General features: G+C 29.5%; 55 protein-coding genes. 8 read left to right on the top strand and 47 right to left on the bottom strand.

The genetic code is table 11. The annotated features are described in order from the left end of the window. Positions 1-215: 215 nt before the first annotated feature. From sigK to KPL38_RS06505, 13 genes are all read right to left on the bottom strand, one after another. A complete protein-coding gene (sigK, locus tag KPL38_RS06565; RefSeq protein WP_216288347.1) occupies positions 216-944 on the bottom strand; it encodes an RNA polymerase sporulation sigma factor SigK in 729 nt (242 codons plus the stop codon). 96 nt (positions 945-1,040) lie between these two features. Then, positions 1,041-2,771, bottom strand: coding sequence for a penicillin-binding transpeptidase domain-containing protein (locus KPL38_RS06560; protein ID WP_216288346.1), 1,731 nt, complete (start codon positions 2,769-2,771; stop codon positions 1,041-1,043). 60 nt (positions 2,772-2,831) lie between these two features. Further along, positions 2,832-3,467, bottom strand: a complete 636-nt coding sequence (udk, locus tag KPL38_RS06555; RefSeq protein WP_216288345.1) for a uridine kinase — start codon at positions 3,465-3,467, stop codon at positions 2,832-2,834. Further along, positions 3,467-4,699 (bottom strand): peptidase U32 family protein, encoded by a 1,233-nt coding sequence (locus tag KPL38_RS06550; RefSeq protein WP_216288344.1) that lies wholly within the window; start codon positions 4,697-4,699, stop codon positions 3,467-3,469. The genes udk and KPL38_RS06550 overlap by 1 nt, the downstream gene beginning before the upstream one ends. Next, positions 4,696-5,364: an O-methyltransferase gene (locus KPL38_RS06545; protein ID WP_216288343.1), complete on the bottom strand. Its 669-nt coding sequence runs from the start codon at positions 5,362-5,364 to the stop codon at positions 4,696-4,698. Before KPL38_RS06545 ends, KPL38_RS06550 begins: the two co-directional genes overlap by 4 nt. Before the next feature lie 171 nt (positions 5,365-5,535). Further along, positions 5,536-7,362, bottom strand: a complete 1,827-nt coding sequence (gene typA, locus KPL38_RS06540; RefSeq protein WP_216288342.1) for a translational GTPase TypA — start codon at positions 7,360-7,362, stop codon at positions 5,536-5,538. Between the two features lie 241 nt (positions 7,363-7,603). Next, on the bottom strand, positions 7,604-8,056 hold the full coding sequence (locus KPL38_RS06535; protein WP_216288341.1) for a Fur family transcriptional regulator: 453 nt from the start codon (positions 8,054-8,056) through the stop codon (positions 7,604-7,606). Between the two features lie 181 nt (positions 8,057-8,237). Further along, positions 8,238-8,495: a DUF1292 domain-containing protein gene (locus KPL38_RS06530; protein ID WP_216288340.1), complete on the bottom strand. Its 258-nt coding sequence runs from the start codon at positions 8,493-8,495 to the stop codon at positions 8,238-8,240. Between the two features lie 71 nt (positions 8,496-8,566). Continuing rightward, positions 8,567-8,986: a Holliday junction resolvase RuvX gene (gene ruvX, locus KPL38_RS06525; RefSeq protein ID WP_216288339.1), complete on the bottom strand. Its 420-nt coding sequence runs from the start codon at positions 8,984-8,986 to the stop codon at positions 8,567-8,569. A 74-nt stretch (positions 8,987-9,060) separates the two neighbouring features. After that, a complete protein-coding gene (locus tag KPL38_RS06520) occupies positions 9,061-9,318 on the bottom strand; it encodes an IreB family regulatory phosphoprotein (RefSeq protein WP_071612958.1) in 258 nt (85 codons plus the stop codon). A 150-nt stretch (positions 9,319-9,468) separates the two neighbouring features. Then, positions 9,469-12,111, bottom strand: a complete 2,643-nt coding sequence (gene alaS / locus KPL38_RS06515) for an alanine--tRNA ligase (protein ID WP_216288338.1) — start codon at positions 12,109-12,111, stop codon at positions 9,469-9,471. 419 nt (positions 12,112-12,530) lie between these two features. Next, entirely contained in the window at positions 12,531-13,559 is a 1,029-nt protein-coding gene (locus KPL38_RS06510) for an AI-2E family transporter (protein ID WP_216288337.1), read from the bottom strand. Continuing rightward, a complete protein-coding gene (locus KPL38_RS06505) occupies positions 13,546-14,052 on the bottom strand; it encodes a PRC-barrel domain-containing protein (RefSeq protein ID WP_216288336.1) in 507 nt (168 codons plus the stop codon). Before KPL38_RS06505 ends, KPL38_RS06510 begins: the two co-directional genes overlap by 14 nt. A gap of 184 nt (positions 14,053-14,236) precedes the next feature. On the opposite strand from KPL38_RS06505, the gene nagZ reads away from it, so the two are divergent. Next, the gene (nagZ, locus tag KPL38_RS06500) at positions 14,237-15,442 is read left to right on the top strand and encodes a beta-N-acetylhexosaminidase (protein ID WP_216288335.1); all 1,206 of its coding nucleotides are present in this window, start codon (positions 14,237-14,239) and stop codon (positions 15,440-15,442) included. A 76-nt stretch (positions 15,443-15,518) separates the two neighbouring features. Here nagZ and nifU (KPL38_RS06495) read toward each other — a convergent pair whose 3' ends face one another. The 5 genes from nifU (KPL38_RS06495) to KPL38_RS06475 form a co-directional block, all read right to left on the bottom strand. After that, positions 15,519-15,914 (bottom strand): Fe-S cluster assembly scaffold protein NifU, encoded by a 396-nt coding sequence (gene nifU / locus KPL38_RS06495; protein WP_216288351.1) that lies wholly within the window; start codon positions 15,912-15,914, stop codon positions 15,519-15,521. A 145-nt stretch (positions 15,915-16,059) separates the two neighbouring features. Further along, entirely contained in the window at positions 16,060-17,136 is a 1,077-nt protein-coding gene (gene mnmA / locus KPL38_RS06490) for a tRNA 2-thiouridine(34) synthase MnmA (protein ID WP_216288334.1), read from the bottom strand. Between the two features lie 10 nt (positions 17,137-17,146). Further along, positions 17,147-17,572: a Fe-S cluster assembly scaffold protein NifU gene (gene nifU / locus KPL38_RS06485; protein WP_216288333.1), complete on the bottom strand. Its 426-nt coding sequence runs from the start codon at positions 17,570-17,572 to the stop codon at positions 17,147-17,149. Between the two features lies 1 nt (position 17,573). Further along, the gene (nifS, locus tag KPL38_RS06480) at positions 17,574-18,758 is read right to left on the bottom strand and encodes a cysteine desulfurase NifS (RefSeq protein ID WP_216288332.1); all 1,185 of its coding nucleotides are present in this window, start codon (positions 18,756-18,758) and stop codon (positions 17,574-17,576) included. Then, on the bottom strand, positions 18,751-19,191 hold the full coding sequence (locus KPL38_RS06475) for an RrF2 family transcriptional regulator (RefSeq protein WP_216288331.1): 441 nt from the start codon (positions 19,189-19,191) through the stop codon (positions 18,751-18,753). The genes nifS and KPL38_RS06475 overlap by 8 nt, the downstream gene beginning before the upstream one ends. A 488-nt stretch (positions 19,192-19,679) precedes the next feature. Here KPL38_RS06475 and hisS point away from each other — a divergent pair, with 488 nt between their 5' ends. The 3 genes from hisS (at position 19,680) to KPL38_RS06465 (ending at position 22,434) form a co-directional block, all read left to right on the top strand. After that, the gene (hisS, locus tag KPL38_RS06470) at positions 19,680-20,996 is read left to right on the top strand and encodes a histidine--tRNA ligase (protein WP_216288330.1); all 1,317 of its coding nucleotides are present in this window, start codon (positions 19,680-19,682) and stop codon (positions 20,994-20,996) included. A gap of 89 nt (positions 20,997-21,085) precedes the next feature. Next, a complete protein-coding gene (locus tag KPL38_RS20305) occupies positions 21,086-21,448 on the top strand; it encodes an aminotransferase class V-fold PLP-dependent enzyme (protein WP_376769022.1) in 363 nt (120 codons plus the stop codon). An 8-nt stretch (positions 21,449-21,456) separates the two neighbouring features. Next, the gene (locus tag KPL38_RS06465) at positions 21,457-22,434 is read left to right on the top strand and encodes an aminotransferase class V-fold PLP-dependent enzyme (protein ID WP_376769021.1); all 978 of its coding nucleotides are present in this window, start codon (positions 21,457-21,459) and stop codon (positions 22,432-22,434) included. Positions 22,435-22,510: 76 nt separating this feature from the next. Here KPL38_RS06465 and KPL38_RS06460 read toward each other — a convergent pair whose 3' ends face one another. From KPL38_RS06460 to glyA, 4 genes are all read right to left on the bottom strand, one after another. Then, entirely contained in the window at positions 22,511-23,011 is a 501-nt protein-coding gene (locus KPL38_RS06460) for a flavin reductase family protein (protein ID WP_216288329.1), read from the bottom strand. Positions 23,012-23,045: 34 nt separating this feature from the next. Then, positions 23,046-23,210, bottom strand: a complete 165-nt coding sequence (locus KPL38_RS06455) for a hypothetical protein (protein ID WP_216288328.1) — start codon at positions 23,208-23,210, stop codon at positions 23,046-23,048. A gap of 8 nt (positions 23,211-23,218) precedes the next feature. Further along, on the bottom strand, positions 23,219-23,992 hold the full coding sequence (locus KPL38_RS06450; protein WP_216288350.1) for a histidinol phosphate phosphatase: 774 nt from the start codon (positions 23,990-23,992) through the stop codon (positions 23,219-23,221). 470 nt (positions 23,993-24,462) lie between these two features. Next, entirely contained in the window at positions 24,463-25,692 is a 1,230-nt protein-coding gene (gene glyA, locus KPL38_RS06445) for a serine hydroxymethyltransferase (protein WP_216288327.1), read from the bottom strand. A gap of 418 nt (positions 25,693-26,110) precedes the next feature. On the opposite strand from glyA, the gene KPL38_RS06440 reads away from it, so the two are divergent. Both KPL38_RS06440 and KPL38_RS06435 read left to right on the top strand, forming a co-directional pair. Beyond that, complete coding sequence (locus KPL38_RS06440) at positions 26,111-26,884, top strand: threonine/serine exporter family protein (RefSeq protein ID WP_216288326.1); 774 nt, start codon at positions 26,111-26,113, stop codon at positions 26,882-26,884. Further along, positions 26,881-27,306: a threonine/serine exporter family protein gene (locus KPL38_RS06435; RefSeq protein ID WP_216288325.1), complete on the top strand. Its 426-nt coding sequence runs from the start codon at positions 26,881-26,883 to the stop codon at positions 27,304-27,306. The genes KPL38_RS06440 and KPL38_RS06435 overlap by 4 nt, the downstream gene beginning before the upstream one ends. A gap of 32 nt (positions 27,307-27,338) precedes the next feature. Here the strand turns inward: KPL38_RS06435 and KPL38_RS06430 are convergent, their stop codons facing one another. The 20 genes from KPL38_RS06430 to KPL38_RS06335 all read right to left on the bottom strand — a co-directional run bounded on the left by KPL38_RS06430 (position 27,339) and on the right by KPL38_RS06335 (position 46,997). Beyond that, the gene (locus KPL38_RS06430; RefSeq protein WP_376769020.1) at positions 27,339-27,626 is read right to left on the bottom strand and encodes a metal-sensitive transcriptional regulator; all 288 of its coding nucleotides are present in this window, start codon (positions 27,624-27,626) and stop codon (positions 27,339-27,341) included. A gap of 54 nt (positions 27,627-27,680) precedes the next feature. Continuing rightward, positions 27,681-29,462, bottom strand: coding sequence for an aspartate--tRNA ligase (gene aspS / locus KPL38_RS06425; RefSeq protein WP_216288324.1), 1,782 nt, complete (start codon positions 29,460-29,462; stop codon positions 27,681-27,683). Positions 29,463-29,554: 92 nt separating this feature from the next. After that, entirely contained in the window at positions 29,555-30,982 is a 1,428-nt protein-coding gene (locus tag KPL38_RS06420) for a coproporphyrinogen III oxidase (RefSeq protein ID WP_216288323.1), read from the bottom strand. A 58-nt stretch (positions 30,983-31,040) separates the two neighbouring features. After that, positions 31,041-31,646 carry an MBL fold metallo-hydrolase gene (locus tag KPL38_RS06415; protein WP_216288322.1) on the bottom strand — a complete coding sequence of 202 codons (606 nt, stop codon included), beginning with the start codon at positions 31,644-31,646 and terminating at the stop codon, positions 31,041-31,043. Between the two features lie 19 nt (positions 31,647-31,665). After that, positions 31,666-32,103 (bottom strand): D-aminoacyl-tRNA deacylase, encoded by a 438-nt coding sequence (gene dtd / locus KPL38_RS06410; protein WP_216288321.1) that lies wholly within the window; start codon positions 32,101-32,103, stop codon positions 31,666-31,668. 36 nt (positions 32,104-32,139) lie between these two features. Continuing rightward, entirely contained in the window at positions 32,140-34,320 is a 2,181-nt protein-coding gene (locus tag KPL38_RS06405) for a RelA/SpoT family protein (RefSeq protein ID WP_216288320.1), read from the bottom strand. Between the two features lie 127 nt (positions 34,321-34,447). Next, a complete protein-coding gene (locus KPL38_RS06400) occupies positions 34,448-34,966 on the bottom strand; it encodes an adenine phosphoribosyltransferase (RefSeq protein WP_216288319.1) in 519 nt (172 codons plus the stop codon). Between the two features lie 133 nt (positions 34,967-35,099). After that, positions 35,100-35,978 carry a DHH family phosphoesterase gene (locus KPL38_RS06395; protein ID WP_246577839.1) on the bottom strand — a complete coding sequence of 293 codons (879 nt, stop codon included), beginning with the start codon at positions 35,976-35,978 and terminating at the stop codon, positions 35,100-35,102. Positions 35,979-36,169: 191 nt separating this feature from the next. Beyond that, positions 36,170-37,036, bottom strand: a complete 867-nt coding sequence (secF, locus tag KPL38_RS06390) for a protein translocase subunit SecF (protein ID WP_216288318.1) — start codon at positions 37,034-37,036, stop codon at positions 36,170-36,172. A 4-nt stretch (positions 37,037-37,040) separates the two neighbouring features. Then, complete coding sequence (gene secD / locus KPL38_RS06385; protein WP_376769019.1) at positions 37,041-38,300, bottom strand: protein translocase subunit SecD; 1,260 nt, start codon at positions 38,298-38,300, stop codon at positions 37,041-37,043. Between the two features lie 58 nt (positions 38,301-38,358). Beyond that, a complete protein-coding gene (gene scfB, locus KPL38_RS06380; RefSeq protein ID WP_216288316.1) occupies positions 38,359-39,723 on the bottom strand; it encodes a thioether cross-link-forming SCIFF peptide maturase in 1,365 nt (454 codons plus the stop codon). 59 nt (positions 39,724-39,782) lie between these two features. After that, positions 39,783-39,920 (bottom strand): six-cysteine ranthipeptide SCIFF, encoded by a 138-nt coding sequence (gene scfA / locus KPL38_RS06375; RefSeq protein WP_216288315.1) that lies wholly within the window; start codon positions 39,918-39,920, stop codon positions 39,783-39,785. 69 nt (positions 39,921-39,989) lie between these two features. Further along, the gene (locus KPL38_RS06370) at positions 39,990-40,358 is read right to left on the bottom strand and encodes a TIGR04086 family membrane protein (RefSeq protein ID WP_216288314.1); all 369 of its coding nucleotides are present in this window, start codon (positions 40,356-40,358) and stop codon (positions 39,990-39,992) included. Between the two features lie 103 nt (positions 40,359-40,461). Further along, positions 40,462-40,752, bottom strand: a complete 291-nt coding sequence (gene yajC, locus KPL38_RS06365) for a preprotein translocase subunit YajC (protein ID WP_216288313.1) — start codon at positions 40,750-40,752, stop codon at positions 40,462-40,464. Positions 40,753-40,882: 130 nt separating this feature from the next. Next, complete coding sequence (tgt, locus tag KPL38_RS06360; RefSeq protein WP_216288312.1) at positions 40,883-42,013, bottom strand: tRNA guanosine(34) transglycosylase Tgt; 1,131 nt, start codon at positions 42,011-42,013, stop codon at positions 40,883-40,885. Positions 42,014-42,137: 124 nt separating this feature from the next. Continuing rightward, positions 42,138-43,163: a tRNA preQ1(34) S-adenosylmethionine ribosyltransferase-isomerase QueA gene (gene queA, locus KPL38_RS06355; RefSeq protein ID WP_216288311.1), complete on the bottom strand. Its 1,026-nt coding sequence runs from the start codon at positions 43,161-43,163 to the stop codon at positions 42,138-42,140. A gap of 81 nt (positions 43,164-43,244) precedes the next feature. Further along, complete coding sequence (gene ruvB / locus KPL38_RS06350; protein WP_216288310.1) at positions 43,245-44,252, bottom strand: Holliday junction branch migration DNA helicase RuvB; 1,008 nt, start codon at positions 44,250-44,252, stop codon at positions 43,245-43,247. A 14-nt stretch (positions 44,253-44,266) separates the two neighbouring features. Beyond that, the gene (gene ruvA, locus KPL38_RS06345) at positions 44,267-44,866 is read right to left on the bottom strand and encodes a Holliday junction branch migration protein RuvA (protein ID WP_216288309.1); all 600 of its coding nucleotides are present in this window, start codon (positions 44,864-44,866) and stop codon (positions 44,267-44,269) included. A gap of 253 nt (positions 44,867-45,119) precedes the next feature. After that, positions 45,120-45,884, bottom strand: a complete 765-nt coding sequence (locus KPL38_RS06340) for a hypothetical protein (RefSeq protein ID WP_216288308.1) — start codon at positions 45,882-45,884, stop codon at positions 45,120-45,122. Between the two features lie 117 nt (positions 45,885-46,001). Next, positions 46,002-46,997, bottom strand: coding sequence for a YbgA family protein (locus tag KPL38_RS06335; protein ID WP_216288307.1), 996 nt, complete (start codon positions 46,995-46,997; stop codon positions 46,002-46,004). A gap of 282 nt (positions 46,998-47,279) precedes the next feature. Between KPL38_RS06335 and aat the strand changes: the two genes are divergently transcribed. Beyond that, entirely contained in the window at positions 47,280-47,948 is a 669-nt protein-coding gene (aat, locus tag KPL38_RS06330; RefSeq protein ID WP_216288306.1) for a leucyl/phenylalanyl-tRNA--protein transferase, read from the top strand. Between the two features lie 96 nt (positions 47,949-48,044). Here the strand turns inward: aat and splB are convergent, their stop codons facing one another. From splB to KPL38_RS06310, 4 genes are all read right to left on the bottom strand, one after another. Next, positions 48,045-49,055: a spore photoproduct lyase gene (gene splB / locus KPL38_RS06325; RefSeq protein WP_216288305.1), complete on the bottom strand. Its 1,011-nt coding sequence runs from the start codon at positions 49,053-49,055 to the stop codon at positions 48,045-48,047. A gap of 103 nt (positions 49,056-49,158) precedes the next feature. Continuing rightward, complete coding sequence (locus tag KPL38_RS06320; protein ID WP_216288304.1) at positions 49,159-49,392, bottom strand: hypothetical protein; 234 nt, start codon at positions 49,390-49,392, stop codon at positions 49,159-49,161. Positions 49,393-49,419: 27 nt separating this feature from the next. Then, positions 49,420-50,283, bottom strand: a complete 864-nt coding sequence (locus KPL38_RS06315) for a methyltransferase domain-containing protein (protein ID WP_216288303.1) — start codon at positions 50,281-50,283, stop codon at positions 49,420-49,422. 65 nt (positions 50,284-50,348) lie between these two features. After that, positions 50,349-51,380, bottom strand: coding sequence for an AI-2E family transporter (locus KPL38_RS06310; RefSeq protein ID WP_216288302.1), 1,032 nt, complete (start codon positions 51,378-51,380; stop codon positions 50,349-50,351). Positions 51,381-51,662: 282 nt separating this feature from the next. On the opposite strand from KPL38_RS06310, the gene KPL38_RS06305 reads away from it, so the two are divergent. Next, positions 51,663-51,923: a glutaredoxin domain-containing protein gene (locus KPL38_RS06305; RefSeq protein WP_216288301.1), complete on the top strand. Its 261-nt coding sequence runs from the start codon at positions 51,663-51,665 to the stop codon at positions 51,921-51,923. 431 nt (positions 51,924-52,354) lie between these two features. Here KPL38_RS06305 and KPL38_RS06300 read toward each other — a convergent pair whose 3' ends face one another. After that, positions 52,355-53,629, bottom strand: coding sequence for a DEAD/DEAH box helicase (locus KPL38_RS06300; protein ID WP_216288300.1), 1,275 nt, complete (start codon positions 53,627-53,629; stop codon positions 52,355-52,357). Positions 53,630-54,142: the final 513 nt, after the last annotated feature.

The raw sequence follows: 54,142 nt of genomic DNA, 5'->3' as shown, positions 1-54,142 counted from the left end.
GAACGTTATTTTTGCAAAACATAGTAATCCTCCTCTACGTACTGATTTTGATATTATTATATCATAATTACTACGTTTGGAAGTAATTACAAGCTTTTTGTGGGATAATCAGTTTATACAATTATCTTTCGGAAAATATATTGTAACTTTAATTACAATTTGTTGGATACTTTATTATAAATACTTGTGTACAATTTACAATTATACCATAGTTGTTACAATTTTTTATAATTATTTAATGTATTTTTAGTAGTACTATTCAATTCTTTATTAAGTTTCTTTAATGCTCTCTTTTCAATTCTAGACACATACGACCTAGAAATTCCGAGTATTAATGCAATTTCTCTTTGTGTTCGAGGGCTACCATCAATCAATCCATAACGCATTTGAACTATCATTTTTTCCCTATCCATTAAGCATACATTAATCTTATCATAAAGTTTTTTAATTTGAATTTTACTTTCCACTATATCTATAATAGAATCCTCATCGCTGCTTAAAACATCCATAAGAGATATCTCATTTCCTTCTTTATCAATTCCGATAGGATCCTGAAGATATACTTCGCCTTTCGTTTTCTTATTATTACGAATAAGCATAAGTATTTCATTTTCTATGCATCTTGCAGCATACGTAGCAAGCCTTGTTCCTTTGTTTATATCAAATGAATCAATTGCTTTTATAAGTCCTACAGTTCCAATGGATATCAGGTCATCTACATCCTTGCCTGGATAGGAATATTTTTTTACTATATGTGCGACCAGTCTTAAATTTCGTTCAACTAATATGCCTTTAGCAAGTAGATCACCCTCCTTTAACTTTATTAAATAAGATTTTTCATCTTCCTCACTCAATGGCTGGGGAAATGAACTGCTTCCAGTTATATAAGCTGTTAAAAATGTAATATTACCAATCATATTCAATAAACTATTTATGAAAAACACAGATGTTCCTCCTAATAGAGCTTATTAATATAATATGAATTAATTATTCAAAAGTGCATGGACATTCAAATATATATGCTTATCCAATAAATTTATTTAATCAATTATTTTAAGAGAATTGATTACCTTTTTAAAAATTGGGGCAGCCGTACCTCCAGCTTCTTCATCTGCTACCCCTATTACTTTACTGATTTCAATATCATTTACGAATACAACCATAGAATATTTTTTGCCATTTAAATCAAAAAAACCTACAAACCATCCATCAGAGCACTTCTGACTTACTTTTTTCCCATTCACTAATTTTGTTACATAATATGTCGTAGTCCCTGTTTTTCCGCCGATATCCATACCTTTAATGTATGCTGCGTCTCCCGTTCCCCCTTTTTCTTTGTTTACAACATCCATCATATGAAGTTTCACAGCTTCAGCTGTTCCTCTTTTTAATACAGTTGTTGTTTTAGCAGTTGCTGTTTCTAAGACTTTATTATTTTCATTAACATATGCATCTATTATTTTTGGTTGAACATATATTCCATCATTTATAATAGTATTAGGAATACTTAAAGCTTCTAGAGGCGTTATTGTAACATTCTGACCAATAGATGTTTGACTCGTCTCTGCATGAGTCGGATTTAATAAATTCTCTTGGAACTTACCATTGGCTTCTTGCTGAAGATTTAATACCTTGCTTAACATTCCTTGCTTTTGTGCATAGGCATTTATATTTTTAAAACCTACTTTCCAACCCAATTGGGCGAATATGTTATTAGAAGAAACAGTTAATGCATCTGCAACTGTAAATGGACCTCCATTCTTCTTAATAGGTTCTTCTGGAAACAGGGTAGGATTTAATGTGTATTTTTTATTATTATCTATTAAATTTTTATCTAACCCAGCCTCATCAACAATAACTTTAAAAATTGATCCTGGCAAAGCACCATTAGTACCTGCCATTCCTAAATTTGCATTATATGTATTATCATCTTTTTGTGCCATTGCCTTTATTTTTCCACTGCTACTATCCATCAATACTACACCAATTTGATTATATTTTTTATAGTTTTGTTCATGAAGAATATTTTCAACTTTATCTTGAATTTCTTTATCTATGGTAAGTCTTACGTTGATATTGTTTTTAGGTTTAATAATTTTACCTTTAGCTATTTCTCCATTTACTCCCTTAGCAAACATAATTTTCGTATATTCATTATTTTTAGTTTTATTATATATTTGCATCTCTAAGGATTCAGGTTTCTTTAGTACTTCTTTCCCTGACTTATTAAAATATTTTGTATTAGTCAATATATTTTCTATTTTCCAATAATTATTCTTAACCACATCATTTGATTTAAAAGCATAAAACCCTTTTACTTTAGTTATATCTTTAAGCTTATTATAAGTTTGTTCATCAATTTTATATCTTAGTTTCTGACCATTACCATTGCTTTTGATTTTTTCTAAATCATAGTTTTTATTATAGTTTCGTAGTGTAATAGTTAATGCTTCTAAATCATATTTGCTAGTATATTCATTAAATCTTTTATAATCCACTGGATCAATAATCGCATAATAATTCACTTCATAAGATAAGAGGTCACGTCCATTACAGTCGGTTAAACTATATTGAGACCCATATTGTTCGTCTATAGTGTATTGTGCATCTGCCATAGTTTTTAATGGCTTAGAATTAAAATACATGTAACTTGTGATTCTCCAAATTAACAAACAAAATAAAAACATAAATAGAACCATTACAATCCATATTCTTTTTTTTATTTCACTCCTTTGATTTGAATAACCAAATATATTATTTCTACCATTCATAAAAACACCTCACATAGGCTAATTCTAGCCTAAAATGAGATGTTTTATACTTGACACAGATTATTCATGTTTTTTATGTTTTTGCAATATTTGACTTATATTTGCAGTGATTATATCTATAGCTACTTTATTATGACCACCTTCAGGTACAATAATATCTGCGTATCTTTTGGTAGGTTCAGTAAATTGTTCGTGCATTGGTTTAACAACATTTAAATATTGATTAATAACAGATTCAGCTGTTCTTCCGCGTTCCTTAATATCTCTTGTAAGTCTTCTTATAAACCTTACATCTGCATCGGTATCTACGTATATTTTAATATCTAGCATATCACGTAGAACTTTATCAGCCAGTATAAGAATTCCTTCAAATATTATTATTTCTCTAGGTTTCACAGAAACTGTTTCTTTTGTTCTATTAAATATTTCAAAATTATATATAGGTTTTTGAATAACTTTTCCTTTTAAAAGAAGATTCAGGTGCTTTACTATAAGAGAAGTATCAAAAGCATCAGGATGATCATAGTTTGTTTTTATTCTTTCTTTGAGCGAAAGATCACTTTGATCTTTATAATAAGAATCTTGCTCTATCATAGCAATGCATGTATCATCGAACTGCTTATATATTTCTCTAGCAATAGTACTTTTCCCTGATCCTGTTCCTCCGGTTATCCCTATTAAAATAGGACGATTCATTATTTTTTCTCCTTAGACTTAATAAGAATATCATTTTCACAAAGCTTTTCTTTAACATTTATAGTATATAACATTTGAGCACTTGGAGCAGAAGGTATGCTTTCTCCCTTAGAGTTTTTCATATCATTAAGCTTAATTATAATATTATCTCCTAATGGTCTTAATACTTCAACATCATCACAAAGAAATGTTTTATTTCTTTGTTCAATTACTGCAATGTTACTTTCTTCGTTATATTGACGAACAATTCCCACTATATCATAATCTCTAATATAGGACGAGGATTCATATATTTGTTTGTTTGGATCTCCAAAATAGAATCCAGTATAGTATTGTCTATGGCTAGGTTTTAATAGGTTATCCATCCACTTCTTCTGAAATTTATAATGTGCTTTATCAGCTATATACGCATCCACAGCCTCTCTATAGGATTTACACACAGAAGCAACATAGTATGAACTTTTCATTCTTCCTTCTATCTTAAAGGACATTACCCCTGATTCTACAAGCTCTGGTATATGTTCTATCATGCATAAGTCCTTTGAATTCATTATGTAGGTACCTTTATCATCCTCAACTATAGGAAAATATTCTCCATTTCTTTTTTCTTCCATCAAGAAATATTTATATCTACATGGTTGAGCACATTGACCACGATTTGCATCTCTACCCGTCATATAATTTGACATAAGACATCTTCCTGAATAGGACATACACATGGATCCATGTACAAAAGCTTCAAGTTCACAAGTATCAGGTAACTTTGCTCTTATTTCTTTAATCTCACAAAGAGATAATTCTCTCGCAAGTACAATTCTTTTTACCCCTTGTTTATGCCAAAAAATAGCAGACTTGTAGTTTACATTATTAGCTTGAGTGCTTAAATGAATTTCAAGTTGTGGCACAACTTCTCTAGCAGTCATAATGATACCTGGATCAGAAACAATAATAGCATCTGCCCCTAATTCATATACCTCTTTTAAATAATCTTCTAGTCCTTCTAAATCATCATTATGAGGAAAAACATTTAATGTAACATATACTTTTTTTCCTCTCAAATGTGCAAATTCTATGCCTTCTTTTAAATCTTCATTACTAAAATTATCTGCAAAAGCTCTTAAATTCAATTTACTTCCGCCTAAATAAACTGCATCTGCTCCAAAATTTATGGCCGCTTTTAACTTTTCTAAATTACCTGCAGGTGCTAGTATTTCTGGTTTCATTAGTTTCATTCCTCCTTGCTACTTAATGTATTCACTCGCATCGTAACTGATATGCCATCACCCATTGGTATTACAGAAGTTATAAGTTCATCATTATTAGATACTAATTCTAAATAGCTTTTCATGCGTTTTATTATAGTAACTTTTCTCCGTGTTGCGAGTTCTTTCGATGCAACCATTCCTCTAAAAAGTACATTATCTGCAATAAGAACTCCATCTTTATTTAAGAGTCTCAAGCAGTTAGGAAGAAAATGATTATAGTGTGCTTTACCTGCATCCATAAAAATCATATCATATTGACCTTGAAGACTTTCCATAATTTCAAGACAATCTCCTTCTAAAACAGTAATACTACTTTGTAGTCCAGATTTTTCTATGTTTTTGTTTGCAATCTTTACCATCTCTTTATCTCTCTCTATTGTTGTAATTTCAACTAAACCATTGAGAGTTAAGCTCATTAAAATAGAGGAATAACCAATTGCAGTACCTAGTTCCAAAATTTTTTTGGGTTTATTCATAGTTAATACCAGTTGTAAAAACTTAGCAGTTTCTTTTTGAATTATAGGAACTCTATTAAGAAGTGCAAACTCTTCTAGCTCTTCTAATATACCAACATTACTTGGAATTAGTTCTCTTATATATTGTTCCATATAATCATATGTTACTCCACTCATTTAGTCTCCTCCAAATTCAATAACGCAAGTTACTAAAGTCCTTGCGATGTATCTTTAAATAATATGTAAATTAAAAAAGAAAACCTTCCAAATAAATTTTCCGGTTTTCTTTTTTAATAATAAAGCTATTAACTTATTTATTTATTTATTTATTTATTTTGTTTATTTTGTTTATTTTTTTCTACTTCCAGCTCTTTTTCTTTCGCCTGGATCTAATAATTTTTTCCTCATTCTTATATTTAGAGGAGTTATTTCAACAAGTTCATCTAGTGCAATAAATTCTAAACATTGCTCTAGTGACATTGGTTTTACTGGGACTAGTTTTGGTGACTCATCTGCTCCAGAAGATCTAGTGTTTGTTAATTGTTTCTTTCTGCAAACATTTATTTCCATATCGCCACTTCTTGCACATTCTCCAGCAATCATGCCCTCATATACAGCTACTCCTGGTTCAAGGAAAAGAACACCACGATCTTGAGCATTAAATAAGCCGTAAGTAATTGTTTCACCTGATTCATATACAACTAAAGAACCTCTACTTCTAGTTGGAATATCACCTTTAAATTTATCGTAACCATCTAAAACGTGATTCATTATACCATTACCCTTAGTATCGGTCATGAATTCACTCCTAAATCCAATTAATCCTCTTGAAGGAACTTTAAATTCTAATCTAGTGTATCCGTTTATTGCAGAAGTCATATTTACCATTTCTGCTTTTCTAGGTCCTAATTTTTCCATTACAACACCCATAAATTCTTCTGGTACATCAATTGTAAGGGACTCAATTGGCTCTAATTTGTGACCATTTTCTTCTTTATATATAACACTTGGTTGTGAAACTTGGAACTCATATCCTTCACGTCTCATAGTTTCAATTAAAACTGATAGATGAAGTTCTCCTCTTCCACTTACAGCAAAGCAATCTGCTGCTTCTGTTTCTTCTACTCTTAAACTAACATTTGTTTCAAGTTCTTTTGTAAGTCTGTCTCTTATATGTCTTGATGTAACAAATGTTCCTTCTTGACCAGCAAAAGGAGAATTATTAACCATAAAATTCATAGTTAATGTAGGTTCATCAATTTCAACAAATGGAAGTGCTTCTGGTGTGTTTACATCTGATATTGTTTCACCAATGTTAATGTCTGGAATACCTGAAACTGCAACTATATCACCAAGGATTGCTTCTTCTGTTTCTTCTCTCTTAAGACCATTATATACATAAAGGCTTGAAACTTTAACATTTTTTACTGATCCATCTTGTCTCATAAGAGCAACTTGCTCATTTCTTTTGATTTTTCCTCTTTCAATTTTACCTATTCCAATTTTTCCAACATACTCATTATAATCAATAGTTGAAACAAGCAATTGAAGTGGCATATCTAAATAACCTTCTGGTGCTTTTACATTTTTTATTATAGATTCAAACAATGGTTCCATATTATCACTTGCATCATCAACTTCAAGCTTTGCATAACCTTCTCTAGCAGAAGCATATACAATTGCAAAGTCTAACTGTTCATCAGTTGCACCAAGCTCAACAAATAAATCAAAAACTTGATCAAGTACTTCAGTTGGACGAGCATCTTTTCTATCAATTTTGTTAATAACAACTATTGGGTTAAGGTTTAATTCTAATGCCTTCTTTAGAACAAATTTTGTTTGTGGCATTGGGCCTTCATATGCATCAACTACAAGAAGTACACTATCAACCATTTTTAGTACTCGCTCAACTTCTCCACCAAAATCTGCATGACCAGGAGTATCAACTATATTTATTTTAATTCCTTTATGCATTACTGCTGTATTTTTAGAAAGGATTGTTATTCCTCTTTCTTTTTCTAAATCATTAGAGTCCATTACTCTTTCTTGTACTTTTTCATTTGCCCTAAAAATATTGCTTTGTTTAAGCATTGCATCCACAAGGGTTGTTTTGCCGTGATCTACATGGGCAATTATTGCTATATTTCTAACGTCATTTCTTGTAAATAAATTCATATTAATCCTCCAATTTTTTTCGTGTGTTTACACATTTTACACAAACGAAAATTGGATACGTCGTTAAGTACCCAATTTTCGCATTTACTATACTTATTCTAATATTATCTTGCAAAAAAGTCAACTATAGTCTATTATTCTTTATTAATAAAGGATAAATTAACTTTTATTGTACCATTAAATTTGTTTTTTCATAGTATTATCCCACATAAATTCAAAAATTGCATCTTTATTTCGCTTATTATTTACCTAAGCACTTATCACAAACACCATAAAATTTTAAACTATGATCTTCAATCTTAAAATTATATTTTTTTTCAACGCTTGCTTCTAGTTCTTCAAGTGAATCTCCCTGTACCTCTAATACTTTACCACACCGATTACATATTAAGTGATGGTGTTGGTGATGTTCATCTTCATGGTTAAGTTCATACCTACTGCAACCATCATCCAAATCAAGCTTTCGAATTACACCCATTTCTTCTAAAAGTTGAACCGTTCTATAAATTGTAGCCAAACCTATTTCTGGGCAGTCAATTTTAACCAAATCATATATTTCTTCCGCTGTAAGATGACTACCTTCACTCTTAATTATACCATTTAAGATAGCTCTTCTTTGTGGAGTTAACTTATATCCCTCTTGTTTTAAAGATTCTTTTAGACTCTCAACACTTTCTGGAGATACTTTTGACATATATATACCCCTTTTCTACAACTAACGTTTAACACCATAGTAAATAATGTTTACTGTATATATAATAATACTTTATTGCTATGTTGTCAATTGATAATCATTTAGTTTTAAGAAAACAGATTAATCAGGTTAAATTTATATTTAAAATGCTTATTAAAAAAGTATTGATTTAAAAAACAATTTACATTTCGCCTTCAGTAATTGCATCATAAGCTTCTGAAATCATTTCAAATTCTTCATCCTCTTCGATTGTAACTAATATATCATTACCATCTGCATCCTTATCAATTCTTAGTGCAATTGCATCAATATCCTCTTCTCCAGTTGGTGCAACTATAACATACTCCCTATCTTCAATATCAAGTTTAGTTAGTACATCAAATTTTATTTCTTTACCATCTTCATCGTACAACAATATTGTATCAACGTTATTTTCCATTTTATTTTCTCCTTCCAAAATATATAATTATAATATTGTAGTTCAAATTCTATATTATATAGATATTATTTTTATAAATGTGTACCTAAACTATCTAAATATCCCTGTAAAATAAATGTTGCAGCAATTTTATCCACAATTTTTTTCCGTTTTGATCTGGATAAATCGCCTTCAAGCATTACTCTATTAGCAGCTACTGTAGTTAATCTTTCATCCCACATTTCAACTTCTAAATTTAATGTTTCCTTAAGCTTCTCACAAAAGCGCTGAACCTTTTCTCCTTGTGGTCCTATAGTACCATTCATGTTTTTGGGGAGTCCTGACACAAAACTTTCTACATTATATTGTTTACAGATTTTATTGATTTCTTCTATGTCTATTACTATACTTTTTCTTCTAATTGTAGTAATGCCTTGTGCTGTTAATCCTAAAGGGTCGCATACAGCTACCCCTATTGTTCTATCTCCAATATCTAAACCTATTATTCTCATGTTAATACTCCTTTAAGAACCGCCTATTTGATTTGATCATTAAATTTAAAAAATAAAATGCCCTTATGGGCATTTTATTTTTTAATATCTAGATAAGATTTTAAAACTTCTTCAAGTATTTCATCTCTCTCTAGCTTTCTTACTAACGCTCTTGCTCCATTGTAATTCGTTATATATGTTGGATCTCCAGAAATTAAATATCCTACCATTTGATTTACCGGGTTATAACCCTTTTTTATAAGAGAATTATATACATCGGTTAAAATAGTTTTTGTTAAATCCTTTTTATCTTTTACAAAATCAAATTGGACTGTATTTTGATTGCTATCCATTATATACACCCCTTCCTTGTAATAAAATAAGCACTGCAATTACACTACTCAAATTTATTAGAAAATCACTTTATAATATCCTTTCATATTAACGATAATACAAAAACTTCTTACTAGTTATATTATAAAACAACTATTACAAAAAGTATACTATTTTACTAATCTTTCAATTATAGAACATACATTATCTATTGCTTTATCTAGTTTTTCAGGAAGTTTGCCACCAGCCTCAGCCATATCAGGTCTACCTCCACCGCCACCACCAGCAATTTTAGCAACTTCTTTAATTATTTTTCCGCAGTGTATACCTTTAGCTGTTGCTGACTTAGATGCCATTGCAACAAATTGTACTTTCTTATTTATGTTGCTTCCTAATACAACTACACCGTCTCCAAGTTTATCACGAAGTTTGTCAGCTAAATCTCTTAAAGCATCTGAGTCCATGTCTTTAACTGTTCCACAAATTACCTTGACACCATTAACCTCTTTAATATTATCTAACATCTCGTCTACTGAAGAACTAGCGAGTTTCCTTTTTAGTAATATTATTTCCTTTTCTTTATCTTTTAATTCATCTAATTGAGTTTGTAATTTATTTATTATATCTTTCTCAGAACATTTTAATGTATTAGATATATCTTTTAACAAATTATCTTTATCCTCTACATATTTTATACATTTGTTTCCTGTTATAGCTTCAATTCTTCTAACACCTGCAGCTACCCCTGTTTCAGATAAAATTTTAAATAATCCGATTTCACCTGAGTTATTTACATGAGTACCCCCACATAATTCTTTACTATAATCACCTACAGACACTACTCTAACATCATTTTTATATTTTTCATCAAATAGAGCTATAGCTCCACTTTTTTTAGCTTTTTCTATTGTCATTACATTAGTCTCAACATTAGAAACCTTCATGATATTGTCATTGACAATCTGTTGAACTTTAATAATTTCTTCTTGCGTTAGTGCAGAAAAATGAGTAAAATCAAATCTTAATTTGTCTTCATTTACGTAAGAACCTGATTGATGAACGTGCTCTCCTAAAATTTGTTTTAATGCTTCTTGTAGCATGTGAGTTGCAGTATGGTTTTTACTAATCGCAGATCTTCTATTCTTATCAACCTTAAGTGTTACTAGTTCATCTGCTAACAATGTTCCTTTAAGTATTTTAACAAAGTGTACTATCTTACCTGCTGCATTTTTCTTGCAATCATAGACTTCAGCTTTGAAATTATCATTAAATATTGTTCCTTTATCTCCAATTTGTCCACCCATTTCAGCATAAAAAGGTGTAACTTCAGTTACAATAATTCCTTTAGAGTCCTTAGATAATTGCGTAATAATCTCTTCTCCATTAATTAAAAACTTTACCTTTGATTTTAGTTCAACTCTATCATAACCATCAAACTTTGTTTCTATGCTTTTAGGGATTAAATTCAATGCATTTTCTCCGTTACCCATATAATTTGACTGTCCCCTAGCATCTCTTGCTCTTTGTCTTTGGTTTTGCATTTCAATGTTAAATCTCTCTAAATCAATTTTTATTCCTGCATCCTGCAATATTTCTTCTGTAAGTTCATATGGGAAACCATATGTATCATATAATTTAAAAGCTTTATCTCCACTTAAAATCTTATTATCATTACTTTCAAGTTCTTGTATATAAACTTTTAATTTATCCATGCCAGAATCTAATGTCTCTAAAAATCTTTCTTCTTCAATTTTTATAATTTTTTTTATATATGAAGATTTTTCTTTTAACTCTGGATATGCTTTACATGAATTTTTGATAACTGTAGCACAAAGATCATGTAAAAAGATGTTTTTAATTCCAAGTAGTCTACCATGCCTTGCTGCTCTTCTAATTAACCGTCTAAGAACGTATCCTCTGCCCTCATTAGAGGGAAGGACACCATCACTTATCATGAATGTTGTGCTTCTAACATGATCTGTTATAATTTTTAAAGATATGTCTTGTAAGTTGCTTTCACCTAATTTCACACCTGAAACCTTCGAAACTTCTTCTAAAATACTTTTTATTGTATCTATTTCAAAAATACTATCTGTACCCTGCATTATTGCAGATATTCTCTCAAGACCCATTCCTGTATCTATATTTGGATTTTTTAATTTGTTGTAGTTACCTTTCTCATCTTTATTAAATTGAGTAAACACTAAATTCCAAAACTCTATTACTCTATCTTCATTGCCAGCTTTAATAAAGTCATTTTCAGTTCTTATTTGTCCTAGTTCTGCAAAACGATCATAATGAAGCTCTGAACTTGGTCCACAAGGGCCTTGACCTATTTCCCAAAAATTTTCTTCTTTTCCTAGTCTGAAAATACGTGAAGGATCAATATCAGTTTTGCTCCATTCATTAAATGCCTCATCATCTTCTGAATATATAGTTATGTACAAATTTTCTTTTGGTATGTTTAAAACCTCTGTTACATATTCCCATGACCATGGAATAATCTCTTTTTTAAAATAATCGCCAAATGAGAAGTTACCAAGCATTTCAAAAAAAGTACCATGCCTTGATGTCTTGCCTACATTTTCAATATCTCCTGTTCTAATACATTTTTGACAATCAGTTATTCTAACATTAGGTGGTGTTTTAATTCCAGTAAAATATGGTTTAAGCGGTTGCATGCCTGCGTTTACAAGTAATAAACTGCTATCATTCTTTGGTACTAGAGGAAAACTTTCTAATCTAAGATGTCCTTTACTCTCAAAAAAGCTTAGAAAAGATTCCCTAATTTCATTCAGCCCTAATTTTTCCATAATATCTCCTCCGATTAATTGTATATGCATAAATATAAAAAAACCTTCATTTCCCTAAAACAAGGGACGAAAGTTTTCCGCGTTACCACCCTAATTATATTACTTCATAATTAAAAATTATTAATTATCAAACAATATCTCTCAACAACATAAGGTTCAAAGATAGCTTCAATATATATATATCAAGAAGTTTACACCATCCACTTCCTCTCTAAATGATTAAACATATTTACTAATTCTTATCATTACCTAGTATAACCTATACTTATTATGAATAGAATGTTTTCTCTTAACAACTCTACATAGTTAAATTATAAATAATAATATAAATGTTGTCAATGTTAAAATGTATATGTTGATTTTTAGTTATTAACATTTTAATTATAACAATTAAAAAAGCAAAAATGTATTTGTTGTAATTAAAATAAATAATAATTTATATCTTCATATATAACTTTAAACACTACTCCTAATGGAACTGCTAAAATCATACCTAGAATACCTCCAACTTTTCCTCCTATCATTAATAATAGTATTACTGTCAAAGGATGCATACTTATACTATCTCCTATTATTTTGGGAGATAATAAACTTCCTTCAATTTGTTGAAGTACAAAAAGCCACAATATTGTATACAAAGCTATTTTTGGAGATGCTAATAATGCTATTAATGCTATAGGGATTATTCCGAATATAGGCCCAAAATAAGGAATTATATTAAATATTCCATTAATTAAAGAAAGAATTAGTGGAAAATCAATTTTCATATAAATTAATATGAAAAAAGTTGCAATAGTTATAATCCCACATAATATAAGTTGACTTATAATATATCTTCCTAAAACTTTATCAATATCTTCTATAATTTTTTTTATTACATTTCTACTCTCAGGTGGAAAAACTATTAATGCCTTGTTTATCATATTTTCACTATCACATAAAAAGTAATATATTATTAAAGGCGCAACCATGTAAGTTAATAAATTTTCACCAAGTCCCATAATAGAATCTAATAATTTATTAAATAGTGCAAGTATTTGAATATTGGATTTGTGATATACAGTATTAATGATGCCATTCATAATTTTGTTAGTTCCTAATACTTTTATTTTCATATTTGCATCAGTCAAATATTTTCCTAAATCATTTATTGCTTTATTTATGTGCAAACTCTCTCTAAATATTGACGGAATTACCACCATGAATGTTAATAATATCAAACCAACTAACCCAATTATTATTAATGAAGAAGCAGCCTTTTTATTTACGCCTTTTCTAATCAAAAGCATATATAGTGGTTTTAATATATAAGCAACAATGAATGAAATAAATATTAAATTTATTAACTGCTTAATTATAGGTATTCTAATTGCAATAGACATAAGAAATATAAAGACAATAACGCATATAATAGAAATCACGAATTTTTTTAAATTAATTTTTTTCATTTGCTTTACCTTCTACGAAAAAATTATGTGCCATACTTTTAAAAGAATATTCATCACAACTTGGAATATAAAGTATATTCTCTTCTCCAAGTATAAGTTCATTTATTAGCATTATTCTTTTACCTCTAAGTAGATTTGTAATAAACCCAGATGATACTATGACTCCCTTTATACTGAAGGTATCATATGTAAAAGTAATATCCTCCACCATACCAAATACATTTTTGCATTTGTCAATTACATCCATGTTAATAAAACTATGCAAACATAATTGTTTATTTTTCCCTACTTTTTTAACTACCATATGTTTATTAAAATATACAATATCCTCTTTCAATACGCTCAAATTCTTATGAAATAATTTATAGGGAGATATCACAAACCCTGTTACTTTACCTTTATTAAAATCTACAAGCAGATCTTTAATAAACCCAATTTTTTTTCCTTCTACACTTACAACATCCATAAATATAAAATCTTTACTTTTAAACATATTATCTCCTAATTGAAAACAATTTAATTATTTTTATTTGTAATTATGTTTTCCAATTAGTTTAATAATTATTACATAAAATGAATATATATATTGAATATATATATTTAAAATAGTATAGTTATTGATGGATTTTAATATTAACAAAGTATACATTTTGTTTAAGAGGCGGTGTGATTTAAATATGAAAAGATTAATTATAAGCATATTTTTAATATTCAGTTTGTTTTTAACTGGATGTAATGTAGCAAATACTAAGTCTAAAAGCATAGCTAAGAACTCACAAATTAAAAAGATTGACGCAGTAAAGAATAAAATAAATACTATGAGTTTGGATGATAAAATTGGGCAGTTAGTAATTGTAGGACTTGATGGTTTTACAATTACTAACAATATAAATAATTTGATTAAAAACCATAAAGTTGGTGGTATTATTTTGTTTAAAACAAATGTAGATAATTCCAAGCAATTAGTTAATCTAACTAATTCACTAAAAACTAGTGATTTTCAAAATAAAACTCCTTTATTTATATCTGTAGATGAAGAAGGTGGGCGTGTATCAAGAATGCCAAATGAAATTAATAATTTTCCAACAAATAAATCTATAGGGAAAAGCAATAATAGTAATTTAAGTTACAATATTGGAAAAACAATTGCTGAAGAACTAAATGATTTTGGCTTTAACATGAATTTTGCTCCTGTTCTAGATATAAATAGTAATGTTAATAATCCTGTAATTGGAGACAGGTCATTGGGGAGTAATCCAGGCATTGTAAGCAAATTAGGCATTAGAACCATGAATGGAATGCGAGATAACAATATAATTCCTGTTATAAAACACTTCCCTGGACATGGAGACACATCTGTTGATTCTCATATAGGTCTTCCCATAGTGAGTAAAGATTTAACAACACTAAATAATTTTGAACTTATACCTTTTAAAGAAGCTATTAAAAATAATGCAGATGCTATTATGGTATCCCATATATTGCTTAACAAAATAGATGCTAATAATCCAGCTAGTATGTCAAAAACTGTTATAACTAGTATATTAAGAAAGTCTTTAAAATTTACTGGAGTAGTCATCACTGATGATATGACTATGGGAGCTATTATAAAATATAATGACATTGGTAAAGCTGCCGTTAAATCTTTTAATGCCGGAAGTGATATTATCTTAGTATGCCATGGATATAGCAATGAAATAAAAGTAATTAATTCACTTAAACAGGCTGTAAAAGACAAAACAATATCAGAAAGCAGACTCAATGAAAGCGTATATCGGATTCTAAAACTCAAAGAAAAATATAATATTAATAATAAGAATATAAGTAGTTCAATAGATATTAATACAATAAACGATAAAATAGAGACTACATTAAGAAATTAAAATTAGATATATTAAAAATAAAAAAGTAACTGCATTAGTTAAACCCTAATATAGTTACCTTTTTATTTGCTTTAATTTACTTTAAATTGCCTTCCCATAGCTTAAGTTTTTGTGATTTTCTGTAATTATTTATTGCATTATGTATAGTTTGTTCTGCGAGAACAGAACAATGTTCCTTAATTACAGGTAATCCCTCTAGAGCTTCAATAACTGATTTGTTTGTTAGTTTCCATGCATCTTCTAATGTTTTTCCCTTTATAAGCTCAGTAGCAATGCTTGACGAGGCTATAGCCGAGCCACATCCAAATGCCTTAAATTTAACATCGGTTACTATATTATTTTCAACTTTGATGTAAATCTTCATTATATCCCCGCATTTAGGATCTCCAGCTTCTCCAATTCCATTTGCATCAATTAATACTCCCATATTCCTTGGGCTATAAAAATGTTCCATAACCTTCTCACTATACATCATAGATTTGCTCCTTTTTTATAATAAAACTGTTGATACTTATAATATTAACAATTGTTTGCTATAAATTTAGAGGGGTACCTAATATTTAACTAGATACCCCTCCCCATAAATAGCCTCTAAAAATAGCTCGTTTATGTTATATTTATAAAATTTTCTCGATAATTCCCCCACCAACTACTAAGTTTTCTAAATAGAAAACTACTGATTGACCTTTAGTTATAGCTCTTTGTTTCTCATCAAAAACAACCTTTACTCTATCATTTTCTAAAGGGATTAAAGTAGCTGACTGTGGTTTTGCCGAATATCTAATTTTAGCAGTTACCTTTAAATTTGATTTTAGTTTATCAAACAGAATGAAATTTAAGTCTTTTGCTATAAGTCCAGTTTTGAAAATTCCCTCTTCGTCTCCTATTACTACTTCGTTAGTTATAGGATTAATATCATTAACGAAAATTGGCTTACCTACTGCTATACCTAGTCCTTTTCGTTGTCCTATAGTATAGTAAACTATACCTTTATGTTTTCCAACAATTTTACCTTGTTTGTCAACAAAATTTCCTGGTTTTATATCTCTACCACTATATTTTTTTATATAAGCTCCATGGTCATTGTCAGGTATAAAACAGATTTCTTGGCTGTCCTTTTTTTTATAAACTTGTAAGCCTATTCGTTCTGCTATTTTACGTATTTCAGGTTTGGAATAATCACCACAAGGCATTAAAGTGTGACTTAATTGCTCTTGATTTAAAGTATATAAGGCATAAGTTTGATCTTTTTTATCATCTTCTGATTTTTTTAATACAAATCTATCATCACATTTTTCAATTTTCGCGTAATGACCTGTAGCTATATAATCAGCTCCAAGTGCCTCAGCTTTTCTTAAAAACTCTTTGAATTTAATATTTTTATTACAAACAATACATGGGTTAGGTGTTCTGCCTTGCATATATTCGTCAATAAAATTGTCAATAACATTTGTTTTAAAGGCATCCTTAAAGTTCATAACATAAAAAGGTATATCTAATACATCAGCTACACGTCTTGCATCATTTGCAGCTGAAATAGAACAACATCCGCCTTCATTTTCTTCATAATCAGGATTATCTGGAGAAAGTTTCATCATAATTCCTATAACTTCATACCCTTTCTCTTTCAAAAGATATGCTGCTACAGAACTATCTACTCCACCACTCATTCCAATAACTACTTTTTTTTTCATATAATATCACCTATTTTTCGTTTATTTCACCATGACCATCTTTTCCTTTATATTCAAATTCTTCAAGTCCGGCTTTTTTTCTATAATCATTTATTGCCAAGTGAATAGCTTCTTCAGCAAGTACTGAGCAATGCATTTTTATTGCTGGAAGACCATCTAGTGCCTCAGCTACAGCTACATTTGTTAATTTCCATGCATCATCTATTGATTTACCTTTAATAAGTTCTGTTGCCATACTTGATGATGCTATAGCCGATCCACAACCAAAAGTTTTAAACTTTGCATCTGCTACTATATTATTTTCTACTTTTAAATAAACTTTCATTATATCTCCACACTTAGCGTTACCAACTTCACCAATACCACTAGCATTTTCAATTTCTCCTACATTTCTTGGATTTGTAAAATGATCCATAACCTTTGCACTGTAATTCATATTATTTTTCCCCTTTCTTTAAAAAGTCATCATATAAGGGTGACATATCCCTTAATCTTTTAATAATCTTTGGAAGTGTTTCTATAACAAAGTCTACTTCTTCCTCAGTAGTAGCATCACCCAAAGTTAATCTTACCGAACCATGAGCTATCTCATGAGGAAGGCCTATTGCAAGAAGCACGTGAGATGGATCTAAAGAACCAGATGTACAAGCACTTCCACTTGATGCCGCAATACCTTTTGCATCTAGCATTAATAATATAGATTCACCTTCAACAAACCTAAAACATGTATTAGAATTTCCAGGGAGTCTTTTTTCTCCTCTTGGTCCATTAAGTCTTGTGTAAGGTACTTTTAATAATCCATTCATAAGTTTATCTCTTAAATAAACTAACTTTTTATTATTTTCTTCCATGTTCTCAACAGCTATTTCAATAGCTTTACCAATTCCAACTATACCAGCTACATTTTCTGTACCTGCACGTTTAGTTCTTTCTTGTCCACCACCATGTATTAAATTATCGATTTTAATACCTTTTTTTATATATAAAGCTCCTATACCCTTTGGTCCATAAAATTTATGCCCAGCAAGTGACATTAAATCTATGTTCATTTCTTTAACATCTACTGGAATATGTCCTACAGCTTGAACTGCATCAGTATGGAAAATTATTTTTTTACTTCTACATAATGCTCCTATTTCTTTTATTGGTTCTATTGTCCCAATTTCATTGTTTGCAAACATTACTGATACTAATATTGTTTTGTCTGTAATTGCATTCTCTAAATCTTTGATACTAATAAATCCATATTCATCAACTGGTAAATATGTAATATCAAAACCATTTTTAGCTAAGTACTCGCAAGTATGAAGTACAGCATGATGCTCAATAACTGTTGTTATAATATGATTTCCCTTTTTTTTATATGCCGAAGCTATTCCCTTTATAGCCCAATTATCAGATTCTGAACCACCGTTTGTAAAAAATATTTCATTTGAATCGGCATTTATAGCTTTTGCAACCTTATCTCGTCCAATATCAATTGCCTTTTTAGTTTCTCTTGCTAGAGAATATATAGAAGAAGGATTTCCAAAGTATGTTGTAAAATAAGGAAGCATCTCTTTCAAAACTTCTGGTTTAACATATGTAGTTGCCGCGTGATCCATGTAAATTGATTTATTCATTATCTTTCACTCCTTTAATTAATGTCATTTTGTTGTAATCAGATACAATATCTTTTAAATTTATTGAAGTAGTTACACTATCTATACTATTTTTGATTTTCTTCCATAATAATCTAGTAGCGCAGTAATCAATATTAGTGCACTCTTCGTCTTCAAGGCAAGTAGAAATTTCTATTGGTCCTTCAAGCACATTAATAACATCATATATAGTTATTTCCTCTGGTGGTCTATTAAGAATGTAACCACCTTGAGCTCCCCTCACACTTTTAATAAGTTTAGCTTTTCGAAGGGATGAGAATAATTGTTCTAAATAACATTCAGAAATACCTTGTCTTTCAGATATACATTTTATAGATACAGGTTGTTCTCCATAATTTATTGCTAAATCAACCATAGCTTTAACCCCATATCTCCCTTTCGTAGATAACTTCACATAATCACTCCCTTAATCATCACCTACAATGTTATTAATCACAACCTAATGTGATACAAATTAACTACTTCAGAATAAGAGTTACACTCATACTGAAGTTCTTAAATTACCTAAGTATATATTTTTACTTACATCAAAGTAAGCTCTTATTCTGTGCTATAGTTAATGTAGAGTATTTTACTATACTTTCTAAGTTCATAGTATCAAACCCTAGTAATCTTGTCAAGTATAAATAATACAGATTTCGTATATTTTTTTCATCTATACACCATATTATCGATTTATTCAATATTAGCAGGCCTATTTCTCTTGAATGCTCAGTATTATATATCAAGTATGATTATGAAGTTGTATCAAAACTAAATTTATATTCATCCTTGAAGTATTTAATTATATATAGTATAATTAAAACCACTTTAAAGGATTACCACCCACGTAGGTGCGCCATTTACGTTGGGTTTTTTATATTTTTATAGGAGGTATTAAAAATGAAAAATGGAATTGTAAAACCATCAATTTTACCTGGATTTATGGAGTTATTACCAACTGACCAAATTCAGTTCAACAAATTATCAGATAATATACGAAAAACATATGAAAGTTTTGGATTTATGCCCATAGATACACCCGTAATAGAAAAATCAGAAATTCTACTTGCAAAAGGTGGAGGAGAAACTGAAAAACAAATTTATAGATTCTCAAAGGGTACTAATGATTTGTCCCTAAGGTTTGATTTAACTGTTCCACTCGCAAGGTATGTAGCGCAAAATTATAATTCATTAATTTTCCCATTTAGAAGATACCAAATTGGTAAAGTTTATAGAGGAGAAAGAAATCAAAAAGGACGCTTTCGTGAATTCTACCAATGTGACATTGATATTGTTGGCAACAATAGTTTAAGCATTTTGAATGACGCTGAAATACCAAGTATTATTTATTCAATATTTAATAATCTTGGTTTTGAAGATTTCACAATAAAAATAAACAATAGGAAACTCTTAAATGGTTTTTTTGAGGATCTAGAAATTGAAGATAAATCTGATGTTTTAAGAATAATAGATAAAATAGATAAAATTGGAGTATCAACTGCAACTGCTGAACTATTAACAAGTGGCTTGAGTACCGACGTTGTAGAAAAAATTCTTGAATTTATTAATATAACAGGAAGTAACAATGATATTTTATTATTATTAAAGGATTTAAATATTTCTAATGATAACTTTAAATCTGGCATAAGTGAACTTACAACAGTCATTAAATACGTAAAACTGTTTGGAGTTCCTGATGACAATATTAAAATAGATTTGAAAATCTCTAGAGGTCTTGATTATTACACAGGAACAGTTTACGAAACGTTTTTAAATGAATATCCTTCAATAGGGTCTGTTTGCTCTGGTGGACGATATGATAATTTGGCAGAATATTATACAAAGCAGAAACTACCTGGAGTAGGAATTTCAATTGGTCTTACTCGTTTATTTTATCAGTTAAATGAAGTCGGATTCTTTAAAAAAAATGATAAGACTTGTATAACAAAAGTACTAGTAATATCACTAAATGATAATATTGATTCTGGAATTTCTTTTGCAAACACTTTAAGAGATAAGGGCATAATCACGGAAATATACCTTGAAGATGCTAAAATAGTAAAAAAACTTGGATATGCAAATAAATTAGGTATTCCATTTGCAATTCTAATAGGTGATGAGGAAGTACAAAATAAAACAGTTACAATAAAAAATATGATTACTGGCGAGCAGACCACTGTTGACTCAGATGCAGCTTATGAAATAGTTAATGCATAAAGAATAACTTAATATAGTTATTCTTTAATCACCTTTTTCTCTTAAAATTAATACTATACACTGTGATTAATTTTAAGAGGAGGACTATCATGTCAATTAAAAATAATAGTCCAAGCTACAGAGATTTGATACTTGGCGTAAATAAAAAGGTACCGCTTATATCTGGGGAGTATGTTACTGCAATTAATTTTGATAATGCAGCAACTACACCACCTTTTAAATCCGTTATGGAAGATATTATTGATTTTGCTCCATGGTATTCCTCCATTCATCGTGGTGAAGGATATAAGTCTCAACTAACTACAAAATTATATGATGACTCTAGAAATGTTGTAATGAAATTTGTTAATGCTGATTTTAATAATACTGTTATTTATGTTAAAAATTCTACAGAAGCATTTAATAAGCTTTCTAATCTATTGCTAGAACCAGCAAAAAAAATGTTATATTAACAACAGATATGGAACATCACTCAAATGATCTACCTTGGAGAGATAAATTTATTGTAGATTATATATCAATTGATGAAGATGGAATGTTGTCAATAGATGACTTAGAAGATAAATTAAATAAATATTATAGTTGTATAAGACTAGTCACAGTTACAGGTGCTTCAAATATTACAGGCTATAAAAACCGAATTTATGATATAGCTAAACTAGTTCACAAATTTGGTTCAAAATTACTTGTTGATGGTGCACAATTAGTACCTCATGCTCCTATTATTATGAGTAATAATAATGCAGAATATAATATAGATTTTTTAATTTTTTCTGCTCATAAAATGTATGCTCCTTTTGGTACTGGCGTACTAGTTGGACCTAAAAGTATTTTAGACAAGTGTGAACCTGATATGGTAGGCGGTGGAACAGTAGATATTGTTACTCATGATTTTATAAAATGGAATGATTCTCCTCAAAGACATGAGGCAGGCTCTCCAAACGTAATAGGTTCAATTGCTCTAATATCTGCTATTAAGACATTAAATAAAATTGGTATGAATAATGTAGACCGCACTGAAAGAAATCTAACTACCTACGCCATTTCTCAAATAAGAAATATACCAAACTTGAAAATATATTGTGACACTTCTAAAATGACAAACAGGGTAAGTATAATTCCATTTAATATTTGTGGAATTCATCATGAGTTAGTTGCTAAAATTCTTTCATATGAATGGGGTATTTCTGTAAGAAGTGGGTGTTTTTGCGCTCAGCCTTACATTGTTAAGCTGTTAAATATTTCTAATGAATTTCTAATTAAGAGAGTCAACAACCCTGATTTATCCCATCCTGGAATGGTTAGAATTAGTTTTGGGTTATATAATACTTACTCAGAAATTAATATATTAGCTTATGCCTTAAATAAAATTTCTTTGAAAAAAGACTACTATATTCGAAAATATGAAAACATGAAAAAAACTCTTTTTGATGTATAAAAGGTGTAATTAAATAAACAACTAAAAATAGTACATTGAATTTAATGTACTATTTTTAGTTGTTTATTTAACTTTCTTATTTAATATAAGAATCTACTATCTCTCCATAATAGAAAGTATGATAATTTCCATCCTTATACGAGTTTTCAAGAATATTTTTTGAAAGAAACTCTAAATTCATCTCCTGTTTATATACAATTTTACATTCATAATGGAGTTCACACTCAGCAATTATTGGTGTGTCAACCTTTTTGCTATCTACTAAAGTTAAGTTACATGACTTAAACTTATCAATGTCTCGTCCCGATTTAGTTCCACATACCATTAATGCATTTTTTAAACCCTTACTTAAGGGTATACTTACAGTGAAATTATCAGAAGTTTCCATAAGTTCGTGTGTGAATCTAGATTTTCTTACCATAACTGTGAATATAGGTTTATTCCATATACATCCCACGCTTCCCCAACCTATTGTCATAGTATTAATCTTCTCACCAGATTTCACCGTTAAAAATGCACCTTGAGTCTGTAAAGATTCAATACCATTTTCTAAATTTGCTGTATAATTACTTTTCATTTATAAAGCCTCCATTTTTATTAGTTGATATTTTCTATAAAAATAATATCATTATAAGGATAGTAATTTCTGAAATTATTGTAGTTATAAATACACATTGTGATGCAACTAGACTATCACCACCATATTTTTCATCAATTATTGGAGTCATTATTGCTACGGGCATTACTTGAAGTCTAATATATATTGTAAACAACAAAATATATTTTATTTATCCATATACTCCATTTTTCTTTTTTTAAAATACACTGGTTTTAAGTTACATAACTTACATATTTCTATAGCTTCTTTAAAGTTATTGCCTATGTCCTCAAAATGATGAGCATCAGACCCTATGGTTACATACTTTCCGCCCATTTGGTTATATGTCTTATAAATATTAATCAAGTTAATATACGCCTGCTTATTACCCAATCTTCGAGTATTAACCTCCATTACTTTACCGTTATATAATACAGCTTTTATCACATCGCTTATACATTGTGTAAACTCATTATAGTTAATTTCATTATCATTATAAGTAGCATATCTAGATATATAATCAATATGACCTAAACTATCAATAAAGTCGTATTGTTTTACACACTCAAGCATACTTGAAAAATATTTTTCAAAAGCTTCTTTCTTAGTTTTACCATCATAAAATTTTGGATAATATATATCTTCTCCCATAGCTATGTGAATAGACCCAATTACATAGTCGAAAGGATATCTTTTTACTATATTTCTATTTTCTTCTATACAATTTGGTTGCATACCCACTTCAACTCCAAGCATAAGATTACTACTCCTATACTTTTCATAATCATTAAAATATTTATCTATATCAAAAGTTATATCTGTACCTTTTGAAAATTTTAAATCTAGATGTTCTGTAAACGTCATGCCTATATTATTCTTTCTTGAATGTTCAAGCGCATTCTTAATCTTCATTTGAGAATCTTCAGAAAATTCTGTATGTACATGTGAGTCAATCATAATTCATCCTCCTAGTATTCCTTTAGAGTTTTATAACTACTAATTTCTTTAATCTGCATAATTATATCAGTAGCTTACGTCAATAGAAATAAACTTATAATTATTCCTAAAACAATTTTACACTATTTTATGCTGTACTATTAAATACGGTTGTCGTTAATTTATTTATACCAATGCTTATATCTAATATATTATAGGAAAATATGAGGCAATATAATTAAGTCTGCTCACTATCATATACATTAGCGTTATATCCCGTTCTTTATAGTTGTAACAAACCTAGTTAACATATAGGCACTAATGTTAGAATGTATTATATGATGCCTTCCTGTAGCTATATGCTAATTAGAAAATACAATAGAGAGATTAGCAATACCCTTTAAACCTAGGTATCTACTATCTCTCTATTATTAATTGATAAAACCTAGATATATCTCATTAATTGTTTTCTTTGATTTTGTTTACATACTATCCTAATATAGTGGAAATTTGCTACATAACTCTTTTACTTTCTCTCTAATCGGTACTAAATTTCCTTCTCTATTTTCTATAGTTTCATTTATGAGCTCAGCTATTTTTTTCATTTCTTCTTCTTTAAACCCTCTTGTAGTTACAGCTGGTGTACCAATTCTTATTCCACTTGTTACAAATGGACTTAAAGTTTCATTTGGTACTGTATTTTTATTTACAGTAATTCCAACAAGATCCAATAGTTTTTCAGCTTCTTTTCCTGTAATGTTTTTATTTGTTAGTTCTATAAGTAAAAGATGATTATCTGTACCACCTGACACTAATCTAAAACCATATTTTTGAAGTTCCGTTCCAAGTAGTTTTGCATTTTTAACCACCTGATCAATATAAACTTTAAATTCTGGCTTAAGTGCCTCACCAAAGCAAACTGCTTTTGCTGCTATTGTATGCATTAAAGGTCCACCTTGCATCCCAGGAAAAATAGATTTATCTATTGCTTTTGCATATTTTTCTTTACATAATATTACTCCACCTCTAGGGCCTCTTAAAGTCTTATGAGTAGTTGTAGTAACAAAATCTGCATAAGGTACTGGAGACTCATGTGCTCCTGTCGCAACAAGTCCTGCTATGTGTGCCATATCTACAAACATATATGCATTAACTTCATCACAAATTTCTCTAAACAATTTAAAGTTTATAGTTCTTGGATAGGCAGACGCCCCAACAACTATCATTTTAGGATTATTTGCCTTAGCTAAAGCCCTTACCTTCTCATAGTCTATTTTCTCTGTCTCTAAGTCAACTCCATAAGGAACGAAGTTGTACAACTTTCCTGAAAAATTTACTGGACTTCCGTGAGTTAAATGTCCACCATGGCTCAAATTCATACCTAGCACAGTATCTCCTGGTTTAAGCATAGCAAAGTATACAGCCATATTAGCTTGAGATCCTGAATGAGGTTGAACATTAGCATGGTCTGCGCCAAAGAGTTCTTTAATTCGCGTACGCGCTAGATCTTCTATTTTATCAACTACTTCACAACCTCCATAATATCTTTTACTAGGATACCCTTCTGCATATTTATTAGTTAGTATAGAACCATTAGCTTCAAGTACAGCTCTACTAACGACATTTTCAGAGGCAATTAGTTCGATATGATCCTCTTGTCTTGTGTTTTCCTCTTGTATAATCTCGTAAATCTTTGGATCACTGTTTTTTAAGTATTCTTCCATGTTTATAACCTTCCTCTCATGTCTTAAACTAATAGCTAAAATAGTATTATGTTAATATAAATACAACATTATAACAAATAAAAATGTATATCATATTTATATTATAAAATTTAATAGGTTATTTATCAACTAAAACACGAAAGTTTTTCCTAAATCTTCTGAATTTTTTATATTATGTGTTTATTGCAATTGCATATCAATTGCAATAAACACATAATATAAAGTTCATTTATTTATGTATACGTTTAATAACAAATAATAAATAATTTAATTTAATTTTCCAACTTATAATGATTTAACGAATTTATGGTATATACTAATAGAGCAATTTTAATATTATTATGTACTATAAAAATCAATTGTTTATTACTTATTTATTCAACAATAATATAAAATAATTATATTTTAAGGAGGGACCATGTATATTGATGATATCATTCATATAGCTGCTGAAGCAGGTAAAATTATATTAGAAAATGGTGGGGAAACTTATAGAGTTGAACAAACAATTACTATGATATGTAAATCCTATGGTATACCACATACAGAAAGTTTTGTTACGCCTACTGGCATTATGATTTCTATAACTAATAGCGAGAATCAGACAATCTCATTAATTAGAAGAATAAATATTAGAACAGTTAATCTTAGTAAAGTTTCTATGATCAACAATCTGTCTAGAGAATTAGTAATAAACCCTTTATCTATAGAAGATATAAGGGGAAAAATTGAGTACATTAATAATTTACCAGCTTATTCACAAAAAACAACAACCTTTTTTTCCGCATGTTGTGCTGGATTTTTTACACTTGTTTTTGGTGGAAATTATAAAGATTTTTTTGTGGCCTTTATAATTGGAGCATTAATTAATTGTTTAAGTTTATGTCTAGACAAATTAGAAGTAAATAGCTTTCTTAAAAATATGCTTAGTGGTGCATTGGCTGCATTCATAGCTCTAATAGCTACTTCTTTAGGCTTAGTTGGTAATATGGATACTATAATAATAGGATCTATTATGCTTCTAGTACCTGGTATTGCTATAACAAATGCTATAAGAGATACTATGGCAGGTGATTTAGTTTCAGGAATATCTAGGTCAATAGAAGCATTATTCATAGCCATTGCAATATCTTCTGGAACAAGTATAGTTTTTAAAATATGGTTCTTGCTATTTGGAGGTACTCTTATATGATCCTTAATTCTTTTTATGCTTTTTTAAGTTCTCTTGGTTTTGGAATACTTTTTAATATTCGTGGTAAACTTTTAATTATTGCATCACTTGGAGGTGGACTTGCCTGGCTAACTTACCTTATTTCCGGAAGACTACAACCATCCATTGTTTTTTCATTATTTCTCGCTTCAATGGTTGGAAGCATATACTCAGAAATAATGGCTAGAATATATAAAAATCCTGTAACTATGTTTACAATTTGTGCAATTATACCCCTTGTGCCTGGTGGTGGTATGTACTATGCTACTCTTGAAGCAGTGAAAGGTAACCTTAATGTTGCATTAGCTAAAGGAGCCGAAACATTATTTAGTGCTGGTGCAATTGCTGTTGGAATAGTACTTGTAGCATCCATAAGTACCATTTTCAAAAAAATAAAGAAGTAAAATTTGATTTCAAATTTTACTTCTTTATTTTTTTATTTTAAAAACATCATGAAAGTTGAGACAAGTTCTTCAATCTTTTCTTTTTCTTCCTCATTATCCTCACAAACAAGACACTTCTTAGTATATCTTTCAAGTACAAGCCCACCAACTTTATTCATGGCAGCTCTTACAGCAGCAACCTGAACTAATATGTTTTTGCAGCAAGCTTCACTTGTAACCATCTTTTCTATACCTTTAACCTGACCTTCAATTTTTCTTAATCTTACTTGAATATTTTTCATATGCTCATCATCCATTGGTTTATCTTTGACCATTGTCATTTCACCACTCCCATACATAATATAGGCACATTAACATAAATAACAATCAGTATTCTACTTTTCCTCTGTTTTTGAAATACCAAGTTCTTTGAGTTGTTTGTCATCGACCATGTTTGGAGCTTCACTCATTGGACAGTAAGCATTTTGATTTTTTGGAAATGCAATTACATCTTTAATATTATCTGTTCCTGCTAAAAACATTATCATTCTATCTAACCCAAAAGCAAGGCCGCCGTGAGGTGGTGGTCCAAATTTAAATGCTTCTAGTAAAAATCCAAATCTTGCCCATGCCTTTTCTCTAGTAAAACCTAAAACTTTAAACATAGTTTCTTGGAGCTCCGAGTTATGTATTCTTATGCTTCCTCCGCCTAATTCTTCTCCATTTAATACTATATCATAGGCTTTAGCACGAACTCTACCTGGATCTGACTCTAAATACTTAAGATCTTCATCCATAGGCATTGTGAAGGGATGGTGTGCTGCAATATATCGATTTTCTTCTTCACTATAATCAAATAATGGGAACTGCGTAACCCATACAAAATTAAATTCCTTGTTATCTTTTAATATTTCTAATTCTTTAGCTACTTGCAATCTTAAAGCACCTAAAGCATGTAACGCAATATTATCCTTATCAGCAACTATAAGAACTAAATCACCAGTTTTTGCATCAACCTTATTTAAAATCGACTGCATTTGAGTTTCACTCAAAAACTTAGCTATAGGTGATTTAATTCCTCCCTCTTTACATGCTATATACGCAAGTCCTCTTGCTTTGTATGTTTTAACAAATTCCCCTAATTTATCTAATTTCTTTCTTCCCATATCTGCAGCATTATCAACCTTGATAGCTCTTACTGAACCACCATTATCTATAGCACTTTTAAATACTACAAATTCACAATCTTTTACTTCATTTGTAATATTATTAATTTCCATTTTAAATCTTAAATCAGGTTTATCTGAACCATATTTCTCTAAAGCATCTTTATAAAGTATTCTTTTTATAGGAAGCACAACATCCTCATTTATTACTTCTTTAAATACTTTTTTAATTAAGGCCTCATTTATAGCCATAACATCTTCTTCTTCAACAAAAGACATTTCCATATCTATTTGTGTAAACTCTGGTTGTCTATTAGCTCTTAAATCTTCATCTCTAAAACAACGTGCCATTTGAAAGTACTTATCATATCCAGACACCATTAATAATTGCTTAAACAATTGTGGCGATTGTGGAAGTGCATAAAACTTACCTGGATAATTTCTACTTGGAACTAAATAATCACGAGCTCCCTCAGGAGTACTTTTTGTAAGTATTGGTGTTTCTATTTCTAAAAAACCATTCTCATCTAAAAAGTCTCTAACAACTTTAGATGTTTTATGACGTATCATAAATATTTTTTGCATATCTGGTCTTCTTAAATCAAGATATCTATATTTTAGGCGTACATTTTCTGATGCATCCAGCCCTTCCTTTATGTATATAGGTGGAGTTTCCGATTCAGATAATATCTTTATGTTTTGACTATTAACCTCTACAAGTCCTGTTGGTAACTTTTTATTTGGTGATTGTCTTTTAACAAGTTCACCAGTTACCGCAATACAATACTCCGGTTTTACTAAATCAGCTTTTAGAAATGCTTCTTTATTTATTTCTTCGCCAAACACTAATTGTAATATTCCTGTTCTATCTCTTAAATCAACAAAAATAAGTCCTCCTAGGTTTCTTTTCCTTTGAACCCAGCCCATTACTGTTATTATGTTTGATATGTGTGATTCTCTGAGATCACCACACATATTGGTTCTCTTTAAACCATTTAATGATTCTGCCATTTTTATCTTCTTCCTTCCTTAACCTTAATTATATTAACACTTTCTGTTAAGTTATATAATTTATTACTATGTATTATTAGACTACTATTATATTAGTTATATAAAGTTTCTAGCAAGACAATCTTCTTTTCTATCATCTCATCTACTCTTTTTATGTACTCACGAACATCTTTAACATTAGCAAATCTTTCATGCCTGTTCTCCTCAAGAAAAACGACTTTACAAACTGCATCTGCACCAAGTGCAATAACTGTTTGTTTTTCTTCAATCATTTGAATATTGTATATTCCCTCTTTACCTAGCCTAGTATATCCAACATTCTCCATACTTCCCACCATATTTTTCTGTCTGTACATATAATAAGGTTTCATATCAAGTTTTTTAGATAATTGAGCCGTAAGCTCATACATTTTATTTAACTCATCTTGAGCTGGAATTACGAATTTATAATTGTTAAGCATATTTTCATGAAGCCTTGAGGCTCTTTTTATTGTCATTCCATGAATAGTAATACTGTCAGGTTTAAGATCAAATATTTTATCACATGTTTTTATAATATGTGACATTTTTTCACCTGGAAGTCCTACTATTAAATCCATGTTTATATTGTCAAAACCTAATTCTCTAGCCATATTAAATTTTTCAATAACATCATTTACAGAATGACTTCTCCCAATTAATTTTAATGTGTCATCATTCATAGTTTGCGGATTGATACTTATCCTATCTACCCCATATTTTTTCATAGTCTTCAACTTTAAAATGGTTATGCTATCTGGTCTTCCACATTCCACTGTAAATTCTTTAACATCATTATGCTTTGTAAAAGCTTCATAAATACATTTCATAATAAATTTAAATTGCTCATCATTCACAGAAGTTGGGGTTCCCCCACCAAAATAAACACATTCTATATTAAGCTTTTTTTCTTTTACATAGTTACCTATTCTACTAATTTCATGAGATAAAGCATCAAGATAAGGATCTACTATGTCTTTACATTTTGAAATCGGATTTGAGGCAAATGAACAATATACACAACGCGTGGGACAAAAAGGCATTCCAATATAAACGCTTATACTGTTCTTATCTTTATTGACAATGCTTTTTTCAAACTTTGCAACATCAATACAAAGTTGAGCCTTATCTTTTCTCACAATATGTTTATCTTTAAAATCTGCTATTATAGCATCATCAGAAAATCCATTTTCTAGAAGCTCAAGAGCTTTTTTAGAAGGCCTTATTCCTATTAAAGTACCCCATGGAAGTTCCTTAGTTGTATTTTTTGAAAAATACAAAAACACTGCTTTTTTAACTTCTTCTTTAATTTTATTGGACTTATTAATTGTATACACAAAAATTTCAGACTCTTTTTTGATTTCTATTGTATCTTCTTTTACGGTAATATCAAAATCATAATCATCTTCTACAAATTTAATATCAGGTAAAAGATAGAATAGATTTATCATTTGATATACATCATAATTAAATTGTTCATTATTTAATTTTACCTTAATCATTTTAACTCCTTAATAAAATATAGTGTATATATTTTAGTATTATTTTACTCTACATTAATCATGTGAGAAATGAATTATATAACTTTTCATTACCTATTGTAGTATATGATCCGTGGCCTGGATACACTATAGTCTCATCATCAAGACATAAAAGCTTTGATTTAATACTATTAATTATAGCATTAAAATTTCCACCAGTTAAATCTGTTCTTCCTATTGAACCTTCAAAAAGAGTATCCCCAGTGAAAGCAGAATTATTTATTAAAAAACTCATTCCTCCTGGAGAATGTCCTGGTGTATCAATACATTTAATCTTCAAGTTGGATATAGTTATTATATCTCCATCCTTTAATAATTTATCGGCTCCTTCTTCAATAAGAGGTCCAAATAATTCAGCACCTTTAGCAATAAGATCCTCATCTGTTTTGCTTATACATACTACTGCCTTTGTTATAGATTTTAACTCTGCAACACCTGATGTATGATCTGAATGTCCATGTGTCAAAAGTATATATTTTACCTTTGCCTTTAGGGAATCTATAACTCTAACAATATCATCCACATTACCACCCGGGTCTATTACTATTGCTTCATTGGTATTCTTATCCATTATTACATAACAGTTAGCTTGATATACTCCTGTAACAATTTTTTTTATTACCATTTTATACCTCCTAAAGCTTTTACTTGCTCTCTAACAGTAGTGTTACTGGTCCATCGTTTTGTATATATACCTGCATATCTTCTCCGAATTCTCCAGTTTTAACTTCACCTAACACTTCTTTGCATTGCTTTACAAATTCTATATATAAAATTTTAGATTGTTCTCCACCAAGTGCTTTCATAAAATTAGGTCTTCTTCCCTTTCTACAATCACCATATAATGTGAACTGAGAAACTATAAGAAGTTCTCCTTTGATATCTAATAGAGATAAATTCATTTTTCCGTCTTCATCAAAAATTCTCAAATTTAATATTTTATCTCTTAAATATTTTATATCTTCTTGTGTATCACCCTCACATATTCCAAGCAATACATTTAATCCATTACCTATTTCACTAATTAATTTTCCATCTATCTCAACTTTTGAAGATTTAACTCTTTGAACTACTGCTCTCATAAATACTCATCTCCCAAATTAAATAGATCTTTTCAATTAGTTTTTAATTCTATAAACTTCTATTACACCAGTCAATCTATTCATTTTCTTAAGTAATTCTTTCAAATTTTCAACACCAGCAACCTTAAGTTTTATATTTATAACAGCTACATTATTTTTTAGAGTTTTTGCATTTATTGAGTATAACTGTGTTTTTGTAAGTGTTATTACTTCCATTATGTTCGACAATAAACCATATCTATCATCTGCTTTGATTTCAATTTCAGTAATATAGTCTTTTCCCTCAGAAGCTCCCCAGCTTACCTCAACCACTTTGTTTACATCATTTTTTGTAAGTGCCTCAATGTTCTTACAATCCCGTCTGTGAACAGAAACTCCACGTCCTTTAGTTATATATCCTATTATTGCATCTCCAGGAACTGGGTTACAACATTTAGCGAACCTTACAAGAACATTTCCTTCACCTTTAACTATTAACCCTTGATAATCCATTTTCTTTTTTTCATCTTTATTAGTACCTTTTGCTATATTTTGCTCAATTTCTTCAACAGTCATATTTTCTTTGTTTTTCTTTTCAAAAACTTCTCTTAATCTATTAACTACAGTAGATGGCATAATATCTCCAACTCCTACATAAGCAAATAAATCATCTAAAGTTCTAAAATTATATTTTTTGTATATTTTTTCTATCGCATCACCCTTAGCAATCTCCCCAAAATTATATTCTTGCCTTTTAGATTCTCTTTCTAATAACTCTTTACCTTTCTCAATACTCTCATCACGTTTTGCCCTTTTAAACCAAGATTTAATTTTGCTTTTAGCTTGATTACTTTTAGTAATATTAAGCCAATCGATATTAGGGCCCTTAGCAGTAGGTGAAGTTAAAATTTCAACTATCTCACCCGTTTTTAAATGATATTCTAATGGTACCATTTTTCCATTAACCTTAGCACCAATACACTTATGGCCTACATCTGTATGAATTCTGTATGCAAAATCAATCGGAGTCGCATCAAGTGGCAAATTAATTACTTCTCCCTTTGGCGAAAACACAAAAACTTCATCTGAAAACAAATCAATTTTAAAACCTTCCATGAACTCCTCAGCATCAAAAGTTTCTCCTTGCCATTCAAGAATATCTTTTAACCAGGAAAGTTTAGAATCAAGATTTCCATCTTCATTATTTTCAGCGCCCTCTTTATATTTCCAATGAGCTGCTATACCATACTCTGCAGTTTTGTGCATTTCATAAGTTCTTATTTGAATCTCAAAAGGTTTTCCGTGGGGTCCTATTACAGTTGAATGCAAGGATTGGTACATATTTGGTTTTGGCATTGCAATATAGTCTTTAAATCTTCCTGGAATTGGTTTATAAACTGTATGTACTATGCCAAGTGCGGCATAGCAACTTCCAATATCTTTAACTAAGATTCGAACAGCAGTTAAATCAAAAACTTGATCTAAAGTCTTATTTTTAGTAACCATTTTTCTGTAAATGCTGTAAAAATGTTTTGGTCTACCATCAATATCAGATTCTATTCCAACACTATTTAAATTATGCTTTAATTCCAGTATTATATTTTTTATGTTCGCTTCTCTCTCAACTCTTTTTTCTGCAATTTTCCTCACTAAATTATAATATTCATTTGGATTTAGATACCTTAAAGATAGGTCCTCAAGCTCCCACTTAATCTTAGACATTCCAAGTCTGTGAGCAAGTGGTGCATAAATATCCAAAGTTTCTTTTGCCTTTTGTTTTTGTTTTGCAAGAGGCATATATTTTAATGTGCGCATATTATGAAGTCTATCTGCAAGTTTTATAAGTATAACTCTAATATCCTTTGCCATAGCAAGTAGCATTTTACGAACATTATCAGCCTGTTCCTCTTCCTTAGTCTTATATTTTATAAGACCAAGTTTAGTTACACCTTCAACTAAATTTGCAACTTCTACATTAAACTCTTTTTCTATATCTTCAAAAGTGTATACAGTATCTTCAATTACATCATGAAGTAAGCCAGCAATAATTGTGCTAGTATCAAGTCCCATTTCGGCTAGTATACATGCTACTTCTAATGGGTGCACAATATAAGGCTCCCCCGACTCTCTCTTTTGTTCTTTATGCGCAGCATAAGAAAAATTAAAAGCCTTTATAATGAGATCTTTGTCTACAGTATTACAATTATTTTCAATTTTATGTAACAATTTTTCCAACATGGCTTATACACTCCTAAAATCAAAGGCTGGTTAAATAACCAGCCAATACTTTTTACTAATATTATATAATATTTTGTAGATTTATGCAATTTTATTTAAAAACTCACTTCACTAAGTTAAATAGATATTATTTATTATATTTTACAAGTGACATTATGTTATAATCATGCAATCTACCTTTTCCATTAAGATCTGTTAACTCAATTACAAAATTTAAGGAAACAACAATACCGCCCATTTGCTCTATGAGTTTTGTTACTGCTACAACTGTACCTCCTGTCGCAAGTAAATCATCTACTATCACAACTCTTTGTCCAGGCTTTATGGCATCTTTATGAATTTCAAGTTTATCTGTGCCATATTCAAGTGAATACTCAATTTCTAAAGTCTCAGCAGGAAGCTTACCTGGTTTTCTAACTGGTACAAACCCTGCTCCAAGACCATAAGCCACAGGTACACCAAATAAAAATCCTCTTGCTTCCGGTCCTACTATAACATCTACATGTTTGTCTTTTAAGTATGACACCATTTTATCTATAGTATACTTAAGTGCACTTGCATCTTGCAATAATGTAGTTATATCTTTAAAACTAATACCATCTTTTGGAAAATTTTCTATTATTCTAATGCTATCCTTTAAATCCATGGTTATTCCCCCTAAAATAAAATGAAATTCTACAATCAGACGAACTTTAAATTCTTTTTATTTTTTACTTGTACAAAACATTATATACTATAATGTCTTATATATACAACGAAAAAATTATGTAAGTACTTCATTAAGTTAAAACACTATTCTTTGATTCTTTATCTAAATATTTTGATATCTGAAGTGCCCTATTTTTATCTGAGGTTATAAATAACTCAACAACTATTTTAGCATTATCCATTCTTCCGACAGGATTTATTGTAGGCATTACTTTTAATGCTAACTTTAATACTGTGTCTTCATCAATAATCTTAATATTGTGAGTTTTTATTAATGCACAAATCCCATAATTGTTTGTACACTTTAGTTGCTTTATACCAACGTCTGCAATTATTTCGTTTTCACTTTCAAGCTTTGTTTTGCTATAAATAGTACCTATCATTACCAAGTCCATATATTTGTTTATAGATTCCATTTTATAATATGATGAAATTGCTTGAGCTAGCTTAAAAGTAATTCCTGATGTACATAATCCTTCGAATGGATATTTACATCCTTTTTGTTTTGGATTAACAACAATAGTACTCGGAACATATTTAATAGGTTGATGATAATCTGTAATAATAACATCAATTCCAATGTGTTTACATAGTTCTACTTCATTGTAAGAATTTATGCCACACCCTAAAGTTATTATAAGCCCTGGTCCAAAATATTTTATATGATCTGTAATATCTTTTTCAACCAAATCACGACTTTCACTTATTTTACTCGGTATAAAATACTCTACATCTGCATTTAGAAACTTAAGTACTAACATCAATAAGGAAATTGCCGTAATACCATCAACATCATAAAATCCATAGAGGACAATTTTTTCTCTCTCATTTATAGATTTAACAATTCTATATAATGCAGCCTCCATCCCTTTTAATAAAAATGGATTATACATATTATTATCTATAAATTTTTTGTTATTCTTTTGCATGTTTTTAATACAATCCACCATAAAAGCTCCTCGAAGTTAATAGAAAACATATTAATCATAATTTAAGTACATGATTTTCTACTCAATAATTAATTTATAATTTCACATACTATAGTATAAAAAGGCAAAGAAGTACCTAATATATCATACTTCTCTGTCTTTAATTTTAAGTTTCAGAATTATAAATTGTGCAGAAGACAACAGTAGTATTTTTAAGCTGTTGCTTTCTTTTTTCTATTTTTTAGTAACACCCAAACAGGGCTTGCTATAAAGATCGAAGAATAACATCCAACTGCTATTCCAATAATTAATGGACCACTTAACTCTCTTATAGATGGTACAAGTGCATATACTGCAATTATACTAATTAATACTGTCATAACTGTATTAATTGATCTTGATAAAGTTTGTGTAATACTCTTATTAACAATCTGTTCTACAGAAGCTTTTCTCATAATTCTCTGATTTTCTCTTATCCTATCAAATATAACTATAGTATCATTAATAGAATAACCAATTACAGTCAGAATGGCTGCTATAAAAGTTGCATTTACTGGTATTCTGAACACTGCATATACTCCAACTGTAATTAATACATCATGTAGTAATGCAATTATAGCTGCAGCCCCAAATTTAAATTCGAATCTTAAACCAACGTATATTAACATACAAATTGTAGCAAAAATTAATGCTTTAATTGCTTTTGATTCTAATTCACTGCCAATAGATCCACCAACTGTATTTTGTGAAATTAATTTGCTAGATTTAAAATTAGTATTAATGTCTCTTACCATTGTTGCAATTTGATCAGCCGAAAGCACGTCACTTTTTACAGTTATTTCGATGTTCTTGCCATCATTTACTGTTTTAGATAAGTATTCACCTTTAGCAACCTTATCAACTATTTTATCTACATCAGCCTTATTAAATTGTTGATTCATACCTACAGTTAGTGCCGTACCACCTTTAAAATCTATACCTAAGTTAAGCCCTTTTGTTGCCATGAATCCCATTCCTATTACAATTATTAATAGAGACATAGCAAACCATATTTTAGTTTTTTCAACTATTTTTAACATATGTTTACCCCCTCTTCACACCAAAATGGGATAATTTATTTAGTATTCCCACTTCAATCGCTAATTTTAATAAGAATTTAGTACATGTAAGTGCTGTAAATATACTTATAAGTATACCAATTACCAATGTAAGTGCAAAACCTTTAACTGATCCTGATCCCATTGAATAAAGAACTACACCAGAAATTATTGTTGTTATGTTTGAATCCAGTATTGATGGCAATGCTCTGTGAAATCCAGAATGTACTGAAGATTTTATTGATTTTCCAGTTCTAAGCTCTTCTCTTGTTCTTTCAAATATTAGAACATTAGCATCAACTGCCATTCCTATTGTCAGCAAAAATCCTGCTATACCAGCAATAGTCAAAGTTACATTCATTAATGAGAATGCACCAAGAACCAAAACTACATATAAAATCAAAGATATATCAGCTATAATACCTGGGACTCTATAATATAGAAGCATAAACAATAATACAAATAATGTTCCTATTGCTCCAGCTTTCATGCTTTGTGATAATGCATTTGAGCCTACCGTAGCACCAACAGTTTGAACAGAAACAGCTTTTAATGTTACAGGTAATGCTCCTGATTTAATAATTTCAGATTGTTTTGTAGCTTCTTCTAATGTCTTACTTCCTGTAATAACAGCCTTACCATCAGTTATAGCTGCATCCACTCGAGGATTAGTTAATAAATCAGAATCCATATATATAGCAATTGGCTGTCCTATAAATTTTTCTGTTGCTACAGCAAATTTTTTCTTCCCTGATTCATTAAATTCTAGACCAATAGCAGGTTGATTGTCATCGTTTGTGTATGCTGTAGAATCCTTTACGTCTTTACCTGTAAGGATTACCTTTTTATCAGGTCCTACAAATTTAAGTGTTCCTGATTTTGCAACAGTATCAAGAATTTCTTTAGAATCGAATTTACCCGGGATATCAATTCTAATTCTCTTAATACCTTCTTTAGCAACTGCTGTCTCACTAACTCCCATTTTATTGACTCTCATTGAAATAAGTTCAATGGTTCTATCTAAGGTTTTGTTATCAACATTTCCACCTTGAACCTCTTCGAGTACTGAAATTCCACCCTGTATGTCTAGGCCCTTATTAATTGTTTCTGTAAATGGTTTAAATCTATAATCCCCTATTGTAAGTCCATGAAAGCCAGTAAATGCCAATATTCCAATAACTAAAACACTGATTAAAAAAAGTATCGTACTCTTTTTCTTCTTCATCTTTTTCCCCTTTCGCTGCATATTTAAAAGCTAACTGTTCTACAAATAGAAAATTTTATTAAAGATTAAACAAATTTTCTTATTTATCCATAGTTTTTGCTTTTAAGGCTATAGCACATTCTATCCTCTTTTTTTGCATCTTGCAGCCAATTTCATAAGGAATATGCATATCTCCATTGAAGTTATAGTTATTTGCTTGACATCCACCACTACAATAAAATTTAGCCCAACATTTAACACATGTAGGTTTGTTATAAATATGTGCTTCTTTGAACTCTTGTACCATTTTTGTATTAGTAATTCCATTATATATGTCGCCCATAAGGAAATCTTTATTACCAACAAATTGATGACATGGATATATATCTCCATCTGGAGTAACCGCTATATATTCATGACCTGCTCCGCATCCAGCTATTCGTTTGTAAACACAAGGTCCACCTTGCAAATCTATATTAAAATGGTAAAATTTAAATTCATTTCCATCTTTGTGTCTCTTGAGCATATCTTTGTATAATTTATCATATTGCTCAAAAATAACTGGTAAATCTTCCTCTCTAAGTGAAAGCTCATGTTCAGGTGGTAATACTACTGGTTCTATAGATATTTCTTTAAACCCTAAATCTGCCATATGTTTAATATCTTCATAAAAATCAGTATTTAGTCTAGTGAAGGTTCCTCTGACATAGTATTGTTTTGACTTATCCCTCATATCAACCATCTTTTTAATCTTTGGGAGTATCCTATCATATGACCCACTACCATCTACTTTTACTCTTACCTTATCATTTACAGATTTTCTACCATCTATGCTAAGTACTATATTACCCATATTTTCATCTAAATACTTCATAACTTCATCACTAAGTAATGTAGCATTAGTTGTCATCGTAAATCTTATAGATTTGTTATAGATTTTTTCTTGTTTTTTTGCATACTCTACAACTTTCTTTATCAAATCAAAAGCCATAAGTGGTTCTCCACCGAATAAATCAACCTCAATGTTCTTTCTTGGCCCAGAATTTTTTATAACAAAATCAATTGCTTTCTTGGCAACTTCTATAGGCATTGCTTTTCTAACGCCATGATACTTACCCTCATCGGCAAAACAATATTTACATCTTAGATTACAATCTTGTATTATATTAAGGCACAGTGCCTTTATGTAAGGTTCTGATTGTCCACCTTTCATTGCAATTTCTTTATATAAATCTTCTGTATATAAAGTTCCTTGCTTAATTAAGCTCTCAATTTCGTCATATACTTCCTCAATATTTTTTATACTATACTTTTCTTTAAATTCTTCTATTAAATCTTCTTTTTTCCTTAATGAATTAGTATCCAAAAGATCATAAACTATTTCATCCACTACATGTAGTGCTCCAGAATTTACATCAATTACATAATATTCGCCATCTTGAATAAATTTATGAATAAGTGCCAATTTATTTCCTCCTAACTAAATTTAAAGCAGTAACTCTAGTTACTGCCCCTTTTATAATATTAATTTTCACAAGCTAAGTTAGCTACTGTACAAGAAGTTTTACATGCTGATTGACATGAATTAGCACATTCCTTGCATCCAGGTTTTTTTAAACTTTCTCTGATTGTTGCTGCATTTATAGTTTTTATATGTTTCATTTTTATTCCTCCATATCCTAAAGTTGACTTATACATTATATCATAATATTGTACCTAAATAAAGTATTCCTAGAGATTTATTCCAAGCATTCCAGACAAACCACCTATACCTAAAGCTAGAGCTGTTCTTATAATTTCCCTTGTGTCAATAGCAATACTCCCACCACCACAAACTTTCACCAAGTATAAAACTAACATATACGTAGCCGCTACCATAATACCCATTAACCAGCCTTTTTCTCCTGCTTTTTTCGCAGCAAATACTGAGCCATAAAGCACGCTAACTAATGTTATTACAATATAGAAAACAGATGTTACCTTCATACTAGCTGGTAAATATGTTGTTATTATAGAATAAATTACTAATATAATTAAGGTTAAAATTGCAGCCCTAAATACGCCTTCTCCAGCACAAGAATATTTTAATTTATTTTCCATACAAACTCCCCCTTTCTATATAGATTCCGATAAAAAGAATACTTTTTTAGTTGAAATCTATAATATTAAATATGATTTAGAAAGGGGGTTTATTACCTTTTTTCTACTTTTTCTCCGCTACTTCTGAAGTACTTACATTAATTGCTGATCCTATTCCGCTTTTGGCTAGTTTAATTCTAGTTCTGTCTGGACCACTTTCTAAAATAATGTACTCATCTTGAATATTAATGATTTTACCCATCATACCGCCTTTAGTCATTACTTCATCGTTAATTTTTAAATTACTTAAAAGTGCAGCATATTTTTTCTTTCTTTTATTTTCTGGTATAAAGATTACTAAATAAAACACTGCAAGCATTAAAATTAAAGGTAACAAAGTTCCTATTGATTGCATTTATATTTTCCTCCTTCCTATATTACTTTTTAAAACTTATAATAAATGATTTCCTTAATATAATAAATGATAAGGAATTAAATACTTCCTTATTATTACTTTTACAAGTTAATCATATTATAGTAAATAATTATGCTTTCTCATTCCACATAGCAAGTTTTTCTGCCTTAAACTCTTCAAAACAATCATTATCAATGGCATCTCGAATATCTTGCATAAGTTTATTATAAAAATATAAATTATGAAGTACACAAAGCCTCATGGCAAGCATTTCTTTTGCCTTGAATAAGTGCCTAATATATGCTCTTGTATAATTTTTACAAGTAGGACATTGACATCCTTCATCTATAGGTGTTGCGTCTAATTCAAATTTAGCATTCATCATATTCATTCTACCATTTTTAGTGAATACATTTCCATGTCTTCCATTTCTTGCTGGTAAGACACAGTCAAAAAAATCTACCCCTCTTGATACAGCTTCTAAAATGTTACTTGGATATCCAACACCCATAAGATATATTGGTTTATCTTGAGGTAAGTATGGGACAACTGCATCAATAATTCTATACATTTCTTCATGGCTCTCTCCAACAGCAAGGCCTCCTATAGCATAACCATCGAGATTCATTTTACTAATTGTTTTAGCATGCTCTATTCTAATGTCTGCATATGTTCCGCCTTGATTTATACCAAATAACATTTGTTTTTTATTTAAAGTATCTTCGCGCAGATTTAACTTATTCATTTCAACCTTGCAACGTTCAAGCCATCTTGTAGTTCTTGCTACTGAATCTACTACGTATTCTCTCGTAGAAGGATTTGGGACACATTCATCAAATGCCATTGCTATGGTAGATCCTAAATTACTTTGTATTTGCATACTTTCTTCAGGTCCCATAAATATCTTTTTGCCATCAATATGAGAATTAAAATAAACTCCTTCTTCTTTAATCTTTCGCATCTTAGCTAAAGAAAAAACTTGATATCCACCTGAATCTGTAAGAATTGGTCTATCCCAATTCATAAATTTATGTAATCCACCTAATTTTCTTATAACTGTATCCGTTGGCCTTAAGTGCAAGTGATAAGTATTAGATAATTCCACTTGGCAATTAATTTCTTTTAAATCCATAGTGGAAACAGCACCCTTAATAACAGCTAGTGTCCCTACATTCATAAATACTGGAGTTTGAATTGTACCATGAGGTGTTATTAACTCACCACGTCTTACTTTACCACTTTTCTTAAGTAATTTATACATACTTACCCTTCTTTCTGTACAATAATTAAAAGTTGGCTGCTTAGCCCCGTTTAATCTCGAATTTAACTTTAATAAGAAAGCTAGTCAATATAATACTAGCCTCATCTATTCTGAGATTAGATATCTAATGTAGAAACATTGCGTCTCCAAAACTAAAAAATCTATATTTTTCTTTTACAGCTATATCATATGCGCTCATAATTAAATCTTTACCCGCAAAAGCACTAACTAACATTATTAGTGTAGATTGTGGTAAATGAAAATTAGTTATTAAAGCATCAACGATTTTGAATTTATATCCTGGATAAATAAATATATCTGTCCACCCTGATTTTTCACATACTTTTCCATTATCATCTGCAATACTTTCAAGTGTTCTGTTAGAGGTTGTGCCTACTGCAATTACTCTCCCACCATTTTCTTTTGCTGAATTTATTATCTCTGCAGTTTCTTTATTTAACATATAATACTCTGAATGCATTTCATGTTCTTCAACTATTTCAGCTTTCACAGGTCTAAAAGTACCTAGTCCTACGTGTAGTGTTACAAAAGCAATTTTAACTCCCTTAGTCTTGATTTGTTCAAGTAGTTCTTTCGTAAAATGAAGTCCTGCAGTTGGAGCTGCGGCCGATCCTTCCTCTCTCGAGTATACAGTTTGATATCTTTCTTTATCTTTTAATTTTTCAGTTATATAAGGAGGTAGTGGCATCTCGCCAAGTTTATCTAAAATTTCTTCAAAAATTCCATCATATTCAAATTCGACAATTCTACTTCCACCTTCTGAATCACTAATAACAGTTGCTTTAAGATCTCCATTACCAAAAATAAATCTAGACCCTATCTTTGCTTTTTTTCCTGGTTTTACTAAGGTTTCCCAATGATTAATATCTATTCTCTTAAGGAGAAGAAATTCCATTTTTCCGCCAGTTCCCTCTTTTACTCCTAAAAGTCTTGCTGGTAATACCCTAGTATTATTTAGCACTAAACAGTCTCCTGAATTCAAATAATCTATTATGTTTTTAAAATGTCTGTGCTCTATCTGTTTAGTAGTTTTATTAACTACCATAAGCCTAGATTCATCCCTTATTTCAACGGGATGTTGAGCTATAAGCTCCTTAGGTAGGTCATAATTAAAATCCTTTACTCTCAAAAAAACTACACCCTTTCTTTATACAAAATTATTTAAAACGTACTTTAGCTATTATTAAATGTTATTGTTTATTAATCTTTCTTATCTTTTCATTCGTCTGTTTAAATGTTGATATGCTTTTTTAGAAGCTATTCTTCCCCTTGGTGTTCTTATTATAAATCCTTTTTGAATTAAATACGGTTCATAAACATCCTCAAGAGTCCCTATTTCTTCTCCTACAAAATAAGATAAAGTTTCTATGCCCACTGGTCCACCATTAAAGTTATCTATAATAGCTGTAAGCATTTTATTATCTATTCTATCAAAACCTTCGTCATCAATTTCTAGAAGTTCTGCCGCAGATTTTGCTACATTTAAATCAATAATTCCATTTCCCTTAACATCACAATAATCTCTTACCCTCTTAAGCAATCTATTGGCAATTCTCGGGGTTCCTCTTGATCGCCTTGCAATTTCTACTGCTGCATCTTTTGTAATATTCACCTTCAAAATAGAAGCAGACCGAATTACTATTTCTTTTAGCTCACCTTTTGTATAATATTCCATAGAACTTAACACGCCAAATCTATCACGAAGAGGGGCCGTTAATAACCCAATCCTAGTGGTTGCACCAATAAGTGTAAACTTAGGTAAATCGAGTCTTATAGATTTTGCAGATGCCCCTTTCCCAATTACAATATCTAGTGCATAGTCCTCCATAGCCGGATATAATATTTCTTCTACGGCCCTGTTAAGCCTATGTATTTCGTCAATAAAAAGCACATCATAATCGCTCAGACTTGTTAAAATAGCTGCTAAATCTCCTGCTCTTTCAATTGCTGGTCCAGAAGTTACTTTTAAATTACCCTTCATTTCCTTTGCAATAATATTAGCAAGTGTTGTCTTCCCAAGGCCTGGCGGTCCATATAAAAGTACGTGATCTAGGGCTTCTTCTCTATTTTGAGCTGCTTTGATAAATATACTCAATTTTTCTTTTGTCTTTGATTGGCCAATATATTCACTAAGATTTTGAGGCCTTAGTGAATATTCAGCATCTGCATCTTCTTCCATTATGGAGGAAGTAATAATTCTTTCCTCAGTATCATCCATAGTATGTTCCCACCTTAATTCATTAAATATTTCAAACAATCTTTAATTATATTTTCAAGTGATTGTTCCCTGCTTACAGAATTTAATGCCTTTTCTGCTTCCTTCTCAGAATATCCTAGTGAAATAAGAGCTCCCAAAACTTCATTAAGTTTTGTATCTTCTACTAAATTAATCCCTAAATTTTTTGAAAGATCATGAGCATCAGATTGCTCAATATGTATTTTTTCTCTAAGTTCTAAAATTATTCTTTGAGCAATCTTCTTACCTATGCCTGGCGCCCTTGTTAAAGTTTTTTCATCTCCCGATACAATGGCATATTTTAAATTTAAAACACTGCAAATAGAAAGTAATGATAATCCAGCTTTTGATCCAACTCCATTTATGCGAGTTACAAGACTGAACATTTCTAACTCATCTTTTGTTAAAAAACCATACAACCCAATAAAATCTTCTCTAACAATTTGTTTTATATATAACAATACATTCTCGTTTGTTTTAGGCATATTTGCCATAGTACTTCCAGAAGTATATATTCTATAACCCATACCATTATTATCTACTACAATATAATCTTTATTAATACCTACAAAAATTCCCTTTATATATTCGTACATGATACTTCCTCCTTGATGCTTCTCTCGTAAATATCAATCACTAATTATTTTCACCAATTTAAATTCAACTATTTTTACAACGACTATATATTACTTTACCACCTAAACGGTATTAATTCAATAATTAACACACATGAAAATAAAAAATAGATCAAAAATCCTTAAGAAATTAATTTCTTAAGGATTTTTGATCTTAGGAAATATACATTTCTTAAGGTTAATTTTATATATTTTTATAAATGACATGAATATGTTAAGACTTTAGTAATCCTCTTGCATAATCAAATGCTTTTTCTGGAGTTTTAAATTCCCCTTTGTCATATTCATCATTATTCTCAATATCTTTGCTACCATCATTGTCTTTGCTATATTTTCTTCCCCTAATTAAATCATTCACGAGTCCATCTTTTTCTTTTAATTCACTTATCTTAATATATTGTAACTCACCTTTGTCCTTAGACTTAAAATCATATTTCAACTGTTTACCATTTGTAGCATATACATTCGAATTAAATAGTTTATGAGATACTATATTCCCATTTTTATCTGTTTTGTAAATCGTTACTAAATCGCCATATACTCCCAAGAAATATCTATTAGGTTTATATCTGTATCTATTACTAATATTTACAAAAACTACTTCATCAGAATTCATATTAGAAACTAAGTATCCTTGATTTTTAAAAAACTCATTAAGTTCTGATTGAGTTTTTCTATTTAACACTTTAGATTCATAAAAATATTTTTCAAGAACCATATTTCTTACCACGTTATCTTTATAATTGATTTTAAAAATAAATTTAGTATCCTGGCCTACCCTTGTTAAATTAGTAGTCATGGAAGTTTGTATCAAATCGCTAGTATTGGTTTTAGCAATGAATTTTAAAAATGGTAATGTACTACAGGTTTCAAGTTTTAAATTATTTTTATTCATAAAGTGCGTGAGAGAATAGTTTGCACCAATAAAAGTAATTAAAATTATTGTCAATAGTGAATATAAAAGTTTTCTTTTTTTCATATTATCCCTCCTTACTTGGAATTATGTCCAAATAAGGTTAATTAATTCAATATTTATAAAATATATTATAACAATTCAATATTTATAAAATATATTATAACAATTAAATATTTTATGTCATTTATTTAATCCCTTACCAGAATCAGTAACATTATCTAATTGTAGAGGATAAGGTTCAAAGAAAGTTTGATTAACAAGATTTTTTTCTTCAAAACGTATTGCATTTGATTTTATAACATAAAGAGGAACACTAAAAGGTACTTTACTTTCTCTATATTGCTCTATTGTATTTAAAATAAACTCTTTTTCTCTATGTGTTAATTTATCCGAAAAGTAACCCATAGATTTTGTAAGCACATTTATATTTGATGTGTATCTAGGTAATTTGTTAAGGGCAAGACTAAGATTTTTTGCATATTCTTTATAAACTTGCTTGACATTTAATTCTCCATGTCTCCCTACTATACTGCCTAATATTTTTAGTTGTTTTTGATTATATGACATTAAAAGAAGTTTGTTAGTTCTATGAAACTCTACTAAATCTTCTATAAGCATATTTTCTTCTATAACTCTAAAGTTCTTCATAATATATAGTTTTGTTAAAAAATGTTGTCTTATATTATAGTTTTTAACTCTCCCATCATCTTCAACAGCCAAATAATGAAAAGATTCCATCACAAGTTCACCGAATAATCCTTTACCCTTTACTGATGCTGAACCCTTTCCAATCCCTTTGTATATTTTTACTTCCTTTATACCACAAGATGGGGATTTGCTCTTTAGTAAAAAACCATCGACCTTTGGAATATTTAAAAGGAACTCTTTTCCAAACTCGTACATTTCTTTACTTAATTCTCTTTCTGTTTGATGTTGTACTAACCTTGTAGGTGATAACTCATCTTCTTTGATTACTCTTATTGCTTCTCTAGGTGTTTCTAAACCTATTTGAACTTCTGGGCACACCGTTATAAAATCTACATAATCCTTTAGTTTTTCTATTAAATTGCAACTATCCTTCTGACCATTATACCTACATGCTTCAAACCCTAAGCATCTACTTACAACAACCACTGGTTTTACATTATTTATTCTTTCATTGTAAGATAACTTCATATAAAAACATCCTCTCAAAATTTTAGTTGATATATTATATATATTAACACTTTTAAAAAAAATATACTTTTTTATTTCTAGCATGCTCATTAATGTGCTTTTTATCCATTTTTTGTAGTTATAATATTATTTACCAAAATAATATTTATGTAGATTTTTTTAAAATTATTACATCTATAATGTTATTATAGAAGTTGTTAAGTTATTTTAAATATAAGATTATAGTGTAATATAATTTTAAAATATAAATTATAATCACGTATATTTAGAAAGGAGTTGATTATGACAGTTTATAGATTATCAAATGATTTAGTATTTCCAAACCCATCTTTTTCAGATGATGATGGTCTTTTAGCTATTGAGGGCGATTTATCTGTGGAAAGATTATTACTTGCATATTCTAATGGAATATTTCCATGGTACTCAGATGATGACCCAATACTTTGGTGGTCACCTGATCCAAGATTTATTATTTATCCAAAAGATATTAAAACTTCTCACTCTATGAAAAAATTAATTAAAAAAGATACATATAAAGTTACCTTTGATACTTGTTTTAGAGATGTTATATCTAATTGTTCAAGTGTTAGGAAAAAAACAGGCACATGGATTACGCCTGAAATGATAGAAGCTTACTGCAACCTTTATGAACTTGGGTTTGCTCATTCAGTTGAGACTTGGCTTGATGATAAATTAGTTGGTGGACTTTATGGTGTAAGTTTGGGAAAATGTTTTTTTGGTGAATCAATGTTTTCAACTATGGATAACGCCTCTAAAACAGCATTTATTGCCCTCGGCAAGGTTTTAGAAAGCAAAGGATTTATTCTAATTGATTGTCAAGTTCATACAAATCATTTAGAAAGTTTAGGAGCAATTAATATGCCCAGGAAAGAATTTTTAGAAATTGTAAAAAAAGGAATTTCGATTTTACCACTAAAATTATGCTTTTAATTTGCCTACATTTTTCAAATAAACCATTATAAAGGCTAGCCCTTATAATGGTTTATTTGAATTACTATTTTATATAGCAAATAAACAATCTCATTTCTATGTAAAATAGTCAATTATTGCATTATCGAAATTGTTGTTTATAAGATTAGAAATATAATTTCTTATTTCCTCACTCTCGTTTTTTTTATAAACATATTTAAATTTACCATAAGGACCCCATTTTAGTAATCTCATTTCTTCGTTTAAATCAAGTTTAGTATTCTTAAATCTTTGAATTATAAGTTCCTTTGCAGCTTTTGTAAATCTATGTTGAATAAGTTCAAAACTTATTTCATCATTGTAATCCTCTAATGCTATTTTTAATGTATCTATTAATTCCTTATATTCTTCTTTCCAATTATCATATATCATAATTGGTGCAATTAAAAATCCTATTGGATATCCAGCAGCAGCAATTTTTTTAATAGCCAATAATCTCTCATGAAAATCTGCTGTATTATGTTCAAAATTATTTATTACGTAACGCGAGTTTACCGTAAATCTAAACTTTGTATGCTTGTTATGATTTAGCTTCAGAAAAGGATCAACATCATCAAATTTTGTTACAAGCCTTAGCCTACCTTTTGAACTTTTGCCAAAAAATTCAATGCACCTTTTTAGATTTCCACTTAAATGTTCAAGAGCAATAGGATCAGTGATACTTGAACACTCAAAAGCAGTGATTTTTGGATAATTATCATCTATATAACTTTGAATGACTTCCAAAATCTCTTCAATATTAAGAAAAATCTTCATAAAAGGTTTTTCACCTTGAGTAGTTTGAAGATAGCAGTATTCACAATTAGCTGGACAAGAACTAGATAAAGAAAATTGATAGTCTGCAGATGGTTTACAACTCACTAATTTTTTTTGCCCATTTGTCGTAAATAAAACAGTCTTTTTAGCAGTTGCGTAATTTTTTTCAGGTGATCCACTATCAATTACCACCTTTTTAGAATTAACAATTGGCACATTTAGTTTTTCTAGATAATTTATAATTTTTTTTGATGATTCATATTTTAATATCTTAGGATCTATATATGCAATATCTGGTATAAACAACTTCATTATTTTCACCTCATGGGTATTATTTTATTAAATAAAGTTATTTATACATTTTATATTATTGTATTCTTTCCAATTCCTATTTATATTCTTTGTAATATAATATTTATCTAGTATTATGTTTGTTGATTACCTTGTTTCTTAATTTTTTACCCAACGTTTCTCCTAAGAATCTATCAAGCATTTCATCCTTAGTAGCCTTACTTTCTACGAATATATTAAATTTTTTACAAAGCTTGCCTAAATCTCTTTTACTTATGTCATAAGTTGTAATAAAACTTTTTGCAGTCTTAATACTTGTCATAACTATTACACGTTTATACATTTCATCATTAGTCATAAATGCACCTCTAATATTTTATAGATTTTACTTAACTTTTTCATATACGCTTATAATAAAGTGAAGTGCAGTTGACAAATTTGGAGTACTGCTTGCTTTTTCACTCATACATTTGTCAAAAGTCCAATAGTAAGGAGTCATTGAAATAAGATTTTTTACACTTTCACTATCTTCAATGTGAATATTGTACTTTACCTGTGTGCTTTTTATTAATTTAAAACCTTCAAAAGATAAATCTTTTTCATCATGTTTTCTAGGATTTACATATAATATCTCCTTTAACCCATATAAATGTTCAATCCCAGGGGTTACCACAACTAGCTTACCATTATCTCTTAATACCCTCTTAAGTTCAGTATCATCAGAAGGTGCAAAATTTCTGATAATAATGTCTATAGTATTTGACATTATAGGCAAATTAAAGTTACTACTTACAATAAAGTTAACATTTTTATCTCTTTGAATTGCGTGAGTAATTGCGGTTTTCGAAATATCTACACCGTAAAAATCAAATTCTTTATCTATTAAAGAATTTGATTTTTGGTTACATATCGCTTCCTTTAGTCTTGATAAAAAATATCCTTCACCGCAACCAACATCAAGTACATTTGTATTGCTTGTGCTTATGTTTGATATTATTATCTCATTCAATTTTTCAGAGAAAATATGATAGTAACCCTTATTTAAAAAGTCCTTGCGCCCTTCCATCATTTCTTTGCTGTCCCCGGGATCTTTTGTTTTCTTTTGATTTGCTAATAGAAGATTAATATATCCTTTGCTAGCAATATCATAAGAATGATTATTTAAGCATATGTATTGTTTCTCATGTTTTTTTAATCCTAAATTGCATACAGGACATTTTAGGATGGATTCCATATTTTCTATTGCCACAAAAATCACTGCCTTTCTTAAACACCATTAAATTCATTTATATCTTTATTTTAAGTAATAATTTGTTATATTTTCGTTTCGCTTTTTTCGTTAAGCTCCACTCCAACTAAATCTAACACAAATATAAAAATTGGTATACCCAGTATAAGACCCCAAGTTCCCATAAAATGTTCTGAAACTATTAATATCGCAAATGTAAAAAATATAGGAAGGTGTGTTGTATCAGACATAAACTTTGGATTCAACACATAACTCTCAATAGCATGTATTACGAAAATCATTATAAGTACAAATAAGACTTTAATTAATCCACCTATTTTAAAAGCGATTAAACATAGTGGCACAAGGGAAATAAATACTCCCGCCACAGGTACAAGACTTAAAATAAATATCATAAATGCAAGAGCAAACAATTGCGGAAATCCCATTATAGTAAGTCCAACAACAGATAATACTGTATTAGTTATAGCTATCATTATTTGTGCCTGTATAACTTTACCAAAAGAATTTAAAAAGTTATTACCAAAATAGCTAAAATAATCATATGCCACAGATAATTTACTATGTTTAAACTTGTATACAAACATTAAAATACTATTTTTTTGCAGGATAAACACTAAACTTAACAAAAGTGCCATAAAAAAATTTATACTCCATTTTCCCAAATTAGTTACAAAAAGCATAATACCTTGTATACCCGCTTTAGCATAACTTGCTATGTCAATTCTATTAAATATTGGTGATAAATATAACATAACCCCTTTTGTGCCTTTTGTAAATTTGGTATATTCCAATTTATCTAAAATAATTATACTTTCAGAAATAGCAATTGGTATATATTTCACAGCAAGAAGAACTATAGTAACTGTTATAAACACATATATAATTATTGTAATAAGCGTTGAATTAACTTTTACAATTTTACTTATTTGATTAACTAATAAGCTTTGCATACTATTAACTAAATAAGTAATCATAAAAGTTAATAAAATCAAATTGAAAATAGATCTTATTAAGTATAAAAACAATACTATTGTTACAAATATTAGTATTTTAACCATTGATTCTCTCTTGCATAGCTGTTTTATTGTTTGCATTTATGTTCTCCTCATTTTCTTATATTAATTAATAATAGAAATTTTCTTTATGTTTTTCAGGTATTAATTATAATAATTTGTTTTTAGACTAGTTTATTATAACAAATTTTTTAACTTATATCTATTAATTACGATTAGTTGCCTTAATTATTTGGTTATTTTTATTTATTGCAATTTACTTATATACTCCGCTATACTAAACTTAATATTTATAAAGGTGTAAATGCTATTGATATATTTAATATTATATATTATAATATTAAAGTTTGGTGGTGATAATAAATGAAACCGGTAATTATGTTTGTAACTGAATGGTGTCCATACTGTAAAAAAGCACTTGCTTGGATGGAAAATATAAAAAAACAAAATCCACAATATGCCGATATAGAAGTTAAAATAATTGATGAAGAACTTCGACCTGATATAGCAAAACAATATACTTACTATTATGTACCTACTTATTATGTTGATGGGATTAAAATACATGAAGGCGTTGTCTCTAAAAATATTGTAAATAAGATATTTGAAAAGGCATTTAAATAAGAAAAAAAATAGACACCCAATATTTAACAAGAAATGTAAGAAGAAATTTTAAAAATTCTTCTTACATTTCTTATTTTAATACATTTTACTATATTTATTCATATTCTTCAAAACTAAATAAGCCAATCTTTCAACTTAATTATTATTAAATTATTATCTTTTTATATAAATATTTTATTTATATTTCACGTATACCTTTTGAGTTTCTGGCTACACTATCATTGTAGTCGACAAGCAAACATTAATCTTATAATAGGGAGATGTTAGTTATGTTAATTAATAAATTACTCGTGATTTCACTCGCAAGCAGTATTGCTAGGGCTAAAAACGGTGACTACTAAATAGTTCTGTATGAAATTTAAAATACAGAGTAGTAAAGCCAATGATTATTATTAATGATCATTGGCTTTACGCTTTCTATTTTGTCTTATTTATCTTTTCGATCCTGTATTTCTAGATTGTTGTCTTCCGCCTTGATTTCTTCCATTTCTTCTTGCATACCCATTTGAATGAGATCTTGAATTAAAAGTTTTTTTAACTTCAACCTTATTTGGTATTACTTCTACATCACTTGCAGGATAAGGATGGTCCTCAATTACTGGTATTGATTTAGATATAACCTTTTCAATATCCTTAAGATATTGTTTTTCCTCTGCATCACAAAAGGATAATGCAACTCCACCAAGCCCAGCTCTGCCAGTTCTGCCTATTCTGTGAACATAGGTTTCTGGAATATTTGGCAAATCAAAATTAATTACATGAGATAATTCTTCTACATCAATACCTCTTGCAGCTATATCCGTTGCAACTAATACTCGTGTTAAACCACTTTTAAAATTATTCAATGCAAGTTGTCTAGCATTTTGCGATTTGTTGCCATGTATAGCTTGTGCCTCTATTCCTTCATTATTTAGATCCTTAGTGATTTTATTTGCTCCATGTTTTGTTCTTGAAAATACTAAAGCAGATTTTATTGATTTGTCTTTTAATATATGAATAAGTAATTGTTTTTTATTTTTTTTATCAACAAAATACACCGCCTGATCAATAAGATCAATCGTTGAAGAAACAGGTGTAACTGCTACTTTCACTGGATCTATAAGAATAAAATCAACAAGCTTTGAGATTTCTTTTGGCATAGTTGCTGAAAATAACATAGTCTGTCTGACTTTAGGCAATTGCGCAATAACTTTTTTTACATCACGCAAGAAACCCATGTCAAGCATACGATCTGCCTCATCTAGTACAAACATTTCCACATGATGTAAGTTAATAAACTTCTGTTGCATTAAGTCAAGTAATCTACCTGTAGTTGCTATTAAAATATCTACTCCATCTTTTAAAGCATCAGTTTGTTTTTTTTGTGATACTCCACCAAAAATAACTGTACTAGTAAGATTCATGTATTTACCATATGATTCAAAACTCTCTCCAGTTTGAATTGCAAGTTCCCTAGTAGGTGCAAGTATTAAAGCCTTTATATGTTTTGGTCCCTTTATAACCTTTTGTTTTCCACAAAGAGTTTGTAAAATAGGAATAGCAAAAGCTGCAGTCTTTCCGGTGCCTGTCTGAGCACAACCTAGAAAGTCTTTACCCTCCAGTATATTAGGAATAGCAGCTTCTTGTATAGGGGTTGGTTCTACATATCCCTCATCTTTTAAAGCCTTTTTTATTGGTGTTATTAATAATAAGTCATCGAATAACATTTTTTCTCCTTTGGAAGTGGCTGTCTTTAACTTTAAATGTCGCAAATCACTAATATCCTGTTATGAATCTTCTTGAAAATTGGAAACAACAACTTTCTTCCATGATTGTATTGCATCTAAGAAACCACCTTTTATTAGTGATATGAGCATATTTAGGCTGATTAATCTTCATTTAGTTCCGACTTTATAGGTCTTTGATATATAAATAAATATGTTTCACTTTTATCAACTTCAATTATATAATTGTTTCTTTTAATGTTCGTTGCACTCATATTTGCTAATTATAACATATTTCGAGCTTTCTTGCTATTTTCTTAATTGCTATAATCTTTTAGATTGCAGTAAAATGAATATTTATAATGATTTACCACAAACTAAAACTAGTAAATTTATTATATTTACGATAGTGTTAACTAACTTATGAAAAAACAATAATGGAAATATTAGGATTTAGAATGTGGGTTGAAAAGTGAAAATGTATCCTGAAGAAATTTAATGTTGCTTTATTTGTTG

This window comes from Clostridium psychrophilum, from assembly GCF_018861705.1.
Taxonomy (GTDB): Bacteria; Bacillota; Clostridia; order Clostridiales; family Clostridiaceae; genus Clostridium_AD; species Clostridium_AD psychrophilum.
Note: the sequence above shows the minus strand (reverse complement) of the source record. Positions and strands in the feature narration are given on the sequence as shown.

Excerpts from the sequence above, each read along its gene's own strand:
- KPL38_RS06560 (WP_216288346.1), bottom strand. The coding sequence starts at position 2,771 with ATGAATGGTAGAAATAATATATTTGGTTATTCAAATCAAAGGAGTGAA.
- udk (WP_216288345.1), bottom strand. The coding sequence starts at position 3,467 with ATGAATCGTCCTATTTTAATAGGGATAACCGGAGGAACAGGATCAGGG.
- KPL38_RS06550 (WP_216288344.1), bottom strand. The coding sequence starts at position 4,699 with ATGAAACTAATGAAACCAGAAATACTAGCACCTGCAGGTAATTTAGAA.
- KPL38_RS06545 (WP_216288343.1), bottom strand. The coding sequence starts at position 5,364 with ATGAGTGGAGTAACATATGATTATATGGAACAATATATAAGAGAACTA.
- typA (WP_216288342.1), bottom strand. The coding sequence starts at position 7,362 with ATGAATTTATTTACAAGAAATGACGTTAGAAATATAGCAATAATTGCC.
- KPL38_RS06535 (WP_216288341.1), bottom strand. The coding sequence starts at position 8,056 with ATGTCAAAAGTATCTCCAGAAAGTGTTGAGAGTCTAAAAGAATCTTTA.
- KPL38_RS06530 (WP_216288340.1), bottom strand. The coding sequence starts at position 8,495 with ATGGAAAATAACGTTGATACAATATTGTTGTACGATGAAGATGGTAAA.
- ruvX (WP_216288339.1), bottom strand. The coding sequence starts at position 8,986 with ATGAGAATAATAGGTTTAGATATTGGAGATAGAACAATAGGGGTAGCT.
- KPL38_RS06520 (WP_071612958.1), bottom strand. The coding sequence starts at position 9,318 with ATGGATAGCAATCAAAATACAGTCCAATTTGATTTTGTAAAAGATAAA.
- alaS (WP_216288338.1), bottom strand. The coding sequence starts at position 12,111 with ATGGAAAAATTAGGGCTGAATGAAATTAGGGAATCTTTTCTAAGCTTT.
- KPL38_RS06510 (WP_216288337.1), bottom strand. The coding sequence starts at position 13,559 with ATGAAAAAAATTAATTTAAAAAAATTCGTGATTTCTATTATATGCGTT.
- KPL38_RS06505 (WP_216288336.1), bottom strand. The coding sequence starts at position 14,052 with ATGTTTAAAAGTAAAGATTTTATATTTATGGATGTTGTAAGTGTAGAA.
- nagZ (WP_216288335.1), top strand. The coding sequence starts at position 14,237 with ATGAAAAGATTAATTATAAGCATATTTTTAATATTCAGTTTGTTTTTA.
- nifU (WP_216288351.1), bottom strand. The coding sequence starts at position 15,914 with ATGTATAGTGAGAAGGTTATGGAACATTTTTATAGCCCAAGGAATATG.
- mnmA (WP_216288334.1), bottom strand. The coding sequence starts at position 17,136 with ATGAAAAAAAAAGTAGTTATTGGAATGAGTGGTGGAGTAGATAGTTCT.
- nifU (WP_216288333.1), bottom strand. The coding sequence starts at position 17,572 with ATGAATTACAGTGCAAAGGTTATGGATCATTTTACAAATCCAAGAAAT.
- nifS (WP_216288332.1), bottom strand. The coding sequence starts at position 18,758 with ATGAATAAATCAATTTACATGGATCACGCGGCAACTACATATGTTAAA.
- hisS (WP_216288330.1), top strand. The coding sequence starts at position 19,680 with ATGAAAAATGGAATTGTAAAACCATCAATTTTACCTGGATTTATGGAG.
- KPL38_RS20305 (WP_376769022.1), top strand. The coding sequence starts at position 21,086 with ATGTCAATTAAAAATAATAGTCCAAGCTACAGAGATTTGATACTTGGC.
- KPL38_RS06465 (WP_376769021.1), top strand. The coding sequence starts at position 21,457 with ATGGAACATCACTCAAATGATCTACCTTGGAGAGATAAATTTATTGTA.
- KPL38_RS06460 (WP_216288329.1), bottom strand. The coding sequence starts at position 23,011 with ATGAAAAGTAATTATACAGCAAATTTAGAAAATGGTATTGAATCTTTA.
- glyA (WP_216288327.1), bottom strand. The coding sequence starts at position 25,692 with ATGGAAGAATACTTAAAAAACAGTGATCCAAAGATTTACGAGATTATA.
- KPL38_RS06440 (WP_216288326.1), top strand. The coding sequence starts at position 26,111 with ATGTATATTGATGATATCATTCATATAGCTGCTGAAGCAGGTAAAATT.
- KPL38_RS06435 (WP_216288325.1), top strand. The coding sequence starts at position 26,881 with ATGATCCTTAATTCTTTTTATGCTTTTTTAAGTTCTCTTGGTTTTGGA.
- KPL38_RS06430 (WP_376769020.1), bottom strand. The coding sequence starts at position 27,626 with ATGACAATGGTCAAAGATAAACCAATGGATGATGAGCATATGAAAAAT.
- aspS (WP_216288324.1), bottom strand. The coding sequence starts at position 29,462 with ATGGCAGAATCATTAAATGGTTTAAAGAGAACCAATATGTGTGGTGAT.
- KPL38_RS06420 (WP_216288323.1), bottom strand. The coding sequence starts at position 30,982 with ATGATTAAGGTAAAATTAAATAATGAACAATTTAATTATGATGTATAT.
- KPL38_RS06415 (WP_216288322.1), bottom strand. The coding sequence starts at position 31,646 with ATGGTAATAAAAAAAATTGTTACAGGAGTATATCAAGCTAACTGTTAT.
- dtd (WP_216288321.1), bottom strand. The coding sequence starts at position 32,103 with ATGAGAGCAGTAGTTCAAAGAGTTAAATCTTCAAAAGTTGAGATAGAT.
- KPL38_RS06405 (WP_216288320.1), bottom strand. The coding sequence starts at position 34,320 with ATGTTGGAAAAATTGTTACATAAAATTGAAAATAATTGTAATACTGTA.
- KPL38_RS06400 (WP_216288319.1), bottom strand. The coding sequence starts at position 34,966 with ATGGATTTAAAGGATAGCATTAGAATAATAGAAAATTTTCCAAAAGAT.
- KPL38_RS06395 (WP_246577839.1), bottom strand. The coding sequence starts at position 35,978 with ATGGTGGATTGTATTAAAAACATGCAAAAGAATAACAAAAAATTTATA.
- secF (WP_216288318.1), bottom strand. The coding sequence starts at position 37,036 with ATGTTAAAAATAGTTGAAAAAACTAAAATATGGTTTGCTATGTCTCTA.
- secD (WP_376769019.1), bottom strand. The coding sequence starts at position 38,300 with ATGCAGCGAAAGGGGAAAAAGATGAAGAAGAAAAAGAGTACGATACTT.
- scfA (WP_216288315.1), bottom strand. The coding sequence starts at position 39,920 with ATGAAACATATAAAAACTATAAATGCAGCAACAATCAGAGAAAGTTTA.
- KPL38_RS06370 (WP_216288314.1), bottom strand. The coding sequence starts at position 40,358 with ATGGAAAATAAATTAAAATATTCTTGTGCTGGAGAAGGCGTATTTAGG.
- yajC (WP_216288313.1), bottom strand. The coding sequence starts at position 40,752 with ATGCAATCAATAGGAACTTTGTTACCTTTAATTTTAATGCTTGCAGTG.
- tgt (WP_216288312.1), bottom strand. The coding sequence starts at position 42,013 with ATGTATAAATTACTTAAGAAAAGTGGTAAAGTAAGACGTGGTGAGTTA.
- ruvB (WP_216288310.1), bottom strand. The coding sequence starts at position 44,252 with ATGGATGATACTGAGGAAAGAATTATTACTTCCTCCATAATGGAAGAA.
- ruvA (WP_216288309.1), bottom strand. The coding sequence starts at position 44,866 with ATGTACGAATATATAAAGGGAATTTTTGTAGGTATTAATAAAGATTAT.
- KPL38_RS06340 (WP_216288308.1), bottom strand. The coding sequence starts at position 45,884 with ATGAAAAAAAGAAAACTTTTATATTCACTATTGACAATAATTTTAATT.
- KPL38_RS06335 (WP_216288307.1), bottom strand. The coding sequence starts at position 46,997 with ATGAAGTTATCTTACAATGAAAGAATAAATAATGTAAAACCAGTGGTT.
- aat (WP_216288306.1), top strand. The coding sequence starts at position 47,280 with ATGACAGTTTATAGATTATCAAATGATTTAGTATTTCCAAACCCATCT.
- splB (WP_216288305.1), bottom strand. The coding sequence starts at position 49,055 with ATGAAGTTGTTTATACCAGATATTGCATATATAGATCCTAAGATATTA.
- KPL38_RS06320 (WP_216288304.1), bottom strand. The coding sequence starts at position 49,392 with ATGACTAATGATGAAATGTATAAACGTGTAATAGTTATGACAAGTATT.
- KPL38_RS06310 (WP_216288302.1), bottom strand. The coding sequence starts at position 51,380 with ATGCAAACAATAAAACAGCTATGCAAGAGAGAATCAATGGTTAAAATA.
- KPL38_RS06305 (WP_216288301.1), top strand. The coding sequence starts at position 51,663 with ATGAAACCGGTAATTATGTTTGTAACTGAATGGTGTCCATACTGTAAA.
- KPL38_RS06300 (WP_216288300.1), bottom strand. The coding sequence starts at position 53,629 with ATGTTATTCGATGACTTATTATTAATAACACCAATAAAAAAGGCTTTA.